The 55,345-nt window shown below is 68.2% G+C and carries 53 protein-coding genes, 2 pseudogenes and 1 riboswitch (1 of these 56 cut by a window edge); of the genes and pseudogenes, 36 read left to right on the forward strand and 19 right to left on the reverse strand.

The annotated features are described in order from the left end of the window. From J8I34_RS23860 to J8I34_RS23890, 7 genes are all read left to right on the forward strand, one after another. Positions 1 to 837 (forward strand): acyl-CoA carboxylase biotin carboxyl carrier protein subunit (locus tag J8I34_RS23860; RefSeq protein WP_305826461.1); only part of this gene is annotated, 837 nt, incomplete at its 5' end. Positions 838 to 995: 158 nt separating this feature from the next. After that, a complete protein-coding gene (locus J8I34_RS23865) occupies positions 996 to 1,937 on the forward strand; it encodes a 2-hydroxyacid dehydrogenase (RefSeq protein WP_209807160.1) in 942 nt (313 codons plus the stop codon). A gap of 40 nt (positions 1,938 to 1,977) precedes the next feature. After that, the gene (locus tag J8I34_RS23870) at positions 1,978 to 2,913 is read left to right on the forward strand and encodes a hydroxymethylglutaryl-CoA lyase (protein ID WP_029047309.1); all 936 of its coding nucleotides are present in this window, start codon (positions 1,978 to 1,980) and stop codon (positions 2,911 to 2,913) included. 22 nt (positions 2,914 to 2,935) lie between these two features. Further along, a complete protein-coding gene (locus J8I34_RS23875) occupies positions 2,936 to 3,436 on the forward strand; it encodes a YbaK/EbsC family protein (RefSeq protein WP_029047310.1) in 501 nt (166 codons plus the stop codon). Continuing rightward, complete coding sequence (locus J8I34_RS23880; protein ID WP_035877629.1) at positions 3,433 to 3,879, forward strand: thioesterase family protein; 447 nt, start codon at positions 3,433 to 3,435, stop codon at positions 3,877 to 3,879. The genes J8I34_RS23875 and J8I34_RS23880 overlap by 4 nt, the downstream gene beginning before the upstream one ends. After that, the gene (locus J8I34_RS23885; protein WP_209775734.1) at positions 3,872 to 4,135 is read left to right on the forward strand and encodes a DUF1289 domain-containing protein; all 264 of its coding nucleotides are present in this window, start codon (positions 3,872 to 3,874) and stop codon (positions 4,133 to 4,135) included. The genes J8I34_RS23880 and J8I34_RS23885 overlap by 8 nt, the downstream gene beginning before the upstream one ends. 11 nt (positions 4,136 to 4,146) lie before the next feature. After that, positions 4,147 to 5,061: an MBL fold metallo-hydrolase gene (locus tag J8I34_RS23890; protein WP_209807161.1), complete on the forward strand. Its 915-nt coding sequence runs from the start codon at positions 4,147 to 4,149 to the stop codon at positions 5,059 to 5,061. Positions 5,062 to 5,141: 80 nt separating this feature from the next. Here the strand turns inward: J8I34_RS23890 and J8I34_RS23895 are convergent, their stop codons facing one another. The 6 genes from J8I34_RS23895 to J8I34_RS23920 form a co-directional block, all read right to left on the reverse strand. Continuing rightward, on the reverse strand, positions 5,142 to 7,310 hold the full coding sequence (locus J8I34_RS23895) for a TonB-dependent receptor (protein WP_209807141.1): 2,169 nt from the start codon (positions 7,308 to 7,310) through the stop codon (positions 5,142 to 5,144). A 164-nt stretch (positions 7,311 to 7,474) separates the two neighbouring features. Continuing rightward, the gene (locus tag J8I34_RS23900) at positions 7,475 to 7,900 is read right to left on the reverse strand and encodes a hypothetical protein (RefSeq protein WP_245176097.1); all 426 of its coding nucleotides are present in this window, start codon (positions 7,898 to 7,900) and stop codon (positions 7,475 to 7,477) included. After that, positions 7,869 to 9,149, reverse strand: coding sequence for a CobW family GTP-binding protein (locus J8I34_RS23905; RefSeq protein ID WP_209807142.1), 1,281 nt, complete (start codon positions 9,147 to 9,149; stop codon positions 7,869 to 7,871). The genes J8I34_RS23900 and J8I34_RS23905 overlap by 32 nt, the downstream gene beginning before the upstream one ends. Positions 9,150 to 9,406: 257 nt before the next feature. Beyond that, positions 9,407 to 10,093 (reverse strand): RNA polymerase-binding protein DksA, encoded by a 687-nt coding sequence (gene dksA / locus J8I34_RS35505; protein ID WP_369796434.1) that lies wholly within the window; start codon positions 10,091 to 10,093, stop codon positions 9,407 to 9,409. A 337-nt stretch (positions 10,094 to 10,430) separates the two neighbouring features. Continuing rightward, a complete protein-coding gene (locus J8I34_RS23915) occupies positions 10,431 to 11,516 on the reverse strand; it encodes a CobW family GTP-binding protein (protein ID WP_209775737.1) in 1,086 nt (361 codons plus the stop codon). A 30-nt stretch (positions 11,517 to 11,546) separates the two neighbouring features. After that, on the reverse strand, positions 11,547 to 12,053 hold the full coding sequence (locus tag J8I34_RS23920; RefSeq protein ID WP_209775738.1) for a Fur family transcriptional regulator: 507 nt from the start codon (positions 12,051 to 12,053) through the stop codon (positions 11,547 to 11,549). A gap of 135 nt (positions 12,054 to 12,188) precedes the next feature. Here J8I34_RS23920 and J8I34_RS23925 point away from each other — a divergent pair, with 135 nt between their 5' ends. The 5 genes from J8I34_RS23925 to J8I34_RS23945 all read left to right on the forward strand — a co-directional run bounded on the left by J8I34_RS23925 (position 12,189) and on the right by J8I34_RS23945 (position 17,118). Beyond that, on the forward strand, positions 12,189 to 13,088 hold the full coding sequence (locus J8I34_RS23925) for an alpha/beta fold hydrolase (RefSeq protein WP_209807143.1): 900 nt from the start codon (positions 12,189 to 12,191) through the stop codon (positions 13,086 to 13,088). A 292-nt stretch (positions 13,089 to 13,380) separates the two neighbouring features. Next, positions 13,381 to 14,367 carry a tripartite tricarboxylate transporter substrate-binding protein gene (locus J8I34_RS23930; protein WP_209807144.1) on the forward strand — a complete coding sequence of 329 codons (987 nt, stop codon included), beginning with the start codon at positions 13,381 to 13,383 and terminating at the stop codon, positions 14,365 to 14,367. Positions 14,368 to 14,637: 270 nt separating this feature from the next. Continuing rightward, a complete protein-coding gene (gene hslV / locus J8I34_RS23935) occupies positions 14,638 to 15,174 on the forward strand; it encodes an ATP-dependent protease subunit HslV (RefSeq protein WP_018313707.1) in 537 nt (178 codons plus the stop codon). Between the two features lie 37 nt (positions 15,175 to 15,211). Then, positions 15,212 to 16,543, forward strand: coding sequence for an ATP-dependent protease ATPase subunit HslU (hslU, locus tag J8I34_RS23940; RefSeq protein WP_029047322.1), 1,332 nt, complete (start codon positions 15,212 to 15,214; stop codon positions 16,541 to 16,543). Between the two features lie 245 nt (positions 16,544 to 16,788). Continuing rightward, positions 16,789 to 17,118 carry a hypothetical protein gene (locus J8I34_RS23945; RefSeq protein ID WP_209807145.1) on the forward strand — a complete coding sequence of 110 codons (330 nt, stop codon included), beginning with the start codon at positions 16,789 to 16,791 and terminating at the stop codon, positions 17,116 to 17,118. A 35-nt stretch (positions 17,119 to 17,153) separates the two neighbouring features. Here J8I34_RS23945 and J8I34_RS23950 read toward each other — a convergent pair whose 3' ends face one another. Then, positions 17,154 to 17,765 carry a response regulator transcription factor gene (locus J8I34_RS23950; RefSeq protein ID WP_029047324.1) on the reverse strand — a complete coding sequence of 204 codons (612 nt, stop codon included), beginning with the start codon at positions 17,763 to 17,765 and terminating at the stop codon, positions 17,154 to 17,156. 21 nt (positions 17,766 to 17,786) lie between these two features. Then, complete coding sequence (locus tag J8I34_RS23955) at positions 17,787 to 19,166, reverse strand: ATP-binding protein (protein WP_209775742.1); 1,380 nt, start codon at positions 19,164 to 19,166, stop codon at positions 17,787 to 17,789. A 179-nt stretch (positions 19,167 to 19,345) separates the two neighbouring features. On the opposite strand from J8I34_RS23955, the gene J8I34_RS23960 reads away from it, so the two are divergent. Together J8I34_RS23960 and J8I34_RS23965 are read left to right on the forward strand one after the other, a co-directional pair. After that, positions 19,346 to 19,831, forward strand: coding sequence for a copper chaperone PCu(A)C (locus J8I34_RS23960; RefSeq protein WP_209807146.1), 486 nt, complete (start codon positions 19,346 to 19,348; stop codon positions 19,829 to 19,831). Positions 19,832 to 19,874: 43 nt separating this feature from the next. Next, positions 19,875 to 20,063 carry a hypothetical protein gene (locus J8I34_RS23965; RefSeq protein WP_209775744.1) on the forward strand — a complete coding sequence of 63 codons (189 nt, stop codon included), beginning with the start codon at positions 19,875 to 19,877 and terminating at the stop codon, positions 20,061 to 20,063. Here the strand turns inward: J8I34_RS23965 and J8I34_RS23970 are convergent. Then, positions 20,027 to 20,962: a LysR family transcriptional regulator gene (locus J8I34_RS23970; protein WP_029047328.1), complete on the reverse strand. Its 936-nt coding sequence runs from the start codon at positions 20,960 to 20,962 to the stop codon at positions 20,027 to 20,029. The two genes, J8I34_RS23965 and J8I34_RS23970, sit on opposite strands and share 37 nt — an antisense overlap. A gap of 94 nt (positions 20,963 to 21,056) precedes the next feature. Between J8I34_RS23970 and J8I34_RS23975 the strand changes: the two genes are divergently transcribed. Continuing rightward, positions 21,057 to 21,596 (forward strand): DMT family transporter, encoded by a 540-nt coding sequence (locus tag J8I34_RS23975; RefSeq protein WP_029047329.1) that lies wholly within the window; start codon positions 21,057 to 21,059, stop codon positions 21,594 to 21,596. Here the strand turns inward: J8I34_RS23975 and J8I34_RS23980 are convergent. Beyond that, positions 21,569 to 21,799 (reverse strand): cysteine-rich CWC family protein, encoded by a 231-nt coding sequence (locus J8I34_RS23980; protein ID WP_029047330.1) that lies wholly within the window; start codon positions 21,797 to 21,799, stop codon positions 21,569 to 21,571. The genes J8I34_RS23975 and J8I34_RS23980 overlap by 28 nt on opposite strands. Positions 21,800 to 22,106: 307 nt before the next feature. Between J8I34_RS23980 and argB the strand changes: the two genes are divergently transcribed. The 5 genes from argB to metW all read left to right on the forward strand — a co-directional run bounded on the left by argB (position 22,107) and on the right by metW (position 26,811). Beyond that, on the forward strand, positions 22,107 to 23,024 hold the full coding sequence (gene argB / locus J8I34_RS23985; RefSeq protein ID WP_084254770.1) for an acetylglutamate kinase: 918 nt from the start codon (positions 22,107 to 22,109) through the stop codon (positions 23,022 to 23,024). 73 nt (positions 23,025 to 23,097) lie between these two features. Next, positions 23,098 to 24,057, forward strand: coding sequence for a pyrimidine 5'-nucleotidase (locus J8I34_RS23990; protein WP_029047332.1), 960 nt, complete (start codon positions 23,098 to 23,100; stop codon positions 24,055 to 24,057). Continuing rightward, positions 24,054 to 24,746: a nucleoid occlusion factor SlmA gene (gene slmA / locus J8I34_RS23995; RefSeq protein WP_209807147.1), complete on the forward strand. Its 693-nt coding sequence runs from the start codon at positions 24,054 to 24,056 to the stop codon at positions 24,744 to 24,746. Before J8I34_RS23990 ends, slmA begins: the two co-directional genes overlap by 4 nt. Positions 24,747 to 25,012: 266 nt before the next feature. Beyond that, complete coding sequence (gene metX, locus J8I34_RS24000) at positions 25,013 to 26,203, forward strand: homoserine O-succinyltransferase MetX (protein ID WP_209807148.1); 1,191 nt, start codon at positions 25,013 to 25,015, stop codon at positions 26,201 to 26,203. Continuing rightward, on the forward strand, positions 26,200 to 26,811 hold the full coding sequence (gene metW, locus J8I34_RS24005) for a methionine biosynthesis protein MetW (protein WP_029047335.1): 612 nt from the start codon (positions 26,200 to 26,202) through the stop codon (positions 26,809 to 26,811). The genes metX and metW overlap by 4 nt, the downstream gene beginning before the upstream one ends. A 32-nt stretch (positions 26,812 to 26,843) precedes the next feature. On the opposite strand, the gene J8I34_RS24010 is transcribed toward metW, so the two are convergent. Then, positions 26,844 to 27,779, reverse strand: a complete 936-nt coding sequence (locus tag J8I34_RS24010; RefSeq protein WP_209807149.1) for a LysR family transcriptional regulator — start codon at positions 27,777 to 27,779, stop codon at positions 26,844 to 26,846. Between the two features lie 109 nt (positions 27,780 to 27,888). Between J8I34_RS24010 and J8I34_RS24015 the strand changes: the two genes are divergently transcribed. Then, complete coding sequence (locus tag J8I34_RS24015) at positions 27,889 to 28,776, forward strand: DMT family transporter (RefSeq protein WP_209807150.1); 888 nt, start codon at positions 27,889 to 27,891, stop codon at positions 28,774 to 28,776. 102 nt (positions 28,777 to 28,878) lie between these two features. Beyond that, positions 28,879 to 29,727: an acyl-CoA thioesterase gene (locus J8I34_RS24020; protein ID WP_209807151.1), complete on the forward strand. Its 849-nt coding sequence runs from the start codon at positions 28,879 to 28,881 to the stop codon at positions 29,725 to 29,727. A 13-nt stretch (positions 29,728 to 29,740) separates the two neighbouring features. Here the strand turns inward: J8I34_RS24020 and J8I34_RS24025 are convergent, their stop codons facing one another. Then, positions 29,741 to 31,000 (reverse strand): muropeptide transporter, encoded by a 1,260-nt coding sequence (locus J8I34_RS24025; RefSeq protein WP_029047339.1) that lies wholly within the window; start codon positions 30,998 to 31,000, stop codon positions 29,741 to 29,743. A 154-nt stretch (positions 31,001 to 31,154) separates the two neighbouring features. Here J8I34_RS24025 and J8I34_RS24030 point away from each other — a divergent pair, with 154 nt between their 5' ends. Both J8I34_RS24030 and J8I34_RS24035 read left to right on the forward strand, forming a co-directional pair. Then, positions 31,155 to 32,126 carry a M48 family metallopeptidase gene (locus J8I34_RS24030; RefSeq protein WP_029047340.1) on the forward strand — a complete coding sequence of 324 codons (972 nt, stop codon included), beginning with the start codon at positions 31,155 to 31,157 and terminating at the stop codon, positions 32,124 to 32,126. 594 nt (positions 32,127 to 32,720) lie between these two features. Next, positions 32,721 to 34,295, forward strand: a pseudogene (locus J8I34_RS24035) (S8 family peptidase). Positions 34,296 to 34,367: 72 nt separating this feature from the next. Here the strand turns inward: J8I34_RS24035 and argC are convergent. Next, positions 34,368 to 35,315 (reverse strand): N-acetyl-gamma-glutamyl-phosphate reductase, encoded by a 948-nt coding sequence (gene argC, locus J8I34_RS24040; RefSeq protein WP_209807152.1) that lies wholly within the window; start codon positions 35,313 to 35,315, stop codon positions 34,368 to 34,370. A gap of 135 nt (positions 35,316 to 35,450) precedes the next feature. Here argC and J8I34_RS24045 point away from each other — a divergent pair. Then, positions 35,451 to 35,534 (forward strand): annotated as a pseudogene (locus J8I34_RS24045) (type II toxin-antitoxin system MqsA family antitoxin); the annotation flags it as partial. 10 nt (positions 35,535 to 35,544) lie between these two features. Here the strand turns inward: J8I34_RS24045 and J8I34_RS24050 are convergent. Continuing rightward, complete coding sequence (locus tag J8I34_RS24050; protein ID WP_029047343.1) at positions 35,545 to 36,321, reverse strand: exodeoxyribonuclease III; 777 nt, start codon at positions 36,319 to 36,321, stop codon at positions 35,545 to 35,547. A gap of 30 nt (positions 36,322 to 36,351) precedes the next feature. Here J8I34_RS24050 and pyrE point away from each other — a divergent pair, with 30 nt between their 5' ends. Both pyrE and J8I34_RS24060 read left to right on the forward strand, forming a co-directional pair. Next, positions 36,352 to 37,056, forward strand: coding sequence for an orotate phosphoribosyltransferase (pyrE, locus tag J8I34_RS24055; protein ID WP_035877648.1), 705 nt, complete (start codon positions 36,352 to 36,354; stop codon positions 37,054 to 37,056). Between the two features lie 85 nt (positions 37,057 to 37,141). Next, on the forward strand, positions 37,142 to 38,467 hold the full coding sequence (locus J8I34_RS24060) for a patatin-like phospholipase family protein (RefSeq protein WP_029047345.1): 1,326 nt from the start codon (positions 37,142 to 37,144) through the stop codon (positions 38,465 to 38,467). A 27-nt stretch (positions 38,468 to 38,494) separates the two neighbouring features. On the opposite strand, the gene J8I34_RS24065 is transcribed toward J8I34_RS24060, so the two are convergent. The 4 genes from J8I34_RS24065 to J8I34_RS24080 all read right to left on the reverse strand — a co-directional run bounded on the left by J8I34_RS24065 (position 38,495) and on the right by J8I34_RS24080 (position 42,094). Next, on the reverse strand, positions 38,495 to 39,304 hold the full coding sequence (locus J8I34_RS24065; protein ID WP_029047346.1) for a polyphosphate kinase 2 family protein: 810 nt from the start codon (positions 39,302 to 39,304) through the stop codon (positions 38,495 to 38,497). 98 nt (positions 39,305 to 39,402) lie between these two features. Then, a complete protein-coding gene (dapF, locus tag J8I34_RS24070) occupies positions 39,403 to 40,269 on the reverse strand; it encodes a diaminopimelate epimerase (protein ID WP_029047347.1) in 867 nt (288 codons plus the stop codon). Positions 40,270 to 40,322: 53 nt separating this feature from the next. After that, a complete protein-coding gene (locus J8I34_RS24075; RefSeq protein WP_029047348.1) occupies positions 40,323 to 41,216 on the reverse strand; it encodes a lipid A biosynthesis lauroyl acyltransferase in 894 nt (297 codons plus the stop codon). Next, on the reverse strand, positions 41,213 to 42,094 hold the full coding sequence (locus J8I34_RS24080; protein WP_209807153.1) for a lysophospholipid acyltransferase family protein: 882 nt from the start codon (positions 42,092 to 42,094) through the stop codon (positions 41,213 to 41,215). Before J8I34_RS24080 ends, J8I34_RS24075 begins: the two co-directional genes overlap by 4 nt. Before the next feature lie 320 nt (positions 42,095 to 42,414). On the opposite strand from J8I34_RS24080, the gene metK reads away from it, so the two are divergent. From metK to J8I34_RS24095, 3 genes are all read left to right on the forward strand, one after another. Next, positions 42,415 to 43,578: a methionine adenosyltransferase gene (gene metK, locus J8I34_RS24085; protein ID WP_029047350.1), complete on the forward strand. Its 1,164-nt coding sequence runs from the start codon at positions 42,415 to 42,417 to the stop codon at positions 43,576 to 43,578. Between the two features lie 1,064 nt (positions 43,579 to 44,642). Beyond that, entirely contained in the window at positions 44,643 to 45,587 is a 945-nt protein-coding gene (gene kdoO, locus J8I34_RS24090) for a Kdo hydroxylase KdoO (RefSeq protein ID WP_209807154.1), read from the forward strand. Between the two features lie 329 nt (positions 45,588 to 45,916). Beyond that, positions 45,917 to 47,596, forward strand: a complete 1,680-nt coding sequence (locus J8I34_RS24095) for a GMC family oxidoreductase (protein WP_209807155.1) — start codon at positions 45,917 to 45,919, stop codon at positions 47,594 to 47,596. A 24-nt stretch (positions 47,597 to 47,620) separates the two neighbouring features. Here the strand turns inward: J8I34_RS24095 and J8I34_RS24100 are convergent, their stop codons facing one another. Beyond that, the gene (locus J8I34_RS24100) at positions 47,621 to 49,291 is read right to left on the reverse strand and encodes an acyl-CoA dehydrogenase family protein (RefSeq protein ID WP_209807156.1); all 1,671 of its coding nucleotides are present in this window, start codon (positions 49,289 to 49,291) and stop codon (positions 47,621 to 47,623) included. 210 nt (positions 49,292 to 49,501) lie between these two features. After that, positions 49,502 to 49,603: riboswitch (TPP riboswitch) on the forward strand. Between the two features lie 99 nt (positions 49,604 to 49,702). Here J8I34_RS24100 and thiC point away from each other — a divergent pair. The 6 genes from thiC to J8I34_RS24130 form a co-directional block, all read left to right on the forward strand. Beyond that, positions 49,703 to 51,583, forward strand: coding sequence for a phosphomethylpyrimidine synthase ThiC (gene thiC / locus J8I34_RS24105; protein ID WP_029047354.1), 1,881 nt, complete (start codon positions 49,703 to 49,705; stop codon positions 51,581 to 51,583). A 142-nt stretch (positions 51,584 to 51,725) separates the two neighbouring features. After that, positions 51,726 to 52,916, forward strand: coding sequence for an FAD-dependent oxidoreductase (locus J8I34_RS24110; RefSeq protein WP_029047355.1), 1,191 nt, complete (start codon positions 51,726 to 51,728; stop codon positions 52,914 to 52,916). 12 nt (positions 52,917 to 52,928) lie between these two features. Beyond that, positions 52,929 to 53,126, forward strand: a complete 198-nt coding sequence (gene thiS, locus J8I34_RS24115; RefSeq protein WP_029047356.1) for a sulfur carrier protein ThiS — start codon at positions 52,929 to 52,931, stop codon at positions 53,124 to 53,126. Positions 53,127 to 53,130: 4 nt separating this feature from the next. Next, the gene (locus J8I34_RS24120) at positions 53,131 to 53,973 is read left to right on the forward strand and encodes a thiazole synthase (protein WP_029047357.1); all 843 of its coding nucleotides are present in this window, start codon (positions 53,131 to 53,133) and stop codon (positions 53,971 to 53,973) included. Continuing rightward, entirely contained in the window at positions 53,970 to 55,103 is a 1,134-nt protein-coding gene (locus J8I34_RS24125) for a thiamine phosphate synthase (RefSeq protein ID WP_029047358.1), read from the forward strand. The genes J8I34_RS24120 and J8I34_RS24125 overlap by 4 nt, the downstream gene beginning before the upstream one ends. A gap of 7 nt (positions 55,104 to 55,110) precedes the next feature. Further along, positions 55,111 to 55,345, forward strand: the 5' end (the start) of a protein-coding gene (locus tag J8I34_RS24130; RefSeq protein WP_029047359.1) for a GNAT family N-acetyltransferase. The gene runs 272 nt beyond the window's last position; only the first 235 of its 507 coding nucleotides appear in the window; it begins with the start codon at positions 55,111 to 55,113; its stop codon lies beyond the right edge, outside the window.

Here is a 55,345-nt window from a genome sequence, read left to right on the forward strand (position 1 = left end):
GACCCGATGATTGCCAAGCTGATCGTCTGGGGCAAGGACCGCGACGAGGCGCTGGCGCGCATGCGCCAGGCGCTGGCGGCATACCACGTGGTGGGCCTGTCGACTAACGTCGCGTTCCTGCAGCGGCTGGTGAAGTCGGAAGCGTTCCGCACCGCGGATCTCGATACCGGACTGATCGAGCGCAACGAGAAGACCCTGTTTCCGCCGCCGGCGCCGGTTGGCATGGAAATCATCGCGCTGGCCGTGGCCGCGCTGCTGGACCGCGAGGCGCGCGAACTGCGCATCGACGCCGCCGATCCGCACTCGCCGTGGACCCACGGCGGGGCGTGGCGGCTCAACGGCGGCGTCTCGCGCCAGCTGCGCTTCGGCTACGGCGACCATGTGCTCGACGTGACGCTGAACACCAATGCGCGCGGCAGCACGCTGATCTACGCCGACCAGGCGGCGCCCTTCGCCAGCACCTGCCAGGCCGACGACCTGCGCGTCAACCTCGGCACCCGCCGTGCGCATGGGCAGGTGCACAGTGACGGCGAAACCTTCCATGTGTTCTATGCCGGGCGGCATGTTGCGCTGGCGTGGCTCGACCCGCTGGCCCATGCCGGCGAATCCGAAAGCGAGGGGGGCAAGCTGACCGCGCCGATGCCGGGCAAGGTCATCGCGGTGATGGTCGAAGCCGGCAGCACGGTCACGCGCGGCACGCCGCTGCTGGTGATGGAAGCCATGAAGATGGAGCACACCATCAGCGCGCCGGCCGACGGCGTGGTCAGCGAGGTGCTCTACGGGGTGGGCGAACAGGTTGCTGAAGGGGCGCAACTGCTGGCGTTCGAGGGCAACTAAGCGCCGCGCTACGGACGGGGTTTGGGCCGATGCCTGACCCCGATCGCATTCCTCTGCCAAAATAGCCTTTTGAGCGATCAACTCCTGCCCTCATTCCCGCGCACGCGGAAATGGCAATGGACGCCACTTCGCCCCCGCAACCTCCCCCTGGAGACATGATGAAGTTGCAGTTGTACGTCCCCGACGGCCGCTATGACCCGTGGATCGAAGGCTTTGCCGAGGCCTTGCCCGAAGCCGAATGCGTGACCTGGGTGGGCAGCCGCGGCGAGCCCGCCGACTACGCCGTGGTGTGGCGCCCGCCGGTGGAGATGCTGCGCGGCCGAACCGACCTGAAGGCGGTCTTCAACCTTGGCGCCGGCGTCGACGGCATTCTGCGGCTGCGCGACGAGGCGCCCGATGCGTTGCCTGCCGGCGTGCCGATCGTGCGGCTGGACGATGCCGGCATGGCCGCGCAGATGGCCGAGTACGTCACCCACGCCGTGCTGCGCTATTTCCGCAAGCTCGACGCCTATGAGGCGCAGGAGCGGGCCGGCCACTGGAAATTCCTCAAGCCGCATCGCCGCGCCGACTTCACCATCGGCGTGATGGGCGTGGGCACGCTCGGCACGCATATCGCCCGCACGCTGGCCGGCTTCGGCTTCCCCGTGCGCGGCTGGAGCCGCACCGCGCGCGCGATCGAAGGCGTCAACGGGTTCTATGGCGATGCGGGCCAGGCGCCGTTCCTGAACGGCCTGCGCGTGCTGGTCAATGTGCTGCCGCTGACACCGCAGACCGAGAACATCCTGAACGCCGGCCTGTTCGCGCGGCTGGCGCAGGGCGCCTATGTGATCAACGTGGCGCGCGGCCAGCACCTGGTCGAGGAAGACCTGCTGGCCGCGGTCCAGTCGGGCCAGGTCGCGGGCGCCACGCTAGACGTGTTCCGCACCGAGCCGCTGCCGGCGGATCATCCGTTCTGGCAGGAGCCGCGCATCACGGTGACGCCGCATATCTCGGCGCTGACGCTGCGCGAGGACAGCATCGCCCAGATCGCCGGCAAGATCCGCGCGCTGCGCGCGGGCCAGCCCATCGCCGGCGTGGTCGACCTGCAGCGCGGGTACTGAGCGCCGGCACACCACAACGAATAACAGACAGGAGACGGTCATGACCATCCCGAACTATGTGAAGATCGTCGAAGTCGGCCCGCGCGACGGCCTGCAGAATGAAAAGGCCATGGTGCCGACCGACGTCAAGGTCGCGCTGGTCAACCAGCTGACCGACGCCGGCTTCGTCAATATCGAGGCCGCCTCGTTCGTCTCGCCCAAGTGGGTGCCGCAGATGGCCGACGGCGCGGATGTGATGGCCCGCATCCAGCGCCGGCCCGGCACGCTGTATTCGGTGCTGACGCCGAACATGAAAGGCTTCGAAGGCGCCGTCGCGGCCGGCGCCGACGAGGTGGTGATCTTCGGCGCCGCCAGCGAAGCGTTCTCGCAGAAGAACATCAACTGCTCGATCGCCGAGTCGATCCAGCGCTTCGAGCCCGTCGCCGCCGCCGCGAAAGAGAAGGGCGTGCGCCTGCGCGGCAGCATCTCGTGCGCGCTGGGCTGCCCCTACCAGGGCGAGGTTCCGGTCAGTGCCGTGGTCGACGTGGTGCGCCGCATGCGCGAGCTGGGCTGCGACGAGATCGATATCGCCGACACCATCGGCGTGGGCACGCCGGTGCGCGTGCAGGAAGTGATGCGGGCGGCCGCCGCCGAGTTCGCGCTGGACCGGCTCTCGGGCCATTTCCACGACACCTACGGCCAGGCGCTGTCCAACATCCTGGCCAGCCTGGAAGTGGGCATCTCGATTTTCCACGCCTCGGTCGCCGGGCTGGGCGGCTGCCCGTATGCCAAGGGCGCGACCGGCAATGTGGCGACCGAAGACGTGCTGTACATGCTGCACGGCATGGGCATCCATACCGGCATCGACCTGGAGGCGGTGGTGCGCACCGGCGACTACATCTCGCAGGCGATCGGCCGCGCCAACAGCTCTCGCGTGGGCCGGGCGCTGCTGACCAAATGGGCCGCCGCCAGCGATGCGGCGCCGGCCTGCGCCTGAGCTCGAAAAACAAGGAGAACGCATGACGGCAAGTAACGAAGCGCTGCCCGAATCCGCGCAGCGCGTGGCGGACCTGCTGGCCGGGCTCGGCCACGACCGCCCGGTGGTGATGCTGCCCGCCACCGGCAAGACCTCCGCCGAAGCCGCGGCGGGGCTGGGCTGCAGCGTGGCGGAGATCGCCAAGTCGATCATCTTCCGCCGCGTCGAGGACGATGCGCCGGTGCTGGTGATCGCCAGCGGCAGCAACCGCGTCGACGAGGCCAAGGTGGCGGCGCGTGTGGGCGCGCTGGGCAAGGCCGATGCGCGCTTCGTGCGCGAGAAGACCGGCTATGCCATCGGCGGCGTCTGCCCGATCGGCCATGCGGTCGCGCCGGTGATGCTGCTCGACCAGGACCTGTTCCGCTACGACAGCCTGTGGGCTGCCGCCGGCCATCCGCATGCTGTGTTCAACCTGACGCCGCAGCAACTGCAGCAGATGACCGGCGCGGAGGTTGCCGACGTGGCCGCCGGAGCGCCGGCATGAAATCAGAGCTGCCATCCGGGCTACGTCCAGGGCTGGCCTTCAGCTGGCAATACACGGTGCCCCCCAAGGCCACCGTGCCGCGCCTGTACGACGATATCCCCGGCTGCCCGGAGATGCCCGACGTGCTGGCCACCGGCTACCTGGTCGGCATCATGGAATGCGCCTGCCTGCAGATGCTGCGCGAGCACCTGGACTGGCCGCGCGAGCAGTCGCTCGGCACGCTGGTCAGCTTCTCGCACCTGGCGCCGACGCCGCCGGGCATGACGGTGACGGTCAAGGGCCAGCTGGTCGAGGTGGACGGCCGCCGCCTGCGCTTTGAACTGAGCGCCTGGGACGGCGAGGACAAGATTTCCGAGGGCGTGCACGAGCGCCACCTGATCGACGCGGGCCGTTTCAACGAAAAGGTGGCGGCCAAGGCCGCGCGCCAGCAGAAGCATGCCTGAAGCGCGCGCGCCAGCCACGCTTGCGGCATTGGCCGCGGAACTCGCGGCACAGGCCGAACGGCTGGAAACGCCGGTGCCCTCGCCGTGCCGCAACGTCTGCCGCATGGACGCGGCCAGCGGCTACTGCGAGGGCTGCCTGCGCACTATCGAAGAGATCGCCGGCTGGTCATCGGCCAGCGACGAAGACAAGCGCCGCACCTGGGCGCAACTGCCCCGGCGCGCCACCTGGCTGGCGGGCGAGGAGACACCCCCTTGAGCGAAGCATCGATGCCTAGGTTGCCCGAGACCATGCAGGTGTTCGAGCGCGGCTGGCTGTCGGCCAACAACATCCTGTTCGTCGATGGCGACGATACCGCGCTGGTCGACACCGGCTACGTCACGCATGCGCCCCAGACCGTGGCGCTGGTTGCGTCTGCGCTGCAGGGGAGGCCGCTGGCGCACATCATCAACACCCACCTGCATTCCGATCACTGTGGCGGCAATGCCGCGCTGCAGGCGCGCTGGCAGCCGCGCACCGCGATTCCGGCAGCCGAAGCCGCGGCTGTGGCAGCGTGGGACACCGAGGCGCTCACCTATCGTGCCACCGGGCAGCAGTGCGACCGCTTCGGCTTCGACAGCGTGCTGCACGATGGCGACGCGGTGAGGCTGGGCGGCATCGACTGGCAGGTCGTGGCCGCGCCAGGCCATGACCCGCATGCGGTGATGCTGTTCGCACCGGGGCCGCGCATCCTGATTTCCGGCGATGCGTTGTGGGAAAACGGCTTCGGCGTGATCTTTCCCGAATTGGAAGGCGAAAGCGGCTTCACCGAGCAGGCGGCGGTGCTGGCGCGCATCGCGGAACTCGATGCGCGGCTGGTGATTCCCGGCCACGGCCGTATGTTTACCGACGTCGATGCCGCGGTCGAGCGCGCGACCGCGCGGCTGCGCCACCTGAGCGCCGATCCCGCGCGCAATGCCAGCCATGCGGTCAAGGTGCTGGTGAAGTTCAAGCTGCTGGAGCAGCAGCGGATGACGCAGGGGGAACTGGCGCAGTGGATGGCGGAGGCGCCGTTGATGGTGCGGATACGCGACCGGTTCATGCCGGAGCAGGAGATGGCGCAGATTTCCGCGCAGACGGTGCGGGCGCTGGCGGGCGCCGGGGCGCTGGCGGTGGAGGGGGAGTGGGTGGTGAACAAGGATTGAGGTAGTCACCACCCTGCTGGTTTGCTCCCCTCTCCCGCTTGCGGGAGATGGAGCACACAATTGGCGCTCGCAGGCCAGCCTCAGAACGACGTCCTGAACCCCACCTTCACGCTCCTGCCCGCCAGCGGTGCGATATCCCGCAGGATCGACGTCGCATTGCGCGCATCCTGGTTGGTCAGGTTATCCCCGCGCAAATACACCAGCGTTTGCGTCCCGGCCACCTTGAGCTTGTAGGTCAGCGCCAGGCTCAGCAGCGTATAGGCATCGGTCGGGGTGTCGTTGGCCGGCACGCGCGTCTGCTTGGCCGCATACGTGACATCCACGCGCGCGCCCCACGGACCCGCGCCATACACCAGCGCGCCGCCCAGCCGCAGCGGTGCCAGCCGCGGCAGCGGCTCGCCGGTGTCGCGGTTCTCGCCACGCACGTAGTCGGCGCGCGCCTCGAAATCGAGCGTGTCGCTGCTGGTCAGCATCTTCTGCAGCAACCGGGTCTTGCCTTCGGCTTCGAAGCCGTAGAGCGTGGCCGGCACGCCCAGGTACTGGAACTCCGGCAGCGAATCCGGGCTGCCCGCTGCGACCACGTCGCCCGCCTCGTCGCGTGCGCGGCCCGTGGCCGACAGCGCCAGGTAGTTGGCAAAGCGGCTGTAGTAGCCCGACACGCTCGCGCTGTGCGCCCCCGACTTGAAGCGCACGCCCAGGTCGATCGAGGTGGCGCGTTCCTTGTTGGCGTTGGGGTCGCCCACCTCCCACGAGCCGGTGGCCACGTGCGGGCCGTTGGCGTACAGCTCGTAGAAGGTCGGCGCGCGCTCGGTGTAGGAGAGGTTGCTGGTCAGCGACCACGCCGGGTTGACCTTGTACAGCAGGCCGGCCGAAGCGCTGGTCGCGTTGAAGCTGCGGTTGGCGTCGGCAAAGCGGTCGTTGCCGTTGGCGCTGGCCTTGATGCTGCTGTGGTCGAGCCGGCCGCCGAAGTTCAGCTTGAGGTCGCCCGACGCGGTCAGCGGCAGCTCTTCGAACAGGAACAGCGCGGCGTTGTCGGTATTGGTGCTCGGCACGAACGCTTCCTCGCCCAGCGCGGAGAAGTCGGTATGGCCGAACTGCGTGCCGATCACCCCCGTCATGTTGCCGATCCTGGCGTGCCTGGCCTCGAAGCGCGCGTCCCAGCCGCGGTTCTTGAAGATCGTGCCGGTCTCGCCGTCCTCGATTTCCTTGTGCTCGTAGTCGGTGTAGCCGAACTTGCCCTTGACCGATTCGAACCAGCCGCCGGTGCTGCCGGCCAGGTTGCGCGCCTCGCCTTCCAGCGCGAAGCGGTCCTGCTTCATCTTCAGCCGCACGTCCTCCTCGGCGGGCGTGCCGTAGTCATTGCGGTAGGCGCTGTAGTTGGCGCCGATGAAGCCGTCGGCCCAGGTGTAGGAGCCGCCCAGCGAGCCGCCCTGCTGGTCGGCGCTGGTGTTGGGCAGGCGGCCGTAGGCCTCGCTTTCGCCCTCGGGCAGCGGCTCGGCGGCGCGCAGGCGGTCGCTGCGGGCGTAGCCGGGAATGCGCAGGTCGCTGGTCTTGCGCGCGAAGGCATCGGCATGGACCGCGAACTGGCCGTTGCCGGCCTCGATCAGCGCGCTGGCATTGCGGGCCTGGTCGCCGCCGATGGTGCCGCTGGCGTCCACGGCGCCGCCGACGCCTTCGATCGGCTCCTTGGGGATACGGTTGTCGATCACGTTGACCACGCCGCCGATGGCATTGCCGCCGTACATCAGCGCCGCCGGGCCGCGCACCACCTCGATGCGCTCGGCCACCAGCGGATCCAGCGCCACCGCATGGTCATAGGAGAGGGTCGAGGCGTCAATGGTGCTGCCGCCATTCTGCAGCACCTTGATGCGGTCGCCATCCAGGCCGCGGATCACCGGGCGGCTGGCGTTGGGGCCGAAATACGTCGACGACACGCCGGGCAGCTTGTCGAGTGTCTCGCCCAGCGTGCTGGCCTGGCGCACGGCCAGTGCGTCGCCGCCGAGCGTCGAAACCGGCGCGACCATGTCGTTCAGTTCGCTGCCGAGCGGGTTGGCGGTGACGACCACTTCGCGCAGCGTGCCGGTGGCGGTGGCGGTGGCAGGGGCGCTCTCGGCAGTGGCCGCAGGCGTGGCGGTCTGCGCGTGCGCGGGTGCCGCCAGGGCAGCAAGCGAGGCAGTCAGGGAGGCGGCAATGGCCGCAAGCGGGGTCAGGCGGGGGGCGCTGTTTTTCGGGCAGTTCTGTTTGGACATGGCGCGCGTAACGAAGCAGTGGCAATCAGCCCCGGGCTGGGCACGGCTGCAGGGCGCGGCAGGGCGCGTGCCATCCCATATGGGACGGCCGCACCAGTCGGGCGGCAGGCGTTCAGCTCAGGAAAATTCGAAAGCCGGGCACGCGGCGATGGCCGCGTCCCGGATCAGGCGAGGGCGATGGCCGGTGCCGGTGGCGCGCGCGAATGGAAGGGGTGGGCGGCGGGCAGGTCGGGCCAGCGCCAGGCGAGGTTGGCCGGCTTGACCGGCTTGCCGAAGGCGAGCCGCGGCAGCGGCAGCTTGGCGCATAGCGTGTCGGCCACCGTGGCGCCGTCGAACAGCACGCAGGAGTGGCCGCTGAATTTCTGCGCCAGTGGGTGGGAGTCGGTATCGGCGTCGGTGCTGCCGTCGGCCGCAGCCAGACTGGCTGCGCTAGTCGCAGGCAATCCGCCGTGCAAGATGCGGTGGGTCAGCCCGGCATGCTGCGCCAGCAGCAGGCAAAGCGACAGCCACAGCGCGAGCCACAAGCCCGGGCCGTGCGTGCGCAGGCGCTCGAGCCAGTCAGTGCGCATGGCCGCCGCGGTGGTTGCCATGATCGTGGGCGGTGTCGCCGCATCCGCAGCTGTCGCCATGCTCGTGATGGTGACCATGGTCGTGCTCATGGTCCTTGTCCAGTTCGTCGATCCACGCCGGGAACGGATCCGCGTAGTCCGCCCACGCCTGCGTGCCTGCCGCCATCTCGGCATCGTCCAGCAGGCAGGCATCGAGCCGCGCCGCCAGCGCGGCAGCGTCCAGGTCCACGCCGATCAGCACCAGTTCCTGGCGGCGGTCGCCAAACGGTGCCGGAGCGCCGTCGACCTGCATGTCGGCCTCGATCCCGGCGCGGTCCGCGTCATCGGTTGGCCATTCGGCCGGGTCCAGCGCAGACCACCAGGCGCCGGCGCCGCCGTGGCGGCACACGCCGCCGGCCTGGTTCCAGTCGCCGGCGGTGTCCATGCGGCTGGCCAGCCAGAACAGGCCCCTGGAGCGCAGCACGCTGCCGTGTTCGCGCAGCCATTCGGTATGGATCAGGTCGGCAAAGCGCTGCGGATGGAACGGGCGGCGCCGCCGGTACACCAGCGTCGACACGCCGCTGTCCGGCTCCGGCGCCATACCCTGCAGAGCAGCCAGCCAGCCGGGACCATCGGCGGTGGCGGCGAAGTCGAAGCGGCCGGTGCCGGACACGCGCTGCGGCGGCACGTTGCCGAAGCTGGCCTCGACGATCCCGGCGCGCGGGTTCAGCGCATGCAGCACCGCGCGCAGCCGCGCCAGCTCGCCGGCACTGGCGAGATCGGCCTTGTTCAGCACGATGACGTCGCAGAACTCGACCTGCGCGGCCAGCACTTCCGCGACGGTGCGGTCGTCTTCCGGCCCCTGCGCCAGGCCGCGGTCGGCCAGGAAATCGGCGTCGTTGAGGTCGGCGAGGAAGGTGGCCGCATCGATCACCGTCACCAGCGTGTCGGGCTGCAGCGCGGCATCGGGGCCGGCGCCGTGCTCGGTCTCGAACAGGAAGCCCTCGGCGATGGCGAGCGGGTCATCCCGGCCGTCGGCCTCGACCAGCAGCGCATCGAAGCGGCCTTGCGCGGCCAGCTTCGTGGCTTCCGCCATCAGTGTGTCAGCCTCCGGCAGCACGGTGACCTCGCAGCCGGGCGGCAGCGGCGCCACCGTCTGGCCGTCCTGCGCGCCGCAGACCAGCACGGCCACGCGCCCGCCGGCGCCTTGCGCGAGCAGGTGGTTCAGCAGCGTGGTCTTGCCGGCGCCGGTAAAGCCGGACAGCACGGTGACGGGCAGGCGATCAGCCATGGCAGGAGAGTGGAAAGGTGGCGAACCGGCGGCCCAAGCAGGGGCCGCAGACAGGCACGCATCCGGTTGTTGCAACAAAGTTGCGAATTTACCAGAAAGCCCCGCCCGGCGACAGCGGGACGATTCTCACCATGGTAGGCCGTGGCCGCGCCACGACAAGTGCGGCAGCGCCCGACGGGCGCGCGCCAATGCAAACGGCCCGGTCAGACCGGGCCGTCGTGTCGCGGCAGCGCCGGCCAGGCCGGCGCGCCCGGGGATCAGTCCCCGAACAGCTTCTGGCGCAGTTCGCGGCGCTGCTGCGCTTCCAGCGACAGCGTCGCGGTGGGCCGGGCCAGCAGGCGCGGCACGCCGATCGGCTCGCCGGTTTCCTCGCACCAGCCGTAGTCGCCGGACTCGATGCGCTGCAGCGACTGCTCGACCTTCTTCAGCAGCTTGCGCTCGCGGTCGCGCGTGCGCAGCTCCAGCGCATGCTCTTCCTCGATGGTGGCGCGGTCGGCCGGATCCGGCACGATGACCGTTTCGCGCAGGTGTTCCGTGGTCTGGTCAGCGTTCTTCAGGATTTCGTCACGCAGCTGCTCAAGGCGATTCTTGAAGAAGGCGAGCTGCGCTTCGTTCATGTAATCCTTGTCGCTCATCTTCAGGATTTCAGCTTCAGTCAGAAGTTTGTTGCTGCTCATGGTTGCTGCTGATTCTCTTGTTGAGGCGGCCGGCGGTGTCTGGATCCGCTCGGATTCGCTGTCCGTGCGCTTGCGCGCCACGGTCGTTTCACTCTGGCTGGCTGCAGTCTTGCTGCTTCGCGGGCCTCCCTTCGTTGCGCCCGCTTCGGCGTTCGCCGTACTGCCGCGGGGAGCGGGCGCGGCCTTCACAGGCTGCGCCTTGAGCGTCTCTGCCGCTGCACTACCTGTCTTGCTGCGGCTTTCTTTCGTCTTCGTTGCGGCTGTCATGGGACACCTCTCTCTCGCGTCAGTCAGTGACGGCGCGTGCCGAGGCACCCCAAGCGGAAAGGCGGTCTCCGCACGAAGCACTGCGACCGCACCTGCCCGGCGGCCTGCCTCGTGATGACGACGACCGCCGCCCTGCGGCCCGCCTGTCGGCGGGCCATACCGGCGGCGGGAAAAAGGTGCGCCACCGGTATCAAATCCGGCCTATTGTACTTGAACAAATTTTTCCGAGATACGGGGGAAAGCCAGCCTGCACTTCGGTATTTCCCCGGTACCCCGAACGGGGGTGGCCGCGCGGCGGTGTCCGGAGATAGGGGCGCCCGTGCGGCGGCCCGTGCACTCAGGCCAGGCAGTTCTCCAGGCCCTTGAGGATGGCATCCCGGGGCAGGTCCACGCCGATAAACACCATCTTGGTGCCTGGCGTCTCGTCTTCCCACTTGGCGCCGATATCGCTGCCCATCAGCTGGTGGACGCCCTGGAACACCACTTTCCGGTCCACGCCCTCCATATATAGTACGCCCTTGTAGCGCAGCAGTTTTTCCCCGTACACCGCCAGGATCCCCGACAGGAATTCCTCCAGCTTGCCGTAGTGGAAGGGCTTGCCGCTGCGGAAGACGAACGACGCGATGCGGTCGGTATGGTGGTGGTGATGGTGGTGGTCGTGCCCGTGGCCATGGTGGTGGCCGTGGTCGTGATCGTGGCCGCAGTCGGCACCGCACTGCTCGCCGTGTTCGTGGTCATGATCGTGGTCGTGATCATGCTCGTCGGCGCGCAGGAATTCGGGGTCGAGCTCCAGCTTCTCGTTGAGGTTGAAGCCGCGCAGGTCGAAGATGGTGTCGATCGGCGTCTCGCCGAAATTGGCGGTGCGGATCGGCGCGCGCGGGTTCATGTGCAGCAGGCGGTGGCGCAGCTCGGCCACGTCGTCCCCGCTCACCAGGTCGGACTTGGTGATGAAGATGGCGTCGGCAAAGCCCACCTGGCGCTGCGCCTCTTCCTGCTTGTCCAACTGCATGTGCGCGTGCTTGGCGTCGACCAGCGTGATCACCGCGTCGAGCAGGTAGCGCGACGCGATTTCCTCGTCCATGAAGAAGGTCTGCGCCACCGGGCCCGGGTTGGCCACGCCGGTGGTCTCGATCACCACGCGGTCGAAGTCGATTTCGCCGGCGTCGCGGCGCGTCAGCAGACCGGACAGCGCCTGCACCAGGTCGCCGCGGATGGTGCAGCAGATGCAGCCGTTGCTCATTTGTACGATCTGCTCGCGGCCGTCCTGCACCAGGATCTCGTTGTCGATGTTTTCCTCGCCGAACTCATTCTCGATCACGGCGATCTTCATGCCGTGCCGCTCGTTCAGGATGCGCTTGAGCAGGGTGGTCTTGCCGCTGCCGAGGAAGCCGGTCAGGATCGTGACCGGGGTCAGTTTGGACATTTGTTGTTCTCCGGGATATGAGAGTGCCGGTCAGTGGGCGGCGGGCGTACGCTTGCCGCACTCGGCGCAGACGCCGTTCACGGTCAGTTCGACATGTTCGATGGCAAAGCCGCTGGGTACGCGCGGCGCGGCTGGCTGGGCCGGGGCGCTGGCGTCGTCCAGGCAGAAAGTGCGGTCGCAGCGGGTGCAGTGGAAATGGCTGTGCTGGCGGTGTTCCTGCGCGCGCGCGGCCTCGTGCTCGACCAGGCTGAAGCGGAATACACGGTCGTTGCCGGCCCGCTTCTGCGCCACGCCTTGCTCCACCAGCCAGTCCAGCACGCGGTACACGGTGACGCGGTCGATGGTCTCGCCCTGCTCGGGCAGGCGGTCGATCACGGCCTGGTGGGTCAGCGCTTCGTCACTGCCGATCAGGCAGGCCAGGATGCACAGCCGTGGCTGCGTCACGCGCGCGCCCAGCTGGCGCAGGCGCTCGTGGGCGGCTTCGAGGATGGCGGGCGCCGGTGCGGCGGCCGGCCCGTCCGGGCTAATGCGGGTCATGGGCCGATTTAACCATAGGCCCACGGTTGATGCAATTCAGTTGCAACGGTCCATGGAGGCGCCGGGGGTTATGGGCGGCGCCGAGGGCGGGGTTTGCGCCTATGATCGACAAGCGACCCAGAAGCGAGACAAGCCATGATGAACGACGCCAGCGCGCTGCTGTTCCCCAATTTCGAACCCTTCCGGCACCGCATCGGCGAGGTCGAGATCGCCGGCGTGCAGGGCGGCTCCGGCCCGCCGCTGCTGCTGCTGCACGGCCATCCGCAGAGCCACCTGATCTGGCACCGGGTGGCGCCGGCGCTGGCAGACCATTTCACCGTGATCGCCACCGACCTGCGCGGCTACGGCAGCAGCTCGGCGCCGCCGGGCAACGCCGGGCATGAGCGCTACAGCAAGCGCACCATGGCGCAGGACCAGGTCGAGCTGATGGCGAAGTTCGGCTTCACGCGCTTTGCGCTGTGCGGCCACGACCGCGGCGCGCGCGTGGCGCACAGGCTCTGCGCCGACCACCCCGAAACCGTGAGCCGCGCCATGCTGCTCGACATCGCGCCCACGCTGGCCATGTACGAGCGCACCAGCATGGCCTTCGCCGCGGCCTACTGGCACTGGTTCTTCCTGATCCAGCCCGCGCCGTTCCCCGAGACGCTGATCAACGCCGAGCCCGAGTTCTACCTGCAGAAGCTGGTCGGCCTGCGCCAGGCCGGCCCGAGCCCGTTCGCCCCGGACGCGATGGCCGCCTACGTGGCGGCCATGCGCGACCCGGCGCGGGTGCACGCCATGTGCGAGGACTACCGAGCCGCCGCCACCATCGACCTGGAGCACGACCGCGCCGACCGCGAGGCCGGACGCCGGCTGGCGCTGCCGCTGCGCGTGCTGTGGGGCGAGCACGGCGTGGTGGCGCGCTGCTTCGAGCCGCTCGGGCTGTGGCAGGAGGTGGCCGCCGACGTCAGCGGCAAGGCCCTGCCGTGCGGGCACTATCTCCCGGAAGAAGCCCCCGAACCGCTACTTGAGGAAATGCTCGGTTTTTTCCGTTGAGTAGCGCCGCATGTCGCAAAGGCGTGCCTTCATGGCGGATCCCTGCCTGTTTTCCCGATTTCCCGCCATATGCCGCAGATTGCAGGCGGGTTAGCCCCTATACCTGCGCTTTGTCTGGAGTTGCTAACATCATCCCCCGCCCTTGCGGTTTACGGCAGGGGACAGCGGCGCCAGCCGGTCATGGTCCAAGCGCGGCCAGTGAGACCGCGCCAGAGCGCCCCCGCACGAGCAGGGGCCAAGCCGGCGGCAATGCATTGCATGACGGGTATTGAAGGAACCAGGAGAAGAGAGCATGAAACGAGTGGCAAAGACGATCGCGGCCGCGCTGGCAGTCAGCGCGATGGGTGTGGCGTCGGGCGTATACGCCCAGGAGTTCCCGGGCAGCAAGCCGGTGTCGGCGGTGGTGCCGTTCGCCGCGGGCGGCCCGACCGACAAGCTCTCGCGCGAGCTGACCAGGATCATGTCCAAGCACCTGGGCGCGACCATCGTCATCGAGAACCTCGGCGGCGCCGGCGGCACCATCGGTGCCAAGAAAGTGGTCCAGGCCAAGAACGACGGCCACACCGTGCTGATCCACCATATCGGCATGGCCACGGCCCCGGCGCTGTACCGCAACCTGGGCTTCGATCCGCTGAAGGACTTCGAGATGGTCGGTGAAATCGCCGACGTGCCGATGATCCTGGTCGGCAACAAGCAACTGCCGCCGAACAGCTTCAAGGACCTGGTGCCGTACATCAAGGCCAACGCCAGCAAGCTGTCGATGGCCAATGCCGGACTCGGCTCGGCGTCGCATCTGTGCGGCCTGCTGTTCCAGAGCGCGATCCAGACCGAGCTGACCACGGTGCCGTACAAGGGCACGGCGCCGGCGCTGACTGACATCCTGGGCGGCCAGGTCAACCTGATGTGCGACCAGACCACCAATATCGCCGGCCAGCTCAAGGCGGGCGCGCTCAAGCCGTACGCGGCCATGCAGGCGCGCCGCGTGGAAGCGTTCAAGGACATCCCGACCGCGGGCGAGCAGGGCCTGCCGGGCGTGGAAGTCAAGATCTGGCACGCCATGTACGCCCCCAAGGGCACGCCCAAGCCGGTGATCGACAAGCTGTCTGCTGCGCTGCAGAAGGCCGTGGCCGACCCGGCCTTCCGCGCCAAGATGGCGGAACTGGGTGCCGAGGCCGTGCCGGCCCAGCGCGCCACGCCGGATTCGCTGCGCACCTTGCTGACCGCCGAGATCAACAAGTGGACCCCGGTGATCAAGAAGGCTGGCGTCTACGCGGACTGACCGGACTGCCGCGGCGCATCGCCTGAAGTGATGCGTCGGGCGCCACAGAAGGGCCATGCGGCAACGCATGGCCCTTTTTGTTCTTGGCAGAGGGATACACACGGGCGCACTGGGCGCCCCGGCAGGGCCGCGCCCGGCGTCCTATATTGGTCAGACGCCCGCGCGGCGCGCCGCCTGTGCGCGCCGCCTGTGTGGCCCGGCGCACGAAAGGGCTTGAAACCGGCCGGGGGCGTCGCCAACTACGGTCGTGACATATTCACGGAAGCCACCATGGAACAGTATCACGGCACTACCATCGTCAGCGTTCGCCGCGGCAACCAGGTCGCACTTGGCGGTGATGGTCAGGTCACTCTCGGCAATATCGTGATGAAGGGCACCGCGCGCAAGGTGCGCCGCATCTACAACGGCAAGGTGCTGGTCGGGTTTGCCGGCAGCACGGCCGACGCATTCTCGCTGCTGGACCGCTTCGAGGCCAAGCTGGAGAAGTACCAGGGCAACCTGACCCGCGCCGCGGTGGACCTGGCCAAGGACTGGCGTTCGGACCGCGCGCTGCGCCGGCTGGAAGCCATGCTGATCACCGCCGACCGCGATACCACGCTGGTCATCACCGGCAACGGCGACGTGCTCGACCCCGAGGGGGGCATTGCCGCGATCGGCTCGGGCGGCGCCTATGCGCAGTCGGCCGCGAAGGCGCTGATGGACAACACCGAGCTGCCGCCGAAGGACGTGGTCGAGAAAGCGCTGACCATCGCCGGCGAGCTCTGCATCTACACCAATACCAACTTCGTCATCGAGACGCTGGAATAAGCGAAGGCGGCAACGCGCGCCCTACTGAACGGATACCATGTCGCACACCATGACCCCGTCGGAAATCGTTTCCGAACTCGACAAGCACATCATCGGCCAGGACAAGGCCAAGAAGGCCGTGGCGGTGGCGCTGCGCAACCGCTGGCGCCGCCAGCAGGTGGCCGAGCCGCTGCGCCAGGAAATCACGCCCAAGAACATCCTGATGATCGGCCCGACCGGTGTCGGCAAGACCGAGATCGCGCGCCGCCTGGCCAAGCTGGCCGACGCGCCGTTCATCAAGATCGAAGCCACCAAGTTCACCGAGGTGGGCTATGTCGGCCGCGACGTCGACACCATCGTGCGCGACCTCGCCGAAATGGCGATCAAGCAGACGCGCGAATCCGAGATGAAGAAGGTGCGCACCAAGGCCGAGGACGCGGCCGAGGACCGCCTGCTCGACGTGCTGCTGCCGCCGCCGCGCGACATCGGCTTCTCGCAGCCGGAAGAGAAGGATTCCAACACGCGCCAGGTGTTCCGCAAGAAGCTGCGCGAAGGCCAGCTCGACGACAAGGAAATCGAGCTGGAACTCGCCGCCGGCGTGCCGAGCATGGACATCATGGGGCCGCCGGGCATGGAAGACATGACCGAGCAGATCCGTTCGATGTTCGCCGGCCTGGGCCAGGGCAAGAAGGCGCGCCGCAAGATGAAGGTGAAGGAAGCCTTCAAGCTGCTGATCGACGAAGAGGCCGCCAAGCTGGTCAATGACGAGGAGCTCAAGCACAAGGCGATCGCCAATGTGGAGCAGAACGGCATCGTGTTCCTGGACGAGATCGACAAGATCGCCAGCCGCAGCGATATCGGCGGTGGGGAGGTGTCGCGCCAGGGCGTGCAGCGCGACCTGCTGCCGCTGGTGGAAGGCACCACGGTGAACACCAAGTACGGCATGATCAAGACCGACCATATCCTGTTCATTGCCTCGGGCGCGTTCCACCTGTCCAAGCCGAGCGACCTGATCCCCGAGCTGCAGGGCCGCTTCCCGATCCGCGTGGAACTGGAGTCGCTGTCGGTGCAGGACTTCGAGGCCATCCTGACGCAGACCGATGCCAGCCTGACCAAACAGTACCAGGCGCTGCTGAACACCGAAGAGGTCAGCCTGGTGTTCGCGCCGGATGGCATCCGCCGTCTTGCCGAGATCGCGTTCTCGGTCAACGAGAAGGTCGAGAATATCGGTGCGCGCCGCCTGTACACGGTGATGGAGAGGCTGCTGGAGGACCTGTCCTTCCACGCCACCAAATCGTCGGGCGAGACCGTGACGATCGACGCGGCCTATGTCGACCAGCGCCTTGGTGACCTGGCCGGCAACGAGGACTTGTCGCGCTACGTGCTGTAAGCTCGGCAGGCAGGAAGAAGAATGGGCGCACTACGGTGCGCCCATTTTTTTGTCCTCTGCTGTCCTGTCACGAGCGGATTCTGTTGTCAGTACGTATCGGCCTGCCACATGGCGGTAAGCATCGTAAGGATTGGTAAGCATGCTGGCCGCTCGTGTCCGGCAATGAGACCCTTGCGCACCTTGACGGTCGATTGACCGGTGCGGGAGCCACCGCATCCCACTCAACCCACTGGCAGGAGAAATCAATGGCCAACTACAAGACCCCCCGCGTGGTGCTCGCCACCGGAGGCCTGCTGGCCGCACTGGCCGCGGCCACGGCATTCCTTTGCATCCGTCCCGCGGTGCCTTCCGTGCAGGCAGCCGAAGCCACGCAGGCCACGCAGGCCACGCAGGCCACGCAGGCCAGCGCGCGCGGCGCCGCCAGGGCCGCCGCCGCGACGCTGGCGCTCGATGCCGGCGCACTGTTCTCGCTGTCGGACCGGCATGCGGGCGATGCCATGCGCATCGTCGCGCAGGGCGCCACGGCCGAGGCCAGCGAAGGGCTGGACTGGGAACACGTGCAGCTGCGCCTGTAATCACGCGGCAGCCGCAATCAACGTCCGCTTTACCTCTACCGCGACACCGGCCGCTTCCCCAGCTTGCGCTGCAAGGTACGCCGGTGCATGTTCAGCGCCCGCGCCGTGGCGGAGATGTTGCCGCCATGCTCGGCCAGCACGCGCTGGATATGTTCCCACTCGAGCCGCGCCACCGACAGCGGCACCGGCTCTTCCAGCGCGGCCTGCGCCGCGTCTTCCGACACGCCGGCCATCAGCGCCGTCAAGATTGAATCGACATTGGCCGGCTTGGCCAGGTACTCGTCCGCGCCCTGCTTGACCGCCGCCACCGCGGTGGCGATGCTGGCATAGCCGGTCAGGATCAGGATGCGCGCGTCCGGCAGCGCCTGGCGCAGCGGCGCGACCAGCTGCAGGCCCGACTCGGCCGGCGCGGTGCTGCCGGCTTCGGGGGGCGGCTCCAGGTGCAGGTCGAGCGTGACGTAGGCAAAGTCGGTGCGGCCCGCCAGCGCGAGCGCGGTGCGGCCATCATGGGCCACTTGCACGGCGTAGCCGCGGCGCATGAGCGCGCGCGCCAGCGTACCGGCAAAGACTTCGTCGTCGTCGATGACGAGGAACGGCGTGCCCGCCGGCGCGGTGGCTTCGGGAACCGGTTGGAAGGTGTCGGTCATGGTCAGGAGTGGCGCGTGGGTTCAGGATGCGCTGCGCGCAGGCGGCGCCGACAGGGTTGACAGCGCGGGCAGCCGCAGCTCGGCCACGGTGCCGCCGCCCGACCGGTTGCGCCAGGCCAGTTCGCCGCCCATCTGGCGCGCGCCACTCTGCGCCAGGTACAGGCCGATGCCCTGGCCGCCATGCTGGCTGGCCACGGGCATTTCGCCGAGCCGGCCGCGCAGTGCCTCGGGAATGCCGTCGCCACGGTCGGCGACGCGGAACCACAGCCAAGGCGCCACGTGACCCGGCTCCATGGCGATTTCCAGCTGCAGCGGCCGGCTGGAGCGGCCGGCGTTCTGCTGCGCGCGCGCGGCGTTGTCGAGCAGGATGGTCAGGATCTGGCCGACGCGCGCGGTCTCAACCGGCTGCGCGCCGGCGCCCGGCGTGGCGCTTGCCTGCAGGCTCGCGTTGGGATGGCGCAGCTGCCAGCGCTCGGCAAAGGCCGGCAGCCAGGCGTCCAGGCGCTGCGGCGCCAGCGTGGCTGAGTCCTCGCGCAGCCGCGCCAGCGTGGTGCGGCACAGCGCCAGCTGCTGCTCGACGGTCTGCAGGTCGGGCAGGTAGCTGCGGATCGGCGTGGTGCCAAGGGCCGCGTCGGATGCGTCGGCGCGGAGTTCGCCGGCGATCACCGCCAGCGTCGCCAGCGGCGTGCCGATCTCATGCGCCACCGCGGCGGCCTGGCCGTTGAGGTCTTCCACGCGCGCCTCGCGCAGCAGCTGCTCGCGCGCCAGGTTCAGCTGTGCCTCGCGCTGGCGCAACACGCCCGACAGGCGCGCGACGAACATCGCGATCATCACCGCGCTGACGACAAAGTTCAGCCACATGCCCGCCAGGTGGTAGTTCACCGCGTTGTCCGGGTTGTGCAGGTCGAGCGGCACGTAGTCGAACAGCAGCACCGTGTAGCAGGCGAGCGCATACACCGCCAGCGCGATCACCTGCCGCCACGGCAGGATGGCCGCGGCGATCGCCAGCCCGGGCAGGTAGAACGACACGAAGGGGTTGGTCGCGCCGCCGGTGTAGAACAGGATCGCCGACAGCGCGGTCAGGTCCACCAGCAGCTGGCCCATCAGTTCGGCTTCGCCGGGCGCGCTGTTGCGCCGCGCGTGCTGGCGCAGGCGCAGGGCGGTAATCAGATTGAACAGGGCCTGCAGTCCGAGCACCACCATCAGCGGCCCATACGGCAGGCGGATGCCGGCGATCGGGTCGCATGCCAGCAACGTCAGCGCCTGCCCCGACAGCAGCGCCCAGCGCAGCCAGAACAGGCGGCGCAGCGTCACCTGGCCATGGCGCGGCGAACTGGCGGCCGGCAGGGGCGACAGGAAGGGCAGGTCAGGCAAGCGGGACACGGCGGTGGCGGTGGTCATGGCGCGAGTGTATCAATGCGGCCGGAAGGTGCCGGCGCGTGCGACACCTTGCCGCATTGGCGGCGCAGTCCCGCAGCTGCCAGACTAGCCGGCTTTGGCCGGCGTGCGCATGCCCTGGCAGGCCTGCACGCCGTGCGCGGCGCCATGTTCTAATGTCTGCTTTCAGGAGAGACACAAAGATGCAAGCCAAATTCCGCGCGGCCACGCTGGCCGCATCGATTGCCGCACTCGCCTCGGCGCTGGCGTCGGGGGCCGCGCTGGCCCAGGTCGACGTCAGCAACGCCTGGGTGCGCGGCACGGTGCCGACCCAGGCCGCTTCGGGCGCGTTCATGGTGCTGCATGCGCACGAGAACGCGAAGCTGGTGGGCGTTTCGTCCCCGGTGGGCGACGCCGAGATCCACGAGATGAAGATGGAGAACAACGTGATGCGCATGCGGCAGGTCAAGTCGCTGGACCTGCCCAAGATGCAGAACGTCGAACTGAAGCCGGGCGGCTACCACGTGATGCTGATGGGCCTGAAGAGCCAGCTCAAGAAGGGCGATACCGTGCCCATCACGCTGACGATCGAGCAGGGCGGCAAGGTGACCGAACAGAAGGTCAACGCAGAAGTGCGCGACATGGTGCCGGGCGGCAGCCATGCCGGCCACGGCGCGCACAACCACTGATCAGAAGAGGTTGCCAGGCGTAGCTTCCTGGCCGACAGCCATCATGGCCAACAAGCAGCACGGCACGCGCCAGAAACTGGTCTTCCGCGGCGTCACATCGACTGCATCGCCCGCGCCGCCCGCACCGCCGGCGCGGCGCCGCGACGCCAGGGCGCAACCGCCGGTGCCAGGTGGCGCCACGCCCGCGCGGCGGCGTCAGCCGCGCAAGCTGATCGGCTCCTCCGATTCCTGACTGGCCGCCGCCGCCAGCACGCGCTCGCGCAGCCAGGCGTGGGCCGGATCGGCCTCGGTGCGCTCATGCCAGATCATGCTGAAGGTGAAGTCTTCCAGCGCGAACGGCGGATCGAAGATGGCGTAGCGCGGGTCTTCCTCCAGCGCCGACAGGCTGCGCCGTGCCGTGGTCAGCACCAGGTTGGTCCCGGCGATCAGCGCCGGCGCCACACTCCAGTGCGGCACCACGCAGGCAATCTTGCGGCGCCCGCCGAGCCTGGCGACCGCGGCATCGATCGCGTCCATGCGTTCGCTGTGCGTGGCCACCAGCACATGCGAACGTGCCAGGTAGGCCACCTGGTCGAGCCGGCCCGTGTCCCGCACCGTGGCCGCATCCACCGCGCAGGCATAGCTTTCCCGGAACAACTCGGCCGACTGCACGCCTTCGGGCTGGTAGCTGAACACGCCCAGCGCCATGTCGATCTCGCCATCGGCCACCTGCGCGGTCATGCCTTCGCGGCTCGCCTGCGACACCACCAGGTCAATATTGGGCGCGGCCTTGCGCAGGGCGCGCAGCAGCCGCGGCAGCACTACCAGCGCACCGTAGTCGGACATTGCGAGGCGGAAGGTCCGTCGTGCCGTGGCGGGCTGGAAGCCGCTCGGGCCCAGCAGGATGCGCACCTGCGACAGCGCTTCGGCCAGCGGGCCGGACAGTTCATGCGCGCGAGCGCTCAGCACCAGCCCGCCCTTGCCGCGCACCAGGATGGGATCGTCGAGCAGCTGCCGCAGCCGCCCCAGCGCATGGCTGACCGCCGGCTGGCTAAGGTGCAGGCGCAGCGCGGCGCGTGAAATGTGGCGCTCGGCAAGCAGTGCTTCAAGCACCACCAGCAGGTTAAGGTCGATTCCGCGTAGGCTATTCATTCGGCGAATATTAAACGTATGAAAGCAGAATTGGGAATTCGCTTTGCGATATTTCAAACTGTCAGGCATCGCAGTTTGCCCTACGGAGCGTGACATGTCAGGCATCCAATTGCCGAATTCCTTCCCGATTTCCTTGCTGTTGCCCCTCGCGACGGCCGTGCTGGCAGGTGCCGTGATCCCGTTCCAGGCGGGTGCCAACGCCACGCTGGGGCGTACGCTGGGACATCCGCTGGCGGCGACGCTGGTGTCGCTGCTGGTCAGCCTGGCGGCGTTGCTGCCACTGCTGTGGCTGCTGCGCGTCCCGATGCCCGCCGCGTCGGTGCTGGCGCGCGCGCCGGCGTGGACCTGGATCGGCGGGGTGCTGGGCGTGTTCTATATTTCGGCAGCCCTGGTGATGGCGCCGAAGCTGGGCGCGGCCGGCTTTATCGCCGCGGTCGTGGCGGGGCAGGTGCTGGCCGCGCTGGCGGTCGACCAGTTCGGCCTGGCCGGGTTTGCGGTGCGGACCATGACGCCGGCGCGGCTGGGGGGCGCCGCGCTGATCGTGGCGGGGATGCTGGTGATGCAGTGGGGCAGCGCCGGCGCGTCGTCCGGCGCTGTGCCGGCGATTCAGCCCTCGGCGGGCTCCGGCGCCTGATTGTCGCGCTGGCGCGCCGCCAGGCAGTCGGGACAGAGGCAGTGCTGGCCGGGCACGATGCGCCGTGCCGGCAGCAGCGGCTGGCTGGCGCACCAGCACTCGCGCAGCCCTGCGACGTAGCCGCAGACGAAGCTGGCGCCGCATTGGCTGCAATGCTCGACGGGGCGAAGCCGGCCGGTCAGGACGGTGGCGGGATCGGTCATGGTGCGGCGGGAACTGGTACGGCGGGAACTGGTACGGCGGAGACAGGACAAACGGCAAAGACCTGCCCGAGCTGTTGCGCGGACGGGACGCCGGTGGGCCGCCGTGGTGCCCCGTGCGGCGCTTGCCGGCGGATGGCCGGACCTGCCCGGGCCGCGGAACTCGCGCCCTGCGCGGTTTCTTGTAAAATCGGCGCCTGCCATAGCCGGATGGCGCACTTTCGGGCGATCCCTGTTGCGCAATGTTGCCTTTGCCCCCGGCTACGCGGCTGTTAGCCATCATACCTGTTGAATCTCACGGATGTCCCCCATGAACGCCGACAACCCCGGGCCTGCCGCGACTGCGGTGGCCGCCATCGCTCCCGCACTGAAAGCCGAGATCCTCGCCGAGGCGCTGCCGTATATCCGCAAGTTCCACGGCAAGACCATCGTGGTCAAGTACGGCGGCAATGCCATGACCGAAGAGAAGCTCAAGCATGGCTTCGCGCGTGACGTGATCCTGCTGAAGCTGGTCGGCATGAACCCGGTGGTGGTGCACGGCGGCGGCCCGCAGATCGATGAAGCGCTGAAGAAGGTCGGCAAGGTCGGCACCTTCGTGCAAGGCATGCGCGTCACCGACGAAGAGACCATGGAAGTGGTCGAGTGGGTGCTGGGCGGCGAAGTCCAGCAGGACATCGTGATGCTGATCAACCAGTACGGCGGCCAGGCCGTGGGCCTGACCGGCAAGGACGGCGGCCTGATCCGCGCCAAGCGCCTGCAGATGCCCGATCGCGAAAACCCTGGCGCCTTCATCGATATCGGCTACGTGGGCGATATCGAGGCGATCAATCCGGCGGTGGTCAAGGCGCTGCAGGACGACGCCTTTATCCCGGTGATCTCGCCGATCGGCTTCTCCGACGACGGCCAGGCCTACAACATCAACGCCGACGTGGTCGCCGGCAAGATGGCCGAGATCCTGAAGGCCGAGAAGCTGGTGATGATGACCAACATCCCCGGCGTGATGGACAAGAAGGGCAACCTGCTGACCGACCTGACCGCGCGCGAGATCGAAGAGCTGTTCGCCGACGGCACCATCTCCGGCGGCATGCTGCCGAAGATCTCGTCGGCGCTGGACGCGGCCAAGAGCGGCGTCCATTCGGTGCACATCGTCGACGGCCGCATCGAGCATTCGCTGCTGCTGGAAATCCTGACCGAGCAGGCGTTCGGCACCATGATCCGCTCGCACTGAGCGGAGCCGCCGGGGCGGCGCAGGCTTGAACCAGCCGCCCCGGCATCCCCCATCATCTTCCGAGCTGCCCGGCGTGCCTTCCAGTCTTCCTCCTCCGCGCCGTGTCCGCGCTCGCCTGTGCCGCCGTCCCGCCGGGGACAACTCGGGGCGCACGGTCTGGCTGTTCGACCTCGACAACACTCTGCATGACGCCTCGCACGCGATCTTCCCGGCGATCAACCGGCTGATGACCGCCTACGTGGCGCGCGTGCTCAATTGCGACGAGGCCACCGCCAGCCGCGTGCGCGTCGACTACTGGCAGCGCTACGGCGCGACGCTGCTCGGCATGATCCGGCACCATGGCGTCGATCCCGCCGACTTCCTGCGCGCGGCGCATGAATTCCCGGCGCTGCCCGGGATGGTGCGCGTGCGGCGCGGGCTGGCGGCGCACCTGCGGCGCCTGCCGGGGCGCAAGCTCCTGGTCACCAACGCGCCGCAGGACTACGCGCGCGCGGTGCTGGAAATCGCCGGCATCGGCCACTGCTTCGAGCGCGTGGTGGCGATCGAGCAGATGTGGGTGCATGGCCACCTGCGGCCCAAGCCGGACCGCCGCATGCTGCGCCGGCTGCTGGTGCAGGCACGTGTGGCGCCGCATCGCGCGGTGCTGGTGGAAGATACCGTGTCGCACCTCAAGCGCTATGCCGGCACCGGCATCCGCACCGCCTGGGTGACCGGCTATCTGCGCACCATGGCGCCGTCGCGCCCGCATGATGTGGCTGGCGTGCCCGCTTCGGCGCAAGACGACGGCAGCCGGCGCGATGCGGCGGTCCGCTCGACGCTTGAGGCGGAAGAAGACCGCCGCGCCGGCCACGCCGCGCAGGAGCATTCGGTCACGCTGGTGGCCGCGGAATCACAGGCTCCGCAGGCACCGCAGGCGCAGCCCGGCAACGTGCCGCTCGTGCGGGCCCGCGTGCCGAACCGGCCGGCTTATGTGGACATAAAAGTACAATCGATGCATCAACTCCAACGACGAATGCGGAGAAACGGGTCATGACGCAAAGCAACGGGGACCAGCCGGAGGCAGTCATTGCAGGCGGGGCCGACGATATGGACACACCCGCGGACACACCCGCGGACACACCCGCGGCGCCTGCCGCGCCGGCGCGCAAGCGCCCGCGCCCGGGCGAGCGCCGCATCCAGATCCTGCAGACGCTGGCGACCATGCTCGAGCAACCGCGCGGGGAAAAGATCACCACGGCCGCGCTCGCCGCGCGCCTGAGCGTGTCCGAGGCGGCGCTGTACCGCCACTTCGCCAGCAAGGCGCAGATGTACGAGGGCCTGATCGGCTTTATCGAGCAGACCGTGTTCGGCCTGATCAACCAGATCGCGGACAAGGAAGAGCACGGCCTGCGCCAGGCGCATGCGATCGTGCGCATGCTGCTGTCGTTCGCCGAGAAGAACCCTGGCATGACGCGCGTGCTGACCGGCGAGGCACTGGTGGGCGAGCACGAGCGGCTGCAGGAACGCATCAACCAGGTGGTGGACCGCATCGAGGCTTCGCTGCGCCAGTGCCTGAAGGTGGCGGTGACGCAGGCTGAATTCCCGGCGGATGCGGATATCCCGGCGCGTGCGGCGCTCATCATGGCGACGGTGCAGGGCCAGTGGCACCGCTATGCCAAGAGCGGTTTCCGCAAGTCGCCGTCGGACCATGCCGAGGCGCATTTGCGCGTGCTGCTGGGCTGAATCCGACACGCCGGGCCGATTGCTCTATAATTGCCCGGTCGCGCCGATTTGATGACTGGCTTGCGGGCGCGCGGCAGCCAAGGGACCACGGCCCGGGCTGCCACTATAAATGCGGCTAAAGAGGTTGGGTCGGCGCCCCATGTCACCACGACGATGATCGGCGCCGGCACGCGGAATCCCGCGGAATGCCCGACTTGGCTGCGATGCTTTTCCACGCAAATGCCGGTCGGGTTTTTTTACGCCCGTTCGCCGCGGGCCCGGATTCCATGACTGATGTCGCCCTGCCGTCTGCCGCGCCTAACTCGCCTACAGCGCTCGCTTTGCCGCCCGATTCGGTCGGCGTGGTCACGCCGCAGCGCATGCATTTTGCCGAGCCGCTGAAGCTGCGCAACGGCTCGTCCCTCGCCGGCTACGACCTGATGGTCGAGACCTACGGCACGCTCAACGCGGCGCGTTCCAATGCGGTGCTGGTGTGCCACGCGCTCAATGCCTCGCACCATGTCGCCGGTGTCTATGCCGACGACCCGCGCGACGTGGGCTGGTGGGACAACATGGTCGGCCCCGGCAAGGCTCTCGATACCAACCGCTTCTTTGTCATCGGCGTGAACAACCTGGGCTCGTGTTTCGGCTCGACCGGGCCGATGAGCGTGAGCCCGGCGACTGGCCAGCCTTATGGCGCGGCGTTCCCGGTGGTCACGGTGGAGGACTGGGTCAACGCGCAGGCGCGCGTGGCCGACGCGTTCGGCATCACGCAATTCGCCGCGGTGATGGGCGGCAGCCTCGGCGGCATGCAGGCGCTGGCCTGGAGCCTGATGTACCCGGACCGGCTGCGCCACTGCATCGTGGTCGCATCGACGCCCAAGCTGTCGGCGCAGAACATCGCCTTCAACGAGGTGGCGCGCAGCGCCATCCTGTCCGATCCGGACTTCCACGGCGGCAACTACTATGCGCATGGCGTCAAGCCCAAGCGCGGCCTGCGCGTGGCGCGCATGATCGGCCATATCACCTACCTGTCGGACGAGGACATGGCGGAGAAATTCGGCCGCGAGCTGAAGACCGACGATATCCGCTTCTCGTTCGACGTCGAGTTCCAGGTGGAAAGCTACCTGCGCTACCAGGGCGACAAGTTCGCCGAGTACTTCGACGCCAACACCTACCTGCTGATCACGCGCGCGCTGGACTATTTCGACCCGGCGCTGGCCTACGGCGGGGACCTGACCCGCGCCATCGCGCAGACGCAGGCGGCCTTCCTGGTGGCGAGCTTCAGCACCGACTGGCGCTTCGCGCCCAGCCGCAGCCGCGAGCTGGTCAAGGCGCTGCTGGACAACAAGCGCCCGGTCTCGTACGCCGAGATCGACGCGCCGCACGGCCACGATGCCTTCCTGCTCGACGACCCGCGCTACCACAACCTGATGCGCGCCTACTACGACCGCATCGCAGAGGAGATCGGCGCATGAACGCCCTGGCCAATCCCAATATCCTGGCGCTGCGCCCCGACTTCCGCGCGATTGCGCGCTGGATCGAACCCAACTCCACCGTGCTCGACCTTGGTTGCGGCGATGGCAGCCTGCTGCGCGTGCTGCAGGACGAGCTCGACGTGCAGGCCTACGGCATCGAGATCCGCGATGAAGGCGTGCTGGCGTGCGCGCAGAAGGGCGTGCATGTCATCCAGCAGGACCTGGAGGGCGGGCTCGCGCTGTTCGAGGACAAGAGCTTCGACACGGTGATCCTGTCGCAGACGCTGCAGACCATCCACAACACCGCGCAGGTGCTGCGCGACACGCTGCGGGTGGGGCGCGAGTGCATCGTGTCGTTCCCGAACTTCGGCTACTGGCCGCACCGGCTGTCGGTGTTCCGCGGGCGCATGCCGGTGTCGGAATCGCTGCCTTACCAGTGGTACAACACGCCCAACGTGCGCGTGCTGACCATCAGCGATTTCGAGGAACTGGCGCCCACGGTCGGCCTGCGCGTCATCGACCGCGTGGTGATGCACGAGGGCATCACCGTGAACTGGGGCGTCAACTGGCGCGGCAGCCTGGCGGTGTACCGGGTCTGCGCGGCCTGAACTCGCGCGGTGTACGGTGCCCGCCGGCTGCATTATTGCGGCAGCGCGCCGGCACTGGCCGGCGGCTCGTTGGCGGTGGCGGCCAGGTGGTCTACAAAGGCACGCACCTTTGGCGGTACGTGGCGCGTCGGCGTGTACACGGCGTAGGCCGTGCCGATATAGGGCTCCAGGATGTCCCACTCCGGCAGAACGGTGACAACGCGGCCCTCGTCCAGCGCGCTGCCGAACGAGAAGTCCGGCACCAGCCCGATGCCGGCGTCGCGCTCCACCATCGTCATGATCGCCAGGCTGTTGTTCAGCGTCAGCCGCGGCGGGATGCGCACCACCACGGCCTCGCCGCCGGCATGGTGGCGCAGCGTCCAGCGCTCGCCGAAGTTGCCGTAGCCCAGGTACAGGCAGCGCGCCGCCGGCAGGTCGGCCGGCGCAGCGGGCGTGCCGTGTTGCGCCAGGTAGCGCGGCGAGGCCACCAGGCGGTAGCGCACCTCGCGCAACGGACGCGCCGCCAGGCCTGGCGCAAGTTCGCGCACGATGCGCACGGCGACGTCCAGGCCTTCCTCGACCAGGTCGACCATGCGGTCGGCAAGGGTCAGCTGCAGGTCCAGTCCGGGGTATTTTTCAAGCAGCGCCGGCAGGCGAGGCGCCAGCCAGGCCTGCCCGAACGAGACCGGCGCGCTGACGCGCAGCACGCCATGGGGCGTGCCGCCGTGCTCGCCGGCCAGCGCCGTGACCTCGCGCGCGGCGGCGGTCATGCGCGCGCAGGCGGCGTAGACCGACTGGCCCAGCTCCGTGAGTGCGAAGGCGCGCGTGGTCCGCTGCAGCAGGCTGGCGCCGAGCGTCGCTTCCAGCCGCGACACGTGCCGGCTGACGCCCGACGGCGTCATGCCGAGATCCTGCGCCGCGGCGGAGAAGCTGCCGCATTCGACCACGCGGGCGAAGACGGCCATCGCGTTGAGTGGTGTATCCGACATGCAGCGTCTCCGGTCTTTGATTGCAACTCAAATACTAATTGAGCTTAAGCAGGATTGTTGAGTGGATGGCAAGGTGGAACAATGCCGCCATTGCATCTCCGGAGTGCCCATGCCTTCCCCCCAATCCCTGCCCGGCGGCGTCTGGCGCATGGTCGCGGCCATGGTGCTGTCAGGCACCATCGGCTGGTTTGTCGTCACCAGCGGGCAGCCGCCGCTGGACGTCGTGTTCTTCCGCTGCATCTTTGGCGGCGCCGCGCTGTTGGGCACGCTGACGCTGCAGCGTGGCTGGGTGCGCATGAGCCGCGCGCAGCTGGGCTGGCTGGCGCTGGGCGGGGTCACGCTGGTGCTCAACTGGCTGGCGCTGTTCTCGGCCTATGCCTACAGCGGCATTGCCATTGCCACGGTGGTCTACCATACCCAGCCGTTTTTCCTGCTGCTGCTGACGTCTGCGATGCAGCGCGAGCCGCTTCCGTTCGCCAGGCTGCCGTGGCTGGTTCTGGCCTTTGCCGGCGTGATGCTGATCACCGGGCTTGAGCACGGCGCCACCGGCGCCGCGATGCTGGCCGGGATCGGCCTGGCGCTGCTGGCGGCACTGCTGTATGCGGTCACGACCATGGCCACGCGCCGGCTGCAGGCGATTCCGCCCGGGCAGATCGCCGGCTTGCAGATGGTGCTTGGTGTGGTGATGCTGGCACCGCTGGCGCATCCCGCGGCCGGCAGCTATCACAGCGGCACCTGGGCCGCGCTGCTGGCGCTGGGGCTGGTCCATACCGGCGTCATGTACACCCTGCTTTATGGCGCCTTCCAGCGCCTGAGCGTGGTGTCGATCGCCACGCTGTCGTTTGTCTATCCGCTGGTGGCGATCGTCATCGACGTGATGGTGTTCGGCGTCGTGCTCGGGCCGCTGCAGGTCGCGGGCATGCTGCTGGTGCTGCTGGGCGTGGTCGCCAACCAGCTCGGCTGGAGCCTGCCGTGGCGGCGCCGGGCACAAGGCTGATGTACCACCCTGGGCCGTTTTCATGCGGGACCGGTTGACCGAATTCCTGACTACGGTTAGTGTAGGCAGCTATCGAACGACCGTTCTATTCGCGCCCTCGCCATGACTGCTACCGCTGCTGCACTGTCCGCCCCCGCTCCCGTCGCGCTGCATGCGTTCGACGATGCCATCGCCCTGGAGGCCGCCGGCGAACATCGTTTCCTGGGCCGCACCACGCCGGCCTACTGGAACATGATCGGCCCGTTCGGCGGCATCACCGCCGCCACGTTGCTGCAGGCGGCACTGCTGCACCCCCAACGGCTGGGCGACCCGATCGCGCTGTCGGTCAACTTTGCCGGCCCGATCGCCGAAGGCCCGTTCGAGATCGAGGCACTGCCGGTGCGGACCAACCGCTCGACCCAGCACTGGAACCTGACGCTGCGCCAGGGCGATGCCGTGGCCACCACCGCCACCGCCGTGTTCGCGGTGCGGCGCGAGACCTGGGCCTGCGGCGAGGCGGTGATGCCCGAGGTGCCGGGTGCCGACACGCTGCCGGCGATGGGCGGCTTCGCGCCGGTGCGCTGGCTCAAGTCCTATGACATGCGCCCGGTGCGCGGCGCCAAGCCGACCGCCGAGGCCGGCACCGAGCACCCCGACAGCCTGACCCAGTTCTGGCTGCGCGACGCGCCGGCGCGCACGCCGGACTTTGCCGCGGTGGCTTCATGGGCGGACAGCTTCTACCCGCGCATCTTCCTCAAGCGCGCCGGCTTCGTGCCGGCCGGCACGGTGTCGATGACGACGTACTTCCACGCCGATGCACCTACGCTGGCGGCGCTGGGCGACCGCCACGTGCTGGCCAGCGCGCAGGCGCAGGTGTTCCGGCAGGGGTATTTCGACCAGCGCGCGCAGCTGTGGAGCCCGGATGGACGGCTGCTGGCCAGCTCGCACCAGATCGTCTACTACAAGGAATAAGCGCAGGCGGGGCTCAGGCGATCGCTTCGCGCGCCTGGGCTTCGTATCGGTGCACGGTGTTGCGCATCACCCAGAGCAGCATCACGCCGGGCAGCGCCACCACCACGGTGCCGAGGTAGAACGGTGCCCAGCCCCAGGCTTCGACCATATAGCCCGAGGTCGGCCCCACGTAGACCCGGCCCACCGACGCCAGCGCCGACAGCAGCGCGTACTGCGTGGCCGAGAACGAGCGGTTGCACAGCGTCATCAGCAGCGCCACGAAGGCCGCGGTGCCCATGCCGCCGCACAGGTTTTCCACCGCGATGGTGGCGCCCATGGTCCACAGGTGAGCGGGCGTCACGGCGAGGATCCAGTAGCCCAGGTTCGATACCGCCTGCAGCACGCCGAACACCATCAGCGAACGGTACAGCCCCAGCCGCACCATCAGCGTGCCGCCGAACAGCGCGCCGATGATGGTGGCGGCCAGCCCCAGCGTCTTGTTGACGATGCCGACCTCGCCGGCCGAGAAGCCCACGCCGCGGATCAGGAAGGTGGTCGACAGGCTGCCGGCAAAGGCGTCGCCCAGCTTGTACAGCACGATCAACAGCAGCAGCCACCATGCGCCGGGCCGCGCGAAGAAATCGCGCAGCGGGCCGACCACGGCCTCTTCCAGCGAGCGCGGCGCGCGCGCGGGCATGTCGGGCTCGGGCGCCCACAGCAGGGTCAGGATGCCCACGCCCATCAGCGCCGCCATCAGCAGGTAGGTCTGCTGCCAGCCGAGCACGCGGTCGGCCAGCCACAGCGCCAGGCCGCCGGAAACCAGCATCGCCAGCCGGTAGCCCAGCACCTTGACCGCCGCGCCGGCACCGCGCTCGGGCGGGCGCAGCACGTCGGTGCTGTAGGCGTCGAAGACAATGTCCTGCGAGGCCGACAGGAAGGCCACCAGCGTGGCCAGCGCCGCCAGCGTCCACAGCGCCTCGCGCGGCGGGCAGAACGCCATCGCGGCGATGCCCGCCACCAGCCCCAGCTGCGTCACCAGCAGCCAGCCGCGGCGCCGGCCCAGCAGCGGCGGCGTGTAGCGGTCCATCAGCGGTGCCCACAAGAACTTGAAGATATAGGCCTGGCCCACCAGCGAGAAAAAGCCGATGGTCTTGATATCCAGGCCCTCGACCGTCATCCAGGCCTGCAGCGTGCCGGAGGTCAGCGCCAGCGGCAGCCCGGAGGCAAAGCCCAGGGTCAGCATGGCGCCGATGCGACGGTTGCGGAAGATATCGAGATAGGCCTGGAAAGTCATGGATGCGCGGGGGATGGAGCGCCGCGCGGCTGCGCGGGCGCCGTGTATTATTGCATCACCCGTTTGCCGCCCCGCCACTTGTGCTGCGGCAGCGTTGCCGCGGATCGCTCCGGCCCGCGGCCAAGATCCATCTACTGCGCCCGAGGAACCGCAAATGCTCCGCCCCCAGCAACGTCTCCAGCATCCGATTCGTGTCCGGCTTGCCCGCGCGCTCGCGCTGGCGGCGGCGTTGCTGGCCGCGCCGGGCATGCCTGCCCATGCGCAGGGGCAGGGGCAGGGCAGCGAGCCCGGCGGCATCAACATCCAGCGCGGCGGCTCGGCGGTGCGCAACATCGTGCCGGCCGAGGCGATCGAACAGCAGGCCGCGCAGGAGTACGAGCAGCTCAAGCAGGAAGCCATCGCCAAGCGCGCGCTGGCAGGCGACGACAACCCGCAGCTCAGGCGGCTGCGCGCGATCGGCAAGCGGCTGCTGCCGCAGACCGTGCGCTGGAACGAGCGCGCGCGCAACTGGCCGTGGGAGATCAACCTGATCGGCTCGAAGCAGGTCAATGCGTTCTGCATGCCGGGCGGCAAGATCGCCATCTACACGGGCTTGCTCGACCAGCTCAAGCTGACCGACGACGAGGTCGCGATGGTGATGGGTCACGAGATCGCGCATGCGCTGCAAGAGCATGCGCGCGAACGCGCCGCCAAGTCCGAGATCACCAACCTGGGCGCCAATGTGATTTCGCAGCTGTTCGGCTTCGGCAACCTGGGCAACATGGCGCTCGGCACCGGCGCGCACCTGCTGACGCTGCGCTTCTCGCGGGCCGACGAGACCGAGGCCGACCTGATCGGCATGGATGTCGCCGCGCGCGCCGGCTTCGATCCGCGCGCCGCGGTGACGCTGTGGCAGAAGATGGGCAAGGTGTCGCAGTCGGGCACTGAATTCCTGTCGACGCACCCGTCCGGGCGCAGCCGCATTGCCGACCTGGAAAAGCACATGCCCGAGGTGCTGCCGCTCTACGCACGCGCGATCAATACGCCGGTCGACAGGTTGCCGCCGTACCGCGCCAATATGGCGGGACTGGGCGATGCGCCCGTCGACGCGGGCGACGAAGACAGAAGCAAGCCGCTGAAGCGCTAGGCGCTGTTTCCTGTCGCATGGCGCCGGCAATCAGGGTGGCCCCGCCACCGGATCGAAGGACAATGCGACAACCGCAGGGGAACCCGCATGAGCCTGAACCGCATGAGCCCGTCGGAGCAACGGGCCGCCTATATGCTGATCTTCGCGGGCTGCGAGGCCGAGCCCGGCCGCTTTACCAGCGACCTGCCGGTCAGCTCCGAAGTCTGGCTGCTGTATGCGTCGGGAGAATCGTTCGAGGTGCCGCGCGGGCTGTTGCTGACCCCGCACCACGCCGCGGGCATTGCCGCCCTGCGCACGGCGGTCCTGCGGCGCCTGCCGGCGCTGGCCGAGCCGGCATCGGCGGCGGCCGGCCAGCGCTTCCTGGCGGCCAATGAATCGCACCTGCTCGCGCAGATCGATTTCTTCGACATGCTCAGGCTGCTGCCGCTGACTGCATGGTGGCACCGGGAGGTACGGCTGCCGATGGCCGGCGTCAGCTGGTCAAGCGCCGCGCGCCACGCGCTCGAGCGCAGCCTCACGGGCGACGCCTTCGTGCGCTGGCTGGGCGAGTCGGTGCTGGCCCATGTGTCGAGCGAGACAGCCATTGCGAGGTTCATGGACATCGGCTACACCGCTTCCCGGACGCGCTTCGGCGGCATCGCGGCACCGGCCGGCCAGGCGCTGGGACGGCTGGTCAATGTCGCCGCGCAGTATGTTGCCCTGACGTTGCTCGGGCTGGACGACGACAGCTTCCCACCCGGCGGCCTGACCCGGCGCATCCGGCAGGCGAGCCGGCAGGTGCTTGAAACGCTGTGGGCCTGCCTGCAGGACGACCATGCGGCGCCGCAGGGTGCCGAGGCGGCGCGGGCGGCAGGATCGGCCGGTGCAGCGGATGCGGCGAAGGTGGCGGCGGTGGCGCCGCTATGGCGCATTTCCGTCAACCGGCCGGCCGAGCACGCCGTGTTTGCCTCGCGCAAGACCGTGAAGGCGGATGCGGCCATCCGCGTGTTCGATACCGGCGGTCAGGGCGTGCGCTGGGCGGTGATCGATTCCGGCATCGATGCGCGCCATCCGGCGTTCTTCGATCCCGCCAGGCTGGAGGGAGCGCTGCCGGTTCGCGACGGCCTGATCGCGCCGCGCCTGTCGCGCGTGGTCAGGACGCTGGACTTCACCCGCCTGTCGGCCATCACCAGCGGCCGCCTGCCGCCCATGCCCAAGGGCAAGCGCGGCCCCGGCGAGGCCGAGCTCAGGGCGCGCATCGCAACGATCGCCGACGATCTCGCCAACGGCCGCATCATCGACTGGTCCGTGATCGAGCCGCTGCTGGAGATCAGCCAGGAAGACCCGGCGCAGTACGTGCCGCCGGGCGGCAGCCACGGCACGCATGTGGCCGGCATCATCGGCGCCGGCTGGCCGTCGTCAGCCTACCTGGCGCGGCCGGAGCCCATGCCGCTGCCGCCCGAGCTTGCCGAAAGCGGCGATGTCAGCGGCATCTGCCCGTGCATCGAGTTGCTGGACCTGCGCATCTTCGATGCGCAGGGCAGGGGCGACGAGTTCGGCATCCTGGGCGCGCTGCAATACGTGCGCTGGCTCAACCAGAGCCGCGACCGGCAATAGGTGCACGGCGTCAACCTCAGCGTGGCGCTGCACCACGACGTGCGCAACTACGCCTGCGGCAGCACGCCGGTGTGCGTCGAGTGCGACCGGCTGGTGGCCAACGGCGTGATCGTGGTGGCGGCGGCTGGCAACTACGGCTATGACGAGCAATACGCGGCCGCGCACATGGGAGCGGGCTTTCGCGGCCAGACCATCACCGATCCTGGCAATGCGCGCGCCGTGATCACGGTGGGAGCGACCCATCGTACCGATCCCTACCGGTATGGCATCTCTTATTTTTCCAGCCACGGCCCCACCGGCGATGGCCGCATCAAGCCCGACCTGGTGGCGCCCGGGGAGAAGATCACCTCCACCGTGCCCGGCGGCACGCTGGCGTCGATGGATGGCACCAGCATGGCCGCGCCGCATGTGTCCGGCGTGGCCGCGCTGCTGCTGTCGCGCAACAATGAGCTGATGGGCCAGCCTGAGACCGTCAAGGCCATCCTGTGCGACGCGGCCATGGACCTCGGGCGCGAGCGCGCATTCCAGGGAGCGGGACTGGTGGATGCGTTGCGGGCGCTGCAGCGCGTATAAGCCGCGCCGGTTTCCGGTGTCCAACAAAAAAGCCGGCAGTGCCGGCTTTCTTGTGTCCAGGAAGCAGCGCTGTCAGGCCTGCAGCCCGGTGGCTTCGTCGGCGCCGACATGCACGTTCATGCATTGCACCGCCGCGCCGGCCGCGCCCTTGCCCAGGTTGTCCAGGCGCGCGACCAGGTTCAGGCGCTCGGGCGTGCCGAACACGAACAGGTCGACCCGGTTGGTGTCGTTGTTGGCCTGCACGTCGAAGAACCCGTCGTCGAGGTTGTCGTCGCTGTTGTACGACATCACGCGCACGAACTGCTCGCCTTCATAGTGCTTGCGGTAGATGTCGACGATCTGCTCCGGGCTCACCCTGCGCGCCAGCCGATCCGCGAACACCGGCACAGTCACCGCCAGGCCCTTCAGGAAGTTGCCGACGATCGGGTTGAAGATCGGGTCCGACGACAGGCCGCCCTGCACGCGCATCTCGGGCAGGTGCTTGTGCTGCAGCCCCAGCGCGTACGGACGCGGGCTGTTCAGCTTCGGGTTACCGCCGGCCTCGAAGTCGGCAATCATCTTCTTGCCGCCGCCGCTGTAGCCGGTCAGCGAGAACGCCGACACGGGGTAGTCGCGCGGCAGCACGCCGGCATCCACCAGCGGACGCACCGCCAGCACGAAGGCGCTGGCGTGGCAGCCCGGCACGGCGATGCGCTTGCTCGCACGGATCTTCTCGCGCTGGCCGCGCACCAGTTCCGGCAGGCCATAGGCCCAGTTGTCGGCAGTGCGGAACGCCGTGCTGGCGTCGATCACGCAGGTGTCCGGGTTGGTCACCAGCGACACCGCCTCGCGCGAGGCCACGTCGGGCAGGCACAGGAAGGCGACGTCGGCGGCGTTCAGGAAGCGTGCTCGCTCGGCCGGATCCTTGCGCTTGTCATCGGCAATACGCAGCAGTTCTACGTCGGAACGACCGGAAAGATAGTCAAGCAGCCGGAGACCGGTCGTGCCTTCCTGACCATCGACGAACACTTTGAAAACCATGGCGGACTCGCTCTATGAAATGCGGGGGAATGCGAAACGTCTCCTGCCGGGCGCAGGGGCGAACCTGCATTGTAGCGGGGATGGGGGTCGGTCGCAGGGGTTTGTACCGATTGGATTCTTGCGGTTTGGCACGGTTCGCGGCCCCCGCTGGCGATGGTCAAGCTGCTGAAATTGCTCGATCGCCACCCGGAACTGCTCGAAGAAGTCCGGGTGGTCTGACTACCACGGCTCAGAGCGGATAGTCGTAATCGATCGACAGCGGCGCATGGTCGCTGAACTTCTCATCCTTGTAGATCGAGCACAGCTGTGCCGTGTCGGCGATCTTCGGCGTTGCCAGGTGGTAATCGATACGCCACCCTACGTTCTTGGCATAGGCCTGGCCGCGGTTGCTCCACCACGTGTACTGGTCCGGGCGCGGGTCGAGCTTGCGGAACACATCGACGTAGCCATGGACCTCGAACAGCTCGCCGATCCAGGCGCGTTCTTCCGGCAGGAAGCCGGAGTTCTTCAGGTTGCCCTTCCAGTTCTTGATGTCGATTTCCTTGTGCGCGATGTTGACGTCGCCGCACAGCACGATCTCGCGCCCGCTGGCCTTCAGCTGCAGCAGGTGGGGCAGGAAGGCCTCCATGAAGCGGAACTTGGCCAGCTGGCGTTCCTCACCGCTGGAACCGGAGGGCACGTACACCGAGATCACGGCCAGGTGCGGGTACTGCACTTCCACATAGCGGCCTTCGCCGTCGAACTCCGCGTTGCCGAAGCCGGTGATGACCCGCTCAGGCTTGTGTCGCGTGTACAGGCCCACGCCGCTGTAGCCTTTCTTCTCCGCGAAGTGGAAGAAGCCATGGTAGCCATGTGGCGCCAGGAACGCTTCGGTCATGTCCGCGGCCTGTGCCTTCAGTTCCTGCACGCAGACCATGTCTGCGTCCTGCTTGCCCATCCAGTCGAAAAAGCCCTTCTTGGACGCGGAGCGGATGCCGTTGAGGTTGGCGCTGATAATCCGTAACATTCGGGGAAATTTTGAATTCAGAGAGAAATGATGACGCAGCAGAACACGCCGGCCGCAGTGCCCCAGCACATGCAGGGCACCGACCTGAGCCAGACCTTTATCCGCTTTGCGCTCGATGCCGGCGTCCTGTCGTTCGGCGAATTCGTCACCAAGGCGGGCCGCAAGTCGCCGTATTTCTTCAACGCGGGCCTGTTCAACCAGGGCGCGATGCTCGGCGAGGTGGCGCAATTCTATGCCAAAACCCTGCTGGCCTCGGGCGTGCAGTTCGACGTGCTGTTCGGGCCGGCCTACAAGGGCATCACGCTGGCTTCTGCCACGGCAGTGGCACTGGCCGGCATGGGACGTGACGTCGGCTTCGCCTACAACCGCAAGGAAGCCAAGGACCATGGCGAAGGCGGCACGCTGGTCGGCGCCAGGCTGCAGGGCAAGGTCGTCATCGTCGACGACGTCATTTCCGCCGGCACCTCGGTGCGTGAATCGGTCAACCTGATCCGCGCCGCCGGCGCCGAGCCGGCAGCCGTGCTGATCGCGCTGGACCGCATGGAAAAGAGCGGCACCGCCGACCACGTCGGCACGCATTCGGCCGTGCAGGACGTGCAGCGCGAATTCGGCATCCCCGTGATTGCTATCGCCAGCCTGAAGGACCTGCTGGCCTACCTCGACGCGTCGCAGGACCAGTCGCTGGCGGCTTCGCGCGAGGCCGTGTCGGCGTACCGGCAGCGTTACGGCGTCTGACGGCGCCTTGCGCCCGCGCGCGCATGCGCCGGGCGCGGCAACGATCCAGGGCAGGCGGACTATCCAATCGGCGGGGGGCGGTGGCGTGGCGGCGAAAGAGCGGCAGGAACGGGCAGGGCGGCAGCCCGCATCGACGGCAGCGAAGGAAACGCAAAGGGGAACAAATAAGGCCAACGGCAACGGCGATTCGCTGGCCGAGCGCGGCGCGCAGGTGCGCCCGCGCAAGCCTGTGCGCCAGGACGCCAAGGCGCCCGACCGGCCCGCGCATGAAGCGTATGCCGTGCGCGCGCTGGTGCTGCAGGGCGGCGGTGCGCTTGGCGCCTACCAGGCCGGCGTATACCAGGGCCTGGCCGAAGGCGGGATCTACCCGAACTGGGTCGCGGGCATTTCCATCGGCGCGCTCAATGCCGCGGTGATTGCCGGCAATCCGCCCGAGCGCCGCATCGAACAGTTGCGCGCGTTCTGGGAACACATCTGCGCGCAGCCGTGGCTGCCCAGCCTGTCGCCCAACTGGCTGACCGATAGCGCCGAGAGCTGGCCCGAGCCGCTGCGCGTCTGGTTCGACGGCCTGCATGCCACGCGCGCCATGGTCGAAGGCCAGCGCGGCTTCTTCCAGCCGCGCAGCTGGCCGGAGCTGGTGATGCGCTATGCCGATCCCGCCCGCGCCAGTTTCTACGACACTTCACCGCTGAAGGCGACGCTGGAGCGCTTCGCCGACTTCGACCTGATCAACCATCGCCCCGACCTGATGCGGGTGTCGGTGGGCGCGGTCAATGTGCGCACGGGCAATTTCGCCTATTTCGACAACACCCGCGACAAGCTCTGCCCCGAGCATTTCATGGCCTCGGGCGCGCTGCCGCCGGGCTTTCCGGCGGTGGAGATCGACGGCGAGTACTACTGGGATGGCGGCCTGGTGTCCAACACCCCGCTGGCCGAGGTGCTGACCGCGCAGCCGCGGCGCGACGCGCTGATCTTCCAGGTTGACCTGTGGAGCGCGCGCGGCAAGCTGCCGCACGACCTGGTCGACGTCGCCGAGCGCGAGAAGGAGATCCGCTATTCCAGCCGCACCCGCGCCATTACGGACTACATGCGCGAGCAGCAGAACATGCGCCGCATGCTCAACGAGGTGATGGCGCTGGTGCCGCAGTCAAAGCGCAACAGCGAGTGGTACCGGCGCGCCGCCGAACAGGCCTGCGACGCGCGCCGTAACGTGATCCAGCTGATCTACCGCGACAAATCGTTTGAAAACATGGCCAAGGACTACCAGTTCGGCCTGCTGACCATGAACGAGCACTGGACCAGCGGCCTGGACGATATCCGCCAGACGCTGCGCCATCCGCAATGGCTGGCGATGCCCACCCGCGAGCACCCGTTCGTCACGCACGACGTGCATCGCGGCAACGGCGGCTGAGCGGGCGGCCAGCCGTCTGCCAGCGCGCTACTCGACCCTGACCTTCGCCAGTTCGGGCTTGGGCGGCGGGTAGGCGGGCTTCAGGTCCTCGAACACCCGCGTCAGGATCTCCGCCACCATCAGATTGCGGTGCGTCTTGGAATCGGCCGGCACCACGTACCACGGGCATTCCGGCGTGCTGGTCGCCATGATCGCGGCCTCGTACGCATCCATGTAGGCCTTCCAGTGCTTGCGCTCGGCGAGGTCGGTGGTGTCGAATTTCCAGTGCTTTTCCGGGTCTGCCAGCCGCGCCTCCAGCCGCGCCTTCTGCTCGTCGCGCGAAATATGCAGGAAGCATTTGACGATGGTGGTGCCGGTCTCGGTCAGCATTGCCTCGAAGTCGCGGATCTGGCGGAAACGGCGTTCGGCTTCGGCATTGTCGATCCAGCCGTGCACGCGGGTGATCAGGACGTCTTCATAGTGGCTGCGGTTGAATACCACGATCTCGCCGGCCTTGGGCACCTGCCGGTGAATGCGCCACAGGTAGTCGTGCGCCAGTTCATCGGCAGTGGGCGCCTTGAAGCCGACCACGCGGATGCCGAGCGGATCGAAGCTGCGGAACACCCCGCGCACCGTGCCGTCCTTGCCGCTGGTATCCATGCCCTGCAGCACGACCAGCAGCTTGCGGCGGTGCCCGGCGTAGAAGATGTCCTGTTGTGCGTCCAGCCCCTCGCTCAACTCGGCGATGAGAGCCAGGTCCTCGGCCTTGTTGCCGCGCGACAGCGGCTTGCTGCCGGGGGGGAAGTCGGCAAGGCGGAATCGCTTGCCCGTCGTGATGCGGAAATCGTCCAGCGGCATGGGCGCTCCATCGGTATGACCTGCAAGATCAGGGAGTGGGCGCCCCGCCTGGGCCGGAACGGATGCGGGCTGCGTCGTGGGGCGCGCTGGCCCTATGGTCAGGCCGGCAGGGTCGCCAGGTCAATGGTGCCTTCGAACACCGTGGTCGCCGGACCGGTCATGCGCACCGGTTCGGCGCCGCCGTCCCAGGCAATGGTCAGGTCGCCGCCGTGGGTATGCACCCTGACCGGCGAATCCAGCAGGCCGCGCCGGATGCCGGCGACCACCGCCGCGCAGGCGCCGGTGCCGCAGGCCAGCGTTTCGCCGGCGCCGCGCTCGTATACGCGCAGGCGGATGGTATTGCGATCCTGCACCTGCATGAAGCCTGCATTGACGCGGTTGGGGAAGGCGGCGTGCTGCTCGATCACCGGACCGTCCTGCAGCACCGGGAAGTTCTCGACGTCCTCGACCACCTGCACCGCGTGCGGGTTGCCCATCGACACGGCCGAGATCCATGCGGTGCGGCCGTTGACCTCCAGGCCGTAGGTTGTATCCACGCCTTCAGCCCGGGTCGGCAGGCCTTCGGCACGGAACGGCACCTGGGCCGGTGCCAGCTCGGGCGCGCCCATGTCGACGGTAACCTGGCCGTCGTCCTGCAGCGTCAGCGTGATCACGCCCTTCATCACCTCCACGCGCACCGAGCGCTTGTCGGTCATGCCCTTGTCGCTGACAAAACGCACGAAGCAGCGCGCGCCGTTGCCGCAGTGCTCGACCTCGCTGCCGTCGGCATTGAAGATGCGGTAGCGGAAGTCGACATCGCTGCGCGACGGTTTCTCGACCACCAGCATCTGGTCGGCGCCCACGCCGAAATGCCGGCTGGCGAGCGCGCGCCATTGCGCGGGAGTCAGGTCGATCTGCTGGTGGATGCCGTCAAGCACGACAAAGTCGTTGCCGGCCCCATGCATCTTGGTGAACTGGAGTTTCATGGTGGGGATTGTAGCCGCGGCTCGCGCAAGTTGCTGCCGCCGTCGGCGGAGGCTCAATAGATCTCGGGTTCGCCCGGCAGGCGATGCTTGAAGCGCTTGTGCACCCAGTAATACTCAGGCACGCGCGGGCGAATGCAGTCCTCGAAGAAGGCGTTCATGCGGCGCGTGTCGTCGGTGACGCTCTCGCCTGGGTAGTTGTCCCAGGCAGGCAGGATGCGCAGCACGTAGCCCTGGTAGTCGGGCAGCATCTCGGTGTAGATCGGCACCACCTTGGCCCCGGTCAGGCGCGCCAGCCGCGACACCGAGGTCAGCGTCAGCGCCTGCACGCCGAAGAACGCCACGAATTCCGAATCGCGTTCGCCGAAGTCCATGTCGGCGATCAGCTGCAGCGCTTCGCCCTTCTTCAGGCAGCGCAGGATGTCGCGCGCGCTGTCGTTGCGCGAAATCATGTTGGCGCCGAAGCGGCCGCGCGCGTGCTTGAGGAAGCCATCGAACAGGTCGTTCTTCTGTTTCGTGTACAGCGAGGCGCCGGAACGTCCCACGTGCTCGCGCAGGTGGATGGTCAGCCGGATCGCGCCGGCCTCGACGCCCGACAGATGCAGCGTGACCAGGATGTGCGGCGTGCCATCCAGCGATGCCAGGTCGGCCTGGTCGTCGATCCGCACCCAGCGGCGCATCTGCGCTTCGCTGCCGGTCCAGAAGATGCCGCGCTCGGCAAAGCTGCGGAACACGGTGCGGAAGCTCTGGCGCGACAGTTCGTCGATCTCGGCCTCGGTCTTGTCCGGGAAGCACAGGCGCAGGTTGGCCTGCACCACGCGGCGGCGTTCGCTGGGGATCAGGTAGAGCAGGCTGCCCAGCCCTTCGCCGAAGCGGGCAACGAACGGATATGGCAGTTTGCCCAGCACCGTCAGCAGGCCGATGCCGAGCCAGGTGAACACGCGGCTCATGAAATCGATTGGTCAGTGGTCGGCTCGGTACTGCGGCTGGGGGCGGCGGCAGGCCCCTTGTAGCGGCTGTACCCCCACAGGTACTGCGTGGGGCACTGTCTCACCAGGGTCTCGACGGCCTGGTTGATCACCGCGGCCGCTTCGGCGGGGTCGTCCGGCAGCATGCCGCCCTCGTTGAGCACATGTAGGTGGGCGCGATAGCCCGCGCCTTTCGGCAGCCGCTCCGCAAAGACCGCAACCACCGGCGCGCCGGTCAGCTGCTGCAGCCGGTGCACCAGCGCCATCGTGTAGGCCGGTTTGCCGAAGAACGGCGCCCAGTTGCCCTCGCCGCCGCTGGGTACCTGGTCCGGCAGGATGCCCACCGCCTGGCCGCGCTTGAGCGCCTTGACCAGCATGCGCACGCCGCGCGGCGTGGCCGGCGCCATGTGCATGTTGGGCCGGGTGCGCATCTTTTCGATCCAGTCGCGCAGCCAGGGCTGGTGCGGCGGCTTGAACAGCGCCGTGACCGGGCGCACCAGCGCGTGGGACTGCGGCAGCACTTCAAAGCAGCCCAGGTGGGGCGTCAGGATGATGAGACCTTTGCCGCGGGCCTGCAGCTTTGCCAGTTCGGGCCACATGTAGTCGTCGAAGCCATGCAGCCGCGCGCCGATCTCCTTGCGGCTCCAGAAATAGGGCATCTCGATCATCATGCGCCCGGCGGAGCGGGCGGCCTCATCGATCATCGCCTGCGTGGCGTCGGGGAATGCCAGGCGGAAATTTTCGTTCAGGCGCTGGCCATAGCGGCCGGGCAGCCGTGCTGCCAGCAGTCCGAGCGCGCCGCCTGCGGCCTGCAGCGCGCGCAGGGGGAAACGGGAGATCAGCCAGAAAAGAAAGGTCATCGGGCGTGGATTGCAGTCCGGGCTGCAACAGGTCAAAACAGGCGCATTTTTCTCCGGCGTGGAATTCAGTTCCGCGCCGGCTTGCCGTAATCCGGGCAAACGGCATGCCGTGGCGGCAGCGTGTTGCGTCGGCTGTTGCGTCGGCGCCTTTGGCGCGCTGCAACGAGCCCGGCAGGCGCGTATAATAGCGTGTATCGCCGAGTTAACTGACAACTTGCGGGGCGATGCGGCTTTAACCGGGCCGTTTTAAATACCGCTAAAGCGTCGCCGCCATGAACCCGACCGGGTGGCACGCAATAGCCAACCTGGAGAATAAGTTCGTGGCAAACGACTTCCTTTTTACTTCGGAATCCGTTTCCGAAGGCCATCCCGACAAGGTCGCCGACCAGATTTCCGACGCCGTTCTGGACGCCATCCTGGCGCAGGACAAGTACGCGCGTGTGGCTGCCGAGACGCTTTGCAACACCGGCCTGGTGGTGCTGGCAGGGGAAATCACCACGACCGCCAACGTCGACTACATCCAGATCGCGCGCGACACGATCAAGCGCATCGGTTACGACAACACTGAATACGGCATCGATTACAAGGGCTGCGCCGTGCTGGTGGCCTATGACAAGCAGTCCCCGGACATCGCTCAGGGCGTGGACCGCGCCTCGGACGACTACCTGAACCAGGGCGCCGGCGACCAGGGCCTCATGTTTGGCTACGCCTGCGACGAGACGCCGGAGCTGATGCCGTTCCCGATCTATTACGCGCACCGCCTGGTTGAACGCCAGTCGCTGCTGCGCCGCGACGGCCGCCTGCCCTGGCTGCGTCCGGACGCCAAGTCGCAGGTGACGGTGCGTTATGTCGACGGCAAGCCGCACAGCGTGGATACCGTGGTGCTGTCGACGCAGCATTCGCCGGATATCACCCAGGCGCAGATCCGTGAAGCGGTGATCGAAGAGATCATCAAGCCGGTGCTGCCGGCCGAGATGCTGAAGGAAACCAAGTATCTGGTGAACCCGACCGGGCGTTTCGTGATCGGCGGCCCCCAGGGCGACTGCGGTCTGACCGGGCGCAAGATCATCGTCGATACCTATGGTGGCGCTTCGCCGCATGGTGGCGGTGCGTTCTCGGGCAAGGATCCGTCCAAGGTCGATCGCTCGGCTGCGTATGCGGCGCGCTACGTGGCCAAGAACGTGGTGGCTTCGGGCCTGGCGCGGCAGTGCCAGGTGCAGGTGAGCTATGCCATCGGCGTGGCGCGTCCGATCAACGTGACGGTCTACACCGAAGGCACCGGCAAGATTCCGGATGCCAAGATTGCAGAGCTGGTGCAGGAGCATTTTGACCTGCGGCCGAAGGGGATTGTGCAGATGCTGGATCTGCTGCGGCCTATCTATGAGAAGACGGCTGCCTATGGGCACTTTGGTCGGGAAGAGCCTGAGTTTTCGTGGGAGGCTACGGATAAGGCGGCTGCACTGCGGGCTGCGGCTGGGCTGTAAGCGGTACTTCAGAGGCCCTGGACTCCGGCACTTCTGACTTCGGCAAGCCCCGCTGGCCCGCAAGGGTTGGTGGGGTTTTTGTTTTCTGGTGGTTGGTCGCTGGTGGCTGGTGGTGACATGCTATCGGCTGTTGAAGCTGCGTTGTCGCTGCTGATGACATGCTGTCGGCCGTTGAACCGCCTGGTTCCGCCCTCCTGGGCGGATCACTTTTTGCCCGAGCGGCAAAAAGTAACCAAAAAGCGCGTTTACGGCCCTGCGGGCGGCCACTCTTATCGTAGTGGGCGGGGGCTTTCGTACGGGGCTCCGCTTCGTTGCGGGGCAGGACTGCCTGACGCCGTGGTGCGCCACCGTGGCTGGGGATAGACGCGATGTTTGAACGAGCCCAGAGCTGTGGGTGGCCCCTACTGCTGGCGGCATGGTAGGAACGCCTACGGCTGCGCTGCGCGCCGGCCCTAACGTGACAGGACCGGCCACGACATTCTGCCCGCGCTGACGTCCGGCATCGCAAGCGATAACGCTGTGCGAGCGCAGCGACGCACTCCGTGCCCGAGCCCTAAATCCTGGATACCGCCGGCGCGCAGCGCAGCCGCAGGCGTTCCTGCGTTGACGCCGGCAGCAGGCGGCCTACGCCCGGCATGGGGATCGTTCAATAGTGGGTCGACGCAGCCACTATCCCAAACTCACCTGGCGTAGCAGGTTCGAACCACTAGCCACATCGAACGGAAATCACCACCGCCCGAACCACCCGCACCGCCAACTTGATAGCCAGCCGCTCAGGCGACGCGCTTTTTGGTTACTTTTTGTCGCTCCCCTCCATGTCAGGATAGATGTCGCCCCGCCGCCTTTCGATGAAGGACAATGGAGGGCGGAACCAGGCGGTTCAACGGCCGACAGCATGTCACCAACGGCGATAAAGCAGCTTCAAAACCCGACGGCATGTCACCAGCAGAACCCCGCCACGCAAAACCCCTACCCCTGCGCCCCAATCGCCACCCAAACACCCAGGTAGTAAAATCCCAACCACCACAAATTTCCTTTATGGGGCCCGTCCCCAGAGGACTGCCATGCCCGCAGCATCAGCCATTTCCAATGCCACCGCGTCGACCCGCTCCGCGGCCGGAGGCAACCTCGACCTGATCCGCCCGCAGCCCTACACCTCCTGGGCCCCGCAGGTCACCCCCGAGGAACGCGCCACCCTTCGCCGCGAGCTGGAGCAAGGCGCAGTACTGTACTTCCCCAACCTGAAATTCCACTTCGAACCCGGCGAGGACCGCTTCCTGGATGCCCGTTATTCCGACGGCAAATCCAAGAACATCAACCTCCGCGCCAACGACACCGCGGTGCGCGGCGCCCAGGGCACCCGGCAGGACCTGTCCGACCTGTACACGCTGATCCGCCGCTATGCCGACAACAGCGAGTCGCTGATCCGCACGCTGTTCCCGGAATACATCCCCCATATGACCCGCGCCGGCACCTCGCTGCGTCCCAGCGAAATCGCCGGCCGCCCGGTCAGCTGGCGCAAGGACGACACCCGGCTGCACGTCGATTCATTCCCGTCCAACCCGATGCTGGGCAAGCGCCTGCTGCGTGTGTTCCACAACATCGACCCCGCCGCGCCGCGCGTATGGCGCGTGGGCGAGCCGTTCGGTGATTTTGCGCGGAAGTTCGTGCCGAAGACGCACGGCATGTGGCCAGGACAGGCGGCGCTGATGGAGCTGCTGCATATCACCAAGCGCAAGCGCTCGGAATACGACCACCGCATGCTGCAGCTGCACGACCTGGCCAAGGCCGATCTGGACTACCAGCGCGACGTGCCGCAACAGGAGTTCCACTTTCCGCCCGGTTCGACCTGGATCGTGTTCAGCGACCAGTTGCTGCACGCCGCCATGCGCGGGCGCGCGATGATGGAGCAGACCATCTATCTCGAGCCGCAGGCGATCTCCGATCACACCCACTCGCCCGAGGCCGTGCTGTCGCGCATGCTCGGGCGGCCGATGCTGGTGTCCTGACCCGCAGGCCAGTAGCGCAGCGGTCGCGTCATGCCCCCGCATCGGTTAGGTACGCCGGCTGCCGCACGCATCACATGGGAGGCAGCGGTGGTCGTCGGCCCCAGGACCACGCCAGACCTGCCCATCCCCGCGCACGGCAGAGCGGCATGCCGGCCGAGGCCAGGTAAGACGTCTTCCCCATCGGCATTTCAACCAACCCGCCTGGACCGTCCACGCCGGCACTCCGCAACCCTTCACCCCTGCTCAGGCTAGCGCCTACACTGAATTTCACGGCTTGCCATCCGCTGGCCCGGCTGACTCTCGCCGCCTGCGGACACGCGGGGAGACAGATGGAAACCACCTACGACTACGTCATCGTCGGCGCGGGATCGGCGGGCTGTGCGCTGGCCGGACGGCTGGCCGACAGCGGGGACGACACCATTGCCCTGCTCGAGGCCGGCCAGCACGACCACCATGTGCTGGTACGCACACCCGCCGCGTGCGCCGCCATGCTGCCGCGCGCCGGCGCACGCAACTATGCCTACGAAACCGTGCCGCAGGCGGGACTGAACGGCCGCCGGGGCTACCAGCCGCGCGGGCGCGGACTGGGCGGCTCCTCGTCGATCAACGCGATGATCTACACGCGCGGACGGCCCGCCGATTACGACGACTGGGCCGCCGCCGGCTGCGACGGCTGGTCATGGGACGACGTGCTGCCATATTTCCGCCGCGCGGAATGCAATGAACGCCTGGCCGGCAGCGAAGACGACCCGCTGCATGGCGGCAATGGCCCGCTCCATGTGTCGGACCTTCGCACCCCCAATCCTTTCGCCGAGCGCTTTATCGAGGCGGCGCAGCAGGCGGGCTACCTGCGCAACGACGACTTCAACGGCGAAGAGCAGGAAGGCGTGGGCTGGTACCAGGTCACGCAGCATGCGGGCGAGCGCTGGAACGCGGCGCGGGCCTACCTGCACGGCGGCAATACGCGCGACAAGGCCTGCAACGGCGGGCGCGCGCGCCTGCAGGTGCTGACCGGCACGCAGGCGCTGCGCATCGTCTTCGAGGGCCGCCATGCGGGCGGTGTGCTGGTCGCGCGCGACGGCCGCCAGCAGCTCCTGCGCGCACGACGCGACGTGATCGTCTGCGCCGGCACCTTCGGCTCGCCGCAATTGCTGCTGGTGTCGGGCGTGGGTCCCGCGGCGCAGCTGCGCGAGCTTGGCATCGACGTGGTCCACGACCTGCCCGGGGTAGGCGCCAACCTGCAGGACCATCTCGACGTCATCCTGCACAAGCGCGTGGCGGCGCCCGAGTTGTTCGGCGTGTCGTTCAGCGGATTCATGACCCTGCTGTCGGAAATCCTGCGCTACCGGCGCGAACGCACCGGCATGCTGTCGAGCAACTTCGCCGAGGCCGGTGGCTTTATCCGCAGCCGCCCAGAGCTGGCCGAGCCCGACCTGCAGCTGCATTTCGTCGTTGGCATGGCCGACAATCACATGCGCCGGCTCAACTTCGGCCACGGCTATTCCTGCCATGTGTGCGTGCTGCGTCCGCGCAGCCGCGGCGAGGTGCGCCTGGCATCGGCCGATATCCGCGAGGCGCCGCTGATCGATCCGCGCTACCTCAGCGATGTGCGCGACCTCGACGACATGGTGGCCGGCGTGCGCATCGTGCGCCGGATCTTCGCGCAGCCGCAGCTGGCCAGCTTCGGCGGGCGCGAACTGTACTCCGCGCACCTGCGTGCCGATGGCAGCGACGATGCCGACGTGCGCGAGATGATCCGCGCGCATGCCGACACCATCTACCATCCCGTGGGCACCTGCCGCATGGGCATGGACGCGATGGCGGTGGTCGACCCGCAGTTGCGCGTGCGCGGCGTGGAAGGACTGCGCGTGGTCGATGCCTCGGTGATGCCGACGCTGGTCGGTGGCAACACCAACGCGCCCGCGATCATGATCGGCGAACGCGCGCATGACCTGATCCGCTACGCGCCGCGGGTGATGCTGCGCGTGCTGGAGTCGATGGAGGCGTGACGCGAGCGCCGGGTGCGTGCGCGGCTAGCCTTCGAAACCGCGCGACGCCACGCGCTTCAGCAACCCGGCCTCCGCATCCAGCGTGCCGAACACGCGCCCGTGCTGGCGCCCGAGCCGGCTGGCGACAAACAGCTCCGCATCCTCCGCATCGGCATGCGCCAGCATCAGCGCTGCCTGCGTGGTCAGCACCAGCCCCTGCGCAAAGCGGCGCGCGTTGGCCTCCAGGTGCTCCGGCGCCTCGCGCAGCAGCGCCTGCAGCGAGGCCAGTTCCGCGCGCACCGCGGGATGGCCGCCGGCGCGGCGCGGCAGGTCCTGCAGCAGGCGCGCGCCGTCGTCGGGGTTGCGCTGGAGCGCGCGCAGCACGTCCAGGCACATGATGTTGCCCGAGCCCTCCCAGATCGAGTTGACCGGCGCTTCGCGGTACAGCCGCGCCATCGGGCTTTCTTCCACGTAGCCGTTGCCGCCCCAGACCTCCATTGCCTCGCCGGTGGCCTCGATGGCGCGCTTGCAGATCCAGAACTTTGCCGCGGGCGTGACCACGCGCTTCCATGCGGCCGCGAGCGGGTCGGGGTTGTCGCCCTCGGCATGCTCGAAGGCGTGGCCCAGTTCCATCATCAGCAGTGTGGCCGCCTCGGATTCCAGCGCCAGGTCAGCCAGCACGTTGCGCATCAGCGGCTGGTCGGCGAGCAGGCGGCCGAAGGCGCTGCGGTGGCGCGTGTGGTGCAGCGCCTGCACGAAGGCCGCGCGCAGGATCGCAGAGCTGCCGATCACGCAGTCGAGCCGCGTATTGGTCGCCATTTCGATGATGGTGGGGATGCCGCGTCCTTCCTCGCCGATCAGGATGCCGGTGGCGTCGCGGAATTCGACTTCGCTGCTCGAGTTGGAGCGGTTGCCCAGCTTGTCCTTCAGGCGCTGGATCTGGATCGGGTTCTTGCTGCCGTCGTCGCGGAAGCGCGGCACGAAGAAGCACGACAGCGGACCGTCTTCGGCGCCCATGCGCGCGACCACCAGGTGCGCATCGCACATCGGCGCCGAGAAGAACCACTTGTGCCCGGTCAGTGTGTATTCCGCTCCACGACCTTCGCCACGCACGGCGCGCGCCACCGTGGTGTTGGCGCGCACGTCGGAGCCGCCCTGTTTCTCCGTCATGCCCATGCCGATCATGATCGCCGTCTTGCCGCGCCAGGGCAGGTCGCGCGCATCATGCTCGCTCGCGTACAAGCGCGGTTCGAGTTCGGCGAACAGCGCGGTTTCCTTGCGCAGCACCGGGATGCTGGCGAGGGTCATCGTGGTCGGGCACAGCGAGCCGGACTCCACCTGCGCCTGCAGGAAGTAGCCCGCGGTGCGCGCGTTCCACGCGCCCGCGCGCGGCTGCGCGAAGGGCAGGGCCTGCAATTGCTGGCCGCGCAGCAGCGACAGCAGTGCATGCCAGCTCGGGTGGAATTCCACGAAATCGATGCGCTCGCCGGTGCGGCTGTGCGTGTGCAGCTCGGGCGTATGGCGGTTGGCATCCGCTGCCCATTGCTGCACTTCCGGCTCTCCCAGCCGCGCGCCGAACTGCCCCAGCGCCTCGGCATGCCAGCCACCGCCAAGCCGTTCCAGCGCAGCGCGGACAAAAGGATCGCAGACGAAGAGGTTGTAGTGCGCAAGGTCCGGCACCTGGTTGAAGACGCGGTGCGTGGCGGCGTCGGTCATGATAAGGGTCTCCTGGATCGGTTCGATGCTTGCCGTTTGCTTGCATGGTAGGGCACGTGACAGGCGTTTGAGTGCACGCCTGTCCGCTTCATGCCGATTTTTGCGCTGCACCATGCGCGATTCGATACCTCTGCGCAAAGGTGTGGCACCACAAACCATAGGGAACTGGCACTGGCGCCCACCGGTGCTCTGTGCTTAAATTCACCCCGTTGGATGAAACAGGGGTGCCGTACGGATGGGCCGTGCGGCTGAGAGAGTCCCTTCGAACCCGATCCGGTTAGTACCGGCGTGGGAAGTTTCAGCAAGACCAAGCCTCTAGTCCCTCCGGGACTCGCCCCTCCGGCCACAAGCCCAGGCGGCGCTCACAGGGCTCCTGGTTTCGTCCACCCCGCAAGAGAGAGGACGACACCCATGGCCCGTACTGCCCCCGCTGCTTCCTTCGAATCGCTCGAGAGCGACCTCGACCAGAAATTCGCCTACCCGGCATCCAGCAAGACCTACCTGACCGGCAGCCGCCCGGATATCCGCGTGCCGCTGCGCACGATCCTGCAGACGTCCACGCGCACGGAGAAGGGCGAGATGCCCAATCCGCCGATCCCGGTGTACGACACCTCGGGCCCGTACAGCGACCCGGACGTGCATATCGACCTGAAGGCCGGCCTGCCGCCGGTGCGCGCCAAGTGGATCGAAGAGCGCGGCGACACTGAAGTGCTGCCCGGCCTGTCGTCGGAATACGGCCGCGACCGCGCCAACGACCCCGCCACCGCCCACCTGCGCTTTGCCCAGCTGACCAACCCGCGCCGCGCCAAGGCCGGTGCCAACGTGTCGCAGATGCACTATGCGCGCCGCGGCATCATCACGCCGGAAATGGAATACGTGGCACTGCGCGAGTCGCTGAACCTGCAGGCACTGTACGACAAGCCTGAATACAAGGCGCTGCTGCGCCAGCACCCCGGCAACGCGCTGGGCGCCGGCTTGCCGCTGCGTCCGGAAGACATGACGCCGGAGTTCGTCCGCAAGGAGATCGCCTCGGGCCGCGCGATCATTCCCGCCAACATCAACCACACCGAGCTGGAGCCGATGGCGATCGGGCGCAATTTCCGCGTCAAGATCAACGGCAACCTCGGCAACTCCGCCGTGACCTCGTCGCTGGCCGAGGAAGTGGAAAAGATGGTGTGGTCGATCCGCTGGGGCGCCGACACCATCATGGACCTGTCCACGGGCAAGCACATCCACGAAACCCGTGAGTGGATCCTGCGCAACTCGCCGGTGCCCATTGGCACGGTGCCGATCTACCAGGCGCTGGACAAGACCGGCGGCATCGCCGAGGACCTGACCTGGGAGATGTTCCGCGACACGCTGATCGAGCAGGCCGAGCAAGGCGTCGACTACTTCACCATCCACGCCGGCGTGCTGCTGCGCTACGTGCCGCTGACGGCCGACCGCGTCACCGGCATCGTGTCGCGTGGCGGTTCGATCATGGCCAAGTGGTGCCTGGCGCACCACAAGGAAAACTTCCTGTACACGCACTTCGACGAGATCTGCGAGATCATGAAGGCGTACGACGTGTCGTTCAGCCTCGGCGACGGCCTGCGTCCGGGCTGCATCGCCGACTCGAACGACGATGCGCAGTTCGGCGAACTGCGCACGCTCGGCGAGCTGACCGCCAAGGCGTGGAAGCACGACGTGCAGGTGATGATCGAAGGCCCGGGCCACGTGCCGCTGCAGCGCATCCAGGCCAACATGGACGAAGAACTCAAGCATTGCTACGAGGCGCCGTTCTACACCCTGGGACCGCTGGTGACCGACATCGCCCCCGGCTACGACCACATCACCAGCGGCATCGGCGCGGCCAATATCGGCTGGATGGGCACGGCCATGCTGTGCTACGTCACGCCGAAGGAGCACCTGGGCCTGCCGGACAAGGAAGACGTTCGCGAAGGCATCATCACCTACAAGATCGCTGCCCACGCCGCGGATCTTGCCAAGGGCTGGCCGGGCGCGCAGCTGCGCGACAACGCGCTGTCCAAGGCACGCTTCGAGTTCCGCTGGGAAGACCAGTTCAACCTGGGTTTGGACCCGGAGCGCGCGCGTTCGTACCACGACGCCACGCTGCCGGCCGAAGGCGCCAAGATCGCCCACTTCTGCTCGATGTGCGGGCCGAAGTTCTGCTCGATGAAGATCACGCAGGAAGTGCGCGACTACGCGGCGTCGCTGCCCAAGGAAGCGCAGCAGGGCATGGAAGAAAAGTCGATCGAGTTCCTGAAGAAGGGCAGCAAGATCTACTCGTAAGGCAACGGCAGTACGGGCATGGCGTCGCAACCATGCCCGCGTGTGTTCCGCCGCCGCGCAGCGCCCCGCGCGGCGGCCCAGACAACAAGGAGGCCGGCGCGGTGGCATGCCTGCATGCTTTTGCCCCGGCACAACATCCCTCATGACAGCAGTACAGTCGTTTGACGTCGCCATCCTCGGGGCCGGACTCGCCGGCCGCCTGGCTGCCTGGCAACTGGTGCGCAGCGGTGCCCGCGTGGCGCTGGTGGAGCGCGCCGGGCCGGACGGCGCGGGTTCGGCCGCATATGTTGCCGCGGCCATGCTGGCGCCGCTGGCGGAATCGGCCATCGCCGAGCGCCGCATCGTCGACCTCGGCATCGCCAGCGTCGACCTGTGGCGTGCGTGGCTGGCCGAGCTGCCGGAGCCGGTCTTCTTCCAGGAGGACGGCACGCTGGTGGTCTGGCATGCGCGCGACCGCGGCGAGATGTCGTTGTTCACCAGCCGCGTGCGTGCGGTGGCGCCGCCCGAGCTGGTGTCGCAGCGGCTGCGGGCGCTGGATGGCAAGGGCGTGGGCGAAGTCGAGCCGGCGCTGGCGGGCCGCTTCCCGCAAGGACTGCTGCTGGCCGGAGAGGGCCAACTCGACAACCGCGGCGCGCTGCGCGCGCTGCTGTCGTGCGCCGTCAGCGAGGGCGTGCATTGCGTCTGGGAAGCCGGCGAGGTGGAAGCCGACACGCTGCCCACGCTGGGCATCCGCGCGGACGTGGTGCTGGATTGCCGCGGCCTGGGCGCGCGCGCGGCATGGCCGGCGCAGCCCGGCGGCACCGCGCCCGGCCTGCGCGGCCTGCGTGGCGAAGTGGTGCGCGTGCATGCGCCCGACGTGAAGCTGCACCGGCCGGTGCGGCTGCTGCATCCGCGCTACCCGATCTATATTGCTCCCAAGCCCAACGACCTGTACGTGATCGGCGCGACCGAACTGGAAAGCGAGGACGATTCGCCGATGAGCGTGCGTTCCGCGCTGGAACTGCTGTCGGCGGCGCATTCGCTGCACCCCGCTTTCGGCGAGGCGCGCGTGCTGGAGCTGAACGTGCAGCGCCGCCCCACGCGGCCCGACCACCTGCCGGCGATCCGCGTCGACCAGCAGGCACGCGTGGTGCGCGTCAACGGCCTGTACCGCCACGGCTTCCTGATCGCCCCGGCGGTCACCGAGGCCGCGTGCGCGGTGGTGGGCGCGTTGCTCAAGGGCGACCCTGCCGCGCACGCCGTGCCTGCCGCGCTGCGCTGGCCCGGCATGATCGAGGCAGTGACGGAAGCGCCGGCCGCAGCGCTGCACGCGCGCACCGGGCTGCTGCACTAACGCAAGACTGACATGGAAATCCTGCTCAACGGCCGACCCCTCGCCCTTGCCGAATCCGCCACGCTGGCGGACGCGGTGGTCGTGGCGAAGATCGCGCCTCCTTTTGCCGCGGCGGTCAACGGCCAGTTCGTGCCGCGCGCCGCGCATGCCAACACCCCCCTTGCGGCCGGCGACCGCATCGACCTCGTGCAACCCGTGACGGGAGGCTGACCCCATGACATTCGAACCTTCCGAAACCCTGCGCGACCCGTTCGTGCTGTATGGCGAGTCGTTCGGCTCGCGCCTGCTGCTGGGCACCGCGCGCTATCCGTCGCCGGCCACGCTTGAAGCGGCCGTGCAGGCGTCCACGCCGGCCATGATCACCGTCGCGCTGCGCCGCCAGGGCGCGGTGGGCGATGGCGAGGGCGGCCAGGCGTTCTGGCAGATGCTCAAGGCGCTGAACGTGCCGGTGCTGCCCAACACCGCCGGCTGCTTCACCGCGCAGGAGGTCATCACCACCGCGATGATGGCGCGCGAGGTGTTCGAGACGCCGTGGATCAAGCTGGAGCTGATCGGCGACGACTACACGCTGCAGCCCGACACGCTCAACCTGCCCGCGGTGGCCGAGACCCTGATCAAGGAAGGCTTCAAGGTGCTGCCGTACTGCACCGAGGACCTGGTGCTGTGCCGCCGGCTGCTCGACGTCGGCTGCCAGGCGCTGATGCCATGGGCCGCGCCGATCGGCACCGGCCGCGGCGCGGTGAATCCCCATGCGATGCGCGTGCTGCGCGAGCGCCTGCCGGACACGCCGCTGATCGTCGATGCCGGCCTGGGCCTGCCGTCGCATGCGGCGCAGGTGCTGGAGTGGGGCTACGACGGCGTGCTGCTGAACACCGCGGTGGCGCAGGCCGCCTACCCGGTCAACATGGCGCGCGCGTTCGCGCAGGCCGTCGAGGCGGGCCGCACCGCGTACCTGGCCGGGCCGATGCCCGAGCGCGAAGTGGCGCAGGCCAGCACGCCGGTGGTCGGCATGCCGTTCTGGCATGCGGAGGCAGAGCAGCGGGAGCAGCGCGCATGACCCGCCGCCCCGTCCACGCCCCCAGCGACGGCCCGCTGCGCGCGGCAGTGCTTGAGCACTATGGCGAGACCTTCGGCATCGACGACAAGCCGTGGCAGGCGTGGCGCCTGGAAGACGCGCCCGCGCAGCCCGGCGCGCACGATGTGCTGCTGTCCGACGGCGAAGCCGCCGAAGAAGTCATCGCACGCGTCGCAGCCAGCGGCGCCACGCTGATCGAGACCGACCGCGAAGGCGGCCAGTGGATCGACACGGTGCGCTCGCCGATGGGCACCTGGGTGTTCTCGGTTGCCGCGGACAGCGACCAGCCGCATTCGGCCGCGTTCGTCGCGGTGTTGCTGGCGAGCCTGTCGCTGCATTTCCCCGCGCATGACGCGTTGGCGCTGGCGCGCGCCTGGGCGCCGGGCTCGGCCGACTGGCCATCGGATTTCGCGCGTTTCCCGCGCGTGCGCCATGCCGCGCTGGTGGCGCCGGAGCAGGCCGCCGAGCCGTTCGCGCCGTGCCCCGCGCTGGGCCTGTATGTGGTGGTGCCGAGCGCAGAATGGATCGAGCGCCTGGCTCCGCTGAACGTGCCGACGGTGCAACTGCGCTTCAAGTCCGACGATCCCGCCGCGGTGCGCGCAGAGATCGCGCGCGCGGCCAGGGCCATGCAGGGCTCGTCGTCGCGCCTGTTCATCAACGACCACTGGCAGGCGGCGATCGACTACCACGCCGCCAACGGCGCGCAGAGCGGCATCTATGGCATCCACCTCGGCCAGGAAGACCTCGACGACGCCGACCTCGACGCGCTCCGCGCGTCCGGGCTGCGGCTGGGCGTTTCCACGCACGGTTACGCCGAGATGCTGCGTGTCGCGGCGATCCGCCCGAGCTACCTGGCGCTGGGCGCGATCTTCCCGACCACGACCAAGGTGATGCCGACGCAGCCGCAAGGCATGGGCCGCTTCCGTGCGTATGCAAAGCTGATGCAACCGGTGATCCCGTCGCTGGTCGGTATCGGCGGCGTCAATGCCGGGAATATGCGCGAAGTGCTCGCCGTGGGTGTCGGCAGTGCCGCCGTGGTGCGCGCCGTCACCGAAGCCGACGACGTGCCGGCCGCGGTGGCACACCTGGTCAGCCTGTTCCCGGCCGGCTGAGCGCGCCGTGGCCGCCCCGCGCATTCGCCTGGCGCAGGCGGATGACCTGCCGCGCCTGCCCGGGATCGAGCTGGCGGCGGCGGCGCTGTTTCCGGAGGGCGACGTGCCGGCGCTGCTGCGCCTGGTCAGCACGCCGGACTCGGCGCTGGTGGCCGCGCAGCGCGAAGGGCGGTTGTGGGTGGCCGAGCATGGCGGCGAAGTCGCCGGCTTTGCACTGGCCAGCCGCAATGGCGCATGCGGCT

Origin of the sequence: Cupriavidus phytohabitans (genome assembly GCF_017815025.1) — a bacterium.
In the GTDB taxonomy this organism is placed as follows: domain Bacteria; phylum Pseudomonadota; class Gammaproteobacteria; order Burkholderiales; family Burkholderiaceae; genus Cupriavidus.

Bases quoted from the DNA above. Each gene is read 5' to 3' on its own strand.
- J8I34_RS23865 (WP_209807160.1), top strand. From the start codon at position 996: ATGAAGTTGCAGTTGTACGTCCCCGACGGCCGCTATGACCCGTGGATC.
- J8I34_RS23870 (WP_029047309.1), top strand. From the start codon at position 1,978: ATGACCATCCCGAACTATGTGAAGATCGTCGAAGTCGGCCCGCGCGAC.
- J8I34_RS23875 (WP_029047310.1), top strand. From the start codon at position 2,936: ATGACGGCAAGTAACGAAGCGCTGCCCGAATCCGCGCAGCGCGTGGCG.
- J8I34_RS23880 (WP_035877629.1), top strand. From the start codon at position 3,433: ATGAAATCAGAGCTGCCATCCGGGCTACGTCCAGGGCTGGCCTTCAGC.
- J8I34_RS23885 (WP_209775734.1), top strand. From the start codon at position 3,872: ATGCCTGAAGCGCGCGCGCCAGCCACGCTTGCGGCATTGGCCGCGGAA.
- J8I34_RS23890 (WP_209807161.1), top strand. From the start codon at position 4,147: ATGCCTAGGTTGCCCGAGACCATGCAGGTGTTCGAGCGCGGCTGGCTG.
- J8I34_RS23895 (WP_209807141.1), bottom strand. From the start codon at position 7,310: ATGTCCAAACAGAACTGCCCGAAAAACAGCGCCCCCCGCCTGACCCCG.
- J8I34_RS23900 (WP_245176097.1), bottom strand. From the start codon at position 7,900: ATGGCAACCACCGCGGCGGCCATGCGCACTGACTGGCTCGAGCGCCTG.
- J8I34_RS23905 (WP_209807142.1), bottom strand. From the start codon at position 9,149: ATGGCTGATCGCCTGCCCGTCACCGTGCTGTCCGGCTTTACCGGCGCC.
- dksA (WP_369796434.1), bottom strand. From the start codon at position 10,093: ATGACAGCCGCAACGAAGACGAAAGAAAGCCGCAGCAAGACAGGTAGT.
- J8I34_RS23915 (WP_209775737.1), bottom strand. From the start codon at position 11,516: ATGTCCAAACTGACCCCGGTCACGATCCTGACCGGCTTCCTCGGCAGC.
- J8I34_RS23920 (WP_209775738.1), bottom strand. From the start codon at position 12,053: ATGACCCGCATTAGCCCGGACGGGCCGGCCGCCGCACCGGCGCCCGCC.
- J8I34_RS23925 (WP_209807143.1), top strand. From the start codon at position 12,189: ATGATGAACGACGCCAGCGCGCTGCTGTTCCCCAATTTCGAACCCTTC.
- J8I34_RS23930 (WP_209807144.1), top strand. From the start codon at position 13,381: ATGAAACGAGTGGCAAAGACGATCGCGGCCGCGCTGGCAGTCAGCGCG.
- hslV (WP_018313707.1), top strand. From the start codon at position 14,638: ATGGAACAGTATCACGGCACTACCATCGTCAGCGTTCGCCGCGGCAAC.
- hslU (WP_029047322.1), top strand. From the start codon at position 15,212: ATGTCGCACACCATGACCCCGTCGGAAATCGTTTCCGAACTCGACAAG.
- J8I34_RS23945 (WP_209807145.1), top strand. From the start codon at position 16,789: ATGGCCAACTACAAGACCCCCCGCGTGGTGCTCGCCACCGGAGGCCTG.
- J8I34_RS23950 (WP_029047324.1), bottom strand. From the start codon at position 17,765: ATGACCGACACCTTCCAACCGGTTCCCGAAGCCACCGCGCCGGCGGGC.
- J8I34_RS23955 (WP_209775742.1), bottom strand. From the start codon at position 19,166: ATGACCACCGCCACCGCCGTGTCCCGCTTGCCTGACCTGCCCTTCCTG.
- J8I34_RS23960 (WP_209807146.1), top strand. From the start codon at position 19,346: ATGCAAGCCAAATTCCGCGCGGCCACGCTGGCCGCATCGATTGCCGCA.
- J8I34_RS23965 (WP_209775744.1), top strand. From the start codon at position 19,875: ATGGCCAACAAGCAGCACGGCACGCGCCAGAAACTGGTCTTCCGCGGC.
- J8I34_RS23970 (WP_029047328.1), bottom strand. From the start codon at position 20,962: ATGAATAGCCTACGCGGAATCGACCTTAACCTGCTGGTGGTGCTTGAA.
- J8I34_RS23975 (WP_029047329.1), top strand. From the start codon at position 21,057: ATGTCAGGCATCCAATTGCCGAATTCCTTCCCGATTTCCTTGCTGTTG.
- J8I34_RS23980 (WP_029047330.1), bottom strand. From the start codon at position 21,799: ATGACCGATCCCGCCACCGTCCTGACCGGCCGGCTTCGCCCCGTCGAG.
- argB (WP_084254770.1), top strand. From the start codon at position 22,107: ATGAACGCCGACAACCCCGGGCCTGCCGCGACTGCGGTGGCCGCCATC.
- slmA (WP_209807147.1), top strand. From the start codon at position 24,054: ATGACGCAAAGCAACGGGGACCAGCCGGAGGCAGTCATTGCAGGCGGG.
- metX (WP_209807148.1), top strand. From the start codon at position 25,013: ATGACTGATGTCGCCCTGCCGTCTGCCGCGCCTAACTCGCCTACAGCG.
- metW (WP_029047335.1), top strand. From the start codon at position 26,200: ATGAACGCCCTGGCCAATCCCAATATCCTGGCGCTGCGCCCCGACTTC.
- J8I34_RS24010 (WP_209807149.1), bottom strand. From the start codon at position 27,779: ATGTCGGATACACCACTCAACGCGATGGCCGTCTTCGCCCGCGTGGTC.
- J8I34_RS24015 (WP_209807150.1), top strand. From the start codon at position 27,889: ATGCCTTCCCCCCAATCCCTGCCCGGCGGCGTCTGGCGCATGGTCGCG.
- J8I34_RS24020 (WP_209807151.1), top strand. From the start codon at position 28,879: ATGACTGCTACCGCTGCTGCACTGTCCGCCCCCGCTCCCGTCGCGCTG.
- J8I34_RS24025 (WP_029047339.1), bottom strand. From the start codon at position 31,000: ATGACTTTCCAGGCCTATCTCGATATCTTCCGCAACCGTCGCATCGGC.
- J8I34_RS24030 (WP_029047340.1), top strand. From the start codon at position 31,155: ATGCTCCGCCCCCAGCAACGTCTCCAGCATCCGATTCGTGTCCGGCTT.
- argC (WP_209807152.1), bottom strand. From the start codon at position 35,315: ATGGTTTTCAAAGTGTTCGTCGATGGTCAGGAAGGCACGACCGGTCTC.
- J8I34_RS24050 (WP_029047343.1), bottom strand. From the start codon at position 36,321: ATGTTACGGATTATCAGCGCCAACCTCAACGGCATCCGCTCCGCGTCC.
- pyrE (WP_035877648.1), top strand. From the start codon at position 36,352: ATGACGCAGCAGAACACGCCGGCCGCAGTGCCCCAGCACATGCAGGGC.
- J8I34_RS24065 (WP_029047346.1), bottom strand. From the start codon at position 39,304: ATGCCGCTGGACGATTTCCGCATCACGACGGGCAAGCGATTCCGCCTT.
- dapF (WP_029047347.1), bottom strand. From the start codon at position 40,269: ATGAAACTCCAGTTCACCAAGATGCATGGGGCCGGCAACGACTTTGTC.
- J8I34_RS24075 (WP_029047348.1), bottom strand. From the start codon at position 41,216: ATGAGCCGCGTGTTCACCTGGCTCGGCATCGGCCTGCTGACGGTGCTG.
- J8I34_RS24080 (WP_209807153.1), bottom strand. From the start codon at position 42,094: ATGACCTTTCTTTTCTGGCTGATCTCCCGTTTCCCCCTGCGCGCGCTG.
- kdoO (WP_209807154.1), top strand. From the start codon at position 44,643: ATGCCCGCAGCATCAGCCATTTCCAATGCCACCGCGTCGACCCGCTCC.
- J8I34_RS24095 (WP_209807155.1), top strand. From the start codon at position 45,917: ATGGAAACCACCTACGACTACGTCATCGTCGGCGCGGGATCGGCGGGC.
- J8I34_RS24100 (WP_209807156.1), bottom strand. From the start codon at position 49,291: ATGACCGACGCCGCCACGCACCGCGTCTTCAACCAGGTGCCGGACCTT.
- thiC (WP_029047354.1), top strand. From the start codon at position 49,703: ATGGCCCGTACTGCCCCCGCTGCTTCCTTCGAATCGCTCGAGAGCGAC.
- J8I34_RS24110 (WP_029047355.1), top strand. From the start codon at position 51,726: ATGACAGCAGTACAGTCGTTTGACGTCGCCATCCTCGGGGCCGGACTC.
- thiS (WP_029047356.1), top strand. From the start codon at position 52,929: ATGGAAATCCTGCTCAACGGCCGACCCCTCGCCCTTGCCGAATCCGCC.
- J8I34_RS24120 (WP_029047357.1), top strand. From the start codon at position 53,131: ATGACATTCGAACCTTCCGAAACCCTGCGCGACCCGTTCGTGCTGTAT.
- J8I34_RS24125 (WP_029047358.1), top strand. From the start codon at position 53,970: ATGACCCGCCGCCCCGTCCACGCCCCCAGCGACGGCCCGCTGCGCGCG.